Here is a 55,421-nt window from a genome sequence, read left to right as displayed (position 1 = left end):
TGGTGGGAGCGAGGGCGCGGTGCGCCCTCGCCAATGTCAGACTATTGCGCGACCGGCCGCAGGGCCAGCAACTGGATCAGGCGGCCGGGATTGGCGTTCGAGACGACCGGCGAGGTGATCGGGTTGTCCGCGTTGGCCCAGCCGGTAAAGCGCTTGGTGCTGTACTGGTAGAAGGACGGGCTGTTGTAGACCGGGATCACCGGCATCGCCGCCGCCACCTTGAGCTGGATGGCGTCCATGATCGACTTCTGCTCTGCCGGGTCCTTCACCTGGGTATACTTGTTCAGCATCTCGACCACTTCCGGATCGGTCCAGCGCTGCGCCGAGGTGCGGCTCTTGCCGAAATCGGCCGGGTTGAACGAGCGGATATAGGGGAAGTACGGGTTGGCCGCCGAGGCGATAGCGTTGAGGGACATCGAGTACTTGGCGTCGATCAGGTCCGAGGCCCAGACCGATTCCTCGGGCGTCGACATCTTCACGTTGAGCCCGCCCTGCTTCAGCGTCTCGATGGCAATCTGGACGGCATCGATCCAGTCGGTCCAGCCGTTGGGGATTTCGATGTCGATGGCGATCGGCGTGCCGTCGGGATTGTCGCGGAAGCCGTCCCCATCCTTGTCGACATAGCCCGATTTCTCGAGCAGAGCCACGCCAGCATCGAGGTCGAACTTGCCGTACTGGCCGAACTGGGTGACGACCTCGGGATTGCCGAACGCCTTGTAGAACGAGCCCAGCATGGCGGGATCTTCGTTGATCACCGGGTAGCCGTAGCCGGCAATGTCGATGATCGACTGTCGGTCGATCAGCATGCTCACGGCGCGACGGAAGTTGACGTCGTTGAAGGCCTTCTTGTTGTTCGCGTCCGGGCTCTCGAGGTTGAGCGTGAACGCCACGAGGCTGGAGGGCAGGAACCAGTAATGGTTGTGCTCCGGATTCTTGGCGACAAAGGTGTTGTCGATGTCGGGTACGAAACTGGTCGCCCAGTCGAGCGTGCCGTCGACGAGCGCCGCCAGCACCTGCGGATTGTCGGCCAGCTGCGGCATGCGGATACAGTCGATATGGAGGCTGGCCGCGTCCCAGTAATTGGGATTGCGGCACTGCTCGTAGACCTGCGGCGTGAAGCGGCTGATCTCGGTGAGCGGGCCGGAGCCGACCGGATTCTCGTTGGCGAAGGTAACCGGATCGGCGATGTCCTTCCAGATATGCTCAGGCACGATCGGCATCGCGACGATAGTGGTCGCAACCAGCGAGTTGGGCTGGATGAGGTTGAAACGAACCGTACGCTCGTCGACCTTTTCCACCGACTCCATCAGCTTCGATACCGAGTTGAAATCGAGCGCCGGGAACTTCTTCAGGAAGTCGTAGGTGAAGACCACGTCGTCGACGGTGAGCGGCTCGCCGTCGGACCATTTGAGCCCGTCGCGCAAGGTGAAGCTGATCGACTTGAGGTCGTCGGCCAGCTCGAAGCTTTCAGCCAGCCGGTACTCCCATTTGGCGCCGGCGAGGCGGTTGAAGATCGCCAATGGCTCGTAGATGAAGTCCTTGGTGGTGGCGCGCGCCGATGTCTGGTTGAACGGATTGAAGTTGCGGACGAAGGTCGTCGTCTGCTCGGAGCTTATGGTCAGCACCGTCTGGGCAGTTGCAGGCACGGTCATCGCCAGGGCCAATGCGGCCGTCGCAAGCAGTTTGCTCTTCAACATGAATGCGTCTCCCTCTTCTTCGACCGGCATCCGCCTCAGGCGAGGCGGTTCGCCTTGAAAATCTGCTCGACTTCGCCGTAAAGCGCCGCCGCGTCGACGCGAAGACTACCGCGTTTGCGCTCGGCGCGCGTGATTCGTTCAATAGTTTCCGCCGTTAACGGGCGGGCTGCCCGGGCGGCACTTTCGCTTGCCACGAGGCCGCCCTGGGTCAGCAGCGCAATGTCGTTGCCGGCGGCGAGGGCGGCGCCCACCCGCTCGCCCGGCGTCCCCTTCAGCGCCTCCATGCTGAGGCAGTCGGTGATCAGTACGCCATCGTAGCCTATGTCGTGGCGGATCAGATCGATGAGCTTTGGCGAAACCGAGGCGGGATGATCGGGGTCGATCCGGGTGAAGATCAGGTGCGCCACCATCGCCCAGGGCGCATCGCGCAGCGCGACGAAGGGCCGGAAGTCGGTGGCCCGCAGGTCGTCCAAGCTGGCGTCGACCACCGGGCAGTCGAAATGCGGATCCACCGTGACGCGGCCGTAGCCGGGGATATGCTTGACGATCGGGAGCGTCCCGACCTCGAGCATGCCGTCGATGACCTCGCGGGCCATGGTGACGACCAGCGCCGGATCGTCGCCGAAGGCGCGCTGGCCGATCACGTCGTGGGTGCCCGGGCGGGCGAGATCGACGACCGGCGTGGTGCCGCTGTCGACGGTGAGATCGGCCATGATCGCGCCCATGGCCTGGGTCGAGAGGCGCATGGCGCGCTTCCCCAGTTCGAGGTCCTTTCGCGCCAGTGCGCCGAAGGTGCCGAGGCTGCGGAAATCCGGCCAGTTGCCGTTGTTGAGGCGCTGGACCCGGCCGCCCTCCTGGTCGATGAAGATGGGCGTATCGGCGCGACCCAGGGTGTCGCGGATCTGCGCGCAGAGTTCTCGCACCTGCTCGCGGTTGTCGATGTTGCGCCGGAACAGGAACAGGCCGTAGGGGTTCGCCTCGCGCAGGAACGCAACCTCATCGGCCGTGAGCTCGAGGCCCTCGATGCCGACGAACAGGGCAAGTGGCGGGCTCGGCATCTCTACTGCCCCTGCCCGGGCCGAACCCGCAGCAAGCCCTGATAGATATCCTCGCCATCCGACTCGATCGGCACGGCGCCGACGGCGTTCGCGTAGAACTCGACCGGCCCGACCCCGCCGATGACGGCATAGGCGTAGCCCCGGGCCTTCATCGCCGCGAGCGTGTGGTAGAGCAGCGCGAGGCCGATCCCCCTGCCGCGCTGGCTCTCCGCCACCCCCGTTGGGCCGAAGAAGCCACGCGCCGTGGCGTCGTAGCAGGCGAAGCCAACCACCTCGCCGCTGACGATGGCGACAAGGCAGCCGGGAGGCTGATGAGCCAAGGCCGCGGTTAGCTCGCTGACCCAGTACTCGCTGAAGTTTTCGCGCACCCAGTCCTGGAGGATATGCAGCTCGGGCGGCAACGCGACGCGGATCGTGGCATCGACGCCGGCGACGCGCTGCGCCAGCGCAGCCATCCGGCGCGAATAGAGGTTTACGAGCAAATCCATAGGGCACAGTGATAGCGAGACCGAACCTCGATGCAACACCCGAGAACAAGAGAATGGTGCTTTCGCTGACCGTCACCGACACCCCGGCGGTGGAGGACCTGAGCGCAATCGGCGACGGGCTCGTAAGCTTCAACGTCGCCGATGTTGGGCCGGCCGAGCGGCGGGCCCTCGCGGTGGTGGTGCGTGACGAGGCCGGGCAGGTGGTGGCGGGCATCTCCGGCTATACGGCGTGGGGGTGGCTATACGTACAGTGGCTATGGGTGGCCGAAGGCGCACGGGGTGGCGGGCTGGCGGGCAGGATGCTGGCGGCGGCGGAGACCGAAGCACGCCAGCGCGGCTGCCACGGCGCCTATATCGACACGTTCAGCCCGGTGGCGCTGAAGACGTATCAACGGGCTGGCTATGCCGCCTTCGGTCAACTGGAGGACTTTCCCATTGGCCGCACCCGCACTTTCCTGCAGAAGCGGCTCTAGCCGGCGAGACGTCCGCCCTTCAGCGGATAGGGCACACCGGTCGTTGTCGGGAAGCTGATCGGCAGGTCGCGGATCACGCGCACGGCGAGGAAGGCGAAGCACTCGGCCTCGATCGCATCGCCGCGCCAGCCGACCGTTTCGGCGGGAACGGCTTCGACGCCGGCGCGGCTGCCGAGCATTTCCATCATCAGCGGATTGTGCCGGCCGCCGCCACTGACGACGAGCTTTTTCGGTCGGGTCGGCAGCAGGTCGAGGCCCTTGCCGACGGCGCCGGCAGTGAAGGCGGTGAGGGTGGCGGCCCCGGTGGTGGGATCAAGGCCATCGGCCATGGCGGCGGTGAAATCGAAGCGGTCGAGCGATTTCGGCGGCTTCTGCGCGAGGTAGGGATGCTCGAGCAGCTGCTTGAGCCGCACCTCGTCGACCGTGCCGGTGCGGGCGAAGGCGCCGTCGCGGTCCATGTCGCCGAGCCCGTGGGCCTTCATGAAGTCGTTGAGCGGCGCGTTGGCGGGGCCAGTGTCGAAAGCGATGAGCGTGTCGGCGCCGTCCCACCAGGTGACATTGGCGACGCCGCCGAGGTTGAGCACGGCGGTATCGCCACTGGTGCCGAGCCCGCGCAGCAGCGCCTGGTGATAGATGGCGGCGAGCGGGGCGCCCTGCCCCCCGGCGCGGACATCGGCGGAGCGGAAATCGTAGGCGACCTTCGTGCCCAGCAGCTCGTGCATCAGCTGGCCGTTGCCGAGCTGGCGCGTGGCGCCGATGCGGCCCAGCTGCGGGGCGCGGTGCAGGACCGACTGGCCGTGAAAACCGACAACGCCGATATCGGACATTTTCAGGCCCGAGGCCTCGACATGGGCGAGGACCGCGGCCGATTGCGCGCGGGTCAGCGCGTCCTCGGCCTCAGCGAAGATCGCCGGCTCGGGGCCCTCGAAGTTCCACTTGCGGGCCTGGGCCAGCGTCTCTTCGAGGAGGTCGCGGATCGATTGCGGATAGGGCGCCAGCGTGTAGGGGCCGAACTCGGTGACGCGCTCACCGTCGGTCCTGAGGATGGCGATATCGATATTACCGTCGAGCACGGTGCCGGTCATCAGCCCGACGGTCCAGATGGGGTCCATGCCGATTACTCCGCGTTGACGAGGTCGCCGACAGCGCGGCGCAGGGCGAAGATGCCGCTGTCGAAATGGCGGGTGGGGTGCACGCGGTTGGTCAGCAGCGTCCAGGCCCGACCCTTGGCGAAATCGAGCCATAGGCCGACGCCGGTGAAGCCGGTATGGCCGATGGTGGCGGCCGAGCAGTGGTCGCCGCCCGACCAGCCATCATAGGGCAGCTCCCAGCCATGCGTGCGGCGGCCGCCGACGCGGGTGCGCATCAGTTCGACCACGCCGGGCGAGACGCCGGACGCGGTCAGGAGGCTCTGTGCGTAGTCGAGCACCGAAACGACGGTGCCGAACAGGCCGGCGTGGCCCGAGCCTTGCAGCGCGTAGCAGTTCTCGTCGTGCACCTCGCCGACGACGACGCGGCCGCGCCAGGCATCCTGCTCTGTCGCTGCGGCATTCGCAGGATCGGCCGACCAGGCAAACCCTGGGCCCGGATCCTGCTCTCGGATCAGCTTGCCGGTGAGCCGCTCGAGCGCGATGCCGAGGAGGATGAAGTTGAGGTCGGAATAGACGGCGGGGCCGGCCGGCCACTCGTGCTGGAGCACGAAGGCGCGCAGCAGATTGGGGTCGGTGCCGTAGGTGTAGATCGGGAACACGCCGGGGAACGGCGTCTGGTGGCCGAGGCACTGGCGAAACGTGATCTTCCGCTCCCAGTTGTCCGGGTTGTACTGGCGGAAATCCGGGATCACCGAGATCAGCGGGGCATCGAGATCGATCTTGCCGGCCTCGGCCAGCGCGATGATGCGCGGGGTGGTGAATATCACCTTGGTGAGCGAGGCGAGATCGAACCACGTGCCCTCGGTCATCGGGCGGGCATGCGGCACCCGCTGCGCATCGCCGATGACGCGAGTGGCGCGATCGCCATTGGCCTCGACGACGCCGAGGATGCCGCCGGGGATGCGACCGGTGGCGATCGATTGCTCGAGCGGCTTGAAGGCCCGGTCGAGGGTCGCTTGAGCGCTCATTGTTCCTCCAGCCGCACGCGATGGTCGGTGCCTGCGTCACGCCAGCGAGCCGGCGGCGGTTCGTAGCCGCGCGGCTTCAGCAGTGAGGGCACCTGGGTATTGTCGATGGTGAAATGCTGCCGCCGCCGCTCGATGGCGGGAACGGCGCCGATCAGCCGTTTCGTATAGCTGTGCTGCGGATCCGACAGCACGGATTTTGCATCTCCGATCTCGACCAGCTGGCCGGCAAACATCACGGCAACGCGGTGGGCGATGCGCTCGACCACCGCCATGTCGTGCGAGATGAAGAGATAGGCGAGCCCGAACTCGCGCTGCAGGTCGATCAACAGCTCCAGCACCCGCGCCTGCACCGACACATCGAGAGCCGACACCGCCTCGTCGAGTACGACCACGTCGGGATTGAGCATCAAGGCGCGGGCGATGCAAAGCCGCTGCCGCTGCCCACCGGAGAACTGGTGCGGATAGCGGTTGAGCGCATCCTCGGAGAGGCCGACGCGCTTCAGGAGGAAGCTCATCCGCTCGCGGACCCTGACATCGACGCGCTGGCCGGCGGCGATGGCGGGCTCGGCGAGAAGGCTCTCGACATTGAGACGGGGGTTGAGCGAGGCGAAGGGATCCTGAAACACCATCTGCACCGGCCGATGGCCCTGCCCCTCGACCGCGATCTCCCCGCGCGTTACCGGGGCTAGGCCAAGGATGGCGCGGGCGGTGGTGGATTTGCCCGAGCCGCTTTCGCCGACGATGGCGAGGGTCTCGCCGGGGCGAAGGTCGAAATCGACGCCGTCGACGGCATGCACGGCACCGGACGCCCGGGCAAACAACCCGCCGGCAGCCGGGAAGCGGACGACGAGGTCGTCGACCCTGACGATCGGCGGCTTCGGCTCGGCGCGCTGCCCATCGTCGCGAACCGCCTTGCCGCTGTTGAAGTGGGGCACGGCGCTGAGCAGGTGTTTTGTGTACGCGTGCTGCGGGTGGTCGATCACCGTGTCGAGCGAGCCCTGCTCCACCGCGACACCGGCCTGCATCACCATGATCCTGTCGGCGATGCCGGCGACGAGACCGATATCGTGGGTGATGAAGATCATCGACATCCCCGCTTCGGCTCGGAGCTCGGCGAGCAAAGCCATGATCTGCGCCTGCACCGTGACATCGAGCGCGGTGGTCGGCTCGTCGGCGATCAGGAGGCGCGGGTTCGCAGCGATCACCATAGCAATCATCACCCGCTGCCGCATGCCGCCCGAAAGCTGGTGCGGATAGTATCCGAGGCGCTGCGCGGCATCGGGGATGCGTACGCGCTCCAGCGCTTCCCTGGCGGCCACCGTCGCGGCGCGGCCGGTTAGCCCGCGGCTCAGCCGGAAGGCCTCCTCGATCTGCCGGCCTACAGTATGCACCGGGTTGAGAGAGGTCATCGGCTCCTGGAAGATCATGCCGATCTCGCGGCCGCGGATGCGCTGCAGCGCAGGCTCGTCGGCGGCGGTGATATCGACCGAGGCGCCGTCAGTGCGGTTGATGGTGATCGCGCCGCCGGTGATCCGGCCGCCACCGAAATCGACCAGCCGGTTGATCGACAGCGCCGTTACCGATTTGCCCGAGCCGCTCTCGCCCACGATGGCCAGCGTCTCTCCGGCCTCGAGGTCGAAACTCACGCCCTTCACCACCTCGTTGGCGCCGGGATCGCGACCGAAACCGACACTGAGGTCGCGGACGGAGAGCAGCGTGCTCATGCTTCCCTCCGCTGCGTGCGTGGATCGAGGATGTCGCGCAGGGCATCGCCCAGGAGGTTGAAGCCGAGGATGGCGAGCATGATGGTGAGGCCGGGAAATACCATGAGCCATGGGGCACGCGTCATCATCGACTTGCTCTCGGCCAGCATCACGCCGAGCGACGGCGCCGGCGGCTGTGTGCCAAGGCCGAGAAAGCTCAGGCCGGACTCGGTCAGCAGCGCCCAGGCGAGCGCCAGCGTGATCGTCACTGTTAGCGGCGCGACGAGATTGAGCAGCAGGTGGCGCGTGAGGATATAGCCCTGCGAGCTGCCGAAGGTGCGCGCCGCTTCGACGAACTCGCGCGCCTTGAGCGCCAGCGCCGGGGCACGGACGACGCGGGCGAAGATCGGCGTGTAGACGATACCGATGGCGACGATGCTGGTCACCGCACCGGCGCCCTCGATCGCGACGATGAGCAGGGCGAGGAGGATGGCCGGGAAGGCCAGCAGTACATCCATCGTCCGCATCAGCACGCCGTCCCACAGGTGCCCCCACCAGGCGGCGAACAGCCCGATCAGCGTTCCGGCGGCCGCGGCGACGGCGACTGACGCGAAGGCCACGAGGAAGGACTCGCTGATGCCCAGCATCAGGCGGCTGAAGGTGTCGCGGCCCAAGAGGTCCGTGCCGAACCAGTAGGTCGGGCTCGGTGGCTTCAGGCGGTCGACGACGAACTGCTTCAGCGGATCATGCGGCGTGAGCCCGACTGCCCCCAGCGCCGCGAGGACGAGGAAAACCACGATGATGCCTGCGCCGATACGGCCGCTGGGGTGCTGCAGAACCGCCTTGAGCAGACCCATCACTTGCCCCCGAGCCGAATGCGCGGATCGAGCGCCGCATAGGCGAGGTCGACCAGGAGGTTCACGACGAGGAAGTTGAGGGCGATGAACAGCACGGCGCCCTGTACCAGCGGATAGTCGCGCTGGCTGATCGCATCCAGCGTCAGACGGCCGAGCCCGGGGAGCGCGAAGATCTGCTCGACGATCACGGCGCCACCGAGCAGGTAGCCGAACTCGACGCCCGACAGCGTCACCACCGGGATCAGCGCATTGGGCAGTGCATGCCCCCAGATGACGTCGCGCTGCGACGCCCCCTTGCTGCGGGCGGTACGCACATAATCGTCGCTGAGCACATCGAGCATGGCCGAACGCGAGATGCGGGTCACCGCCGCCGCGAAGGAGAGGCCCAGCGTGATCGAGGGCAGGATCATCTGGCTGAGGTTACCCAGCGGGTCGACGAACAGCGGGGTGAACGAGCCCATGGCGGGCAGCACATGGAAGGTCACCGAGAGGAAATAGATCAGCACCAATCCGACGACGAAGCTCGGCGTCGATTGCCCGAGCATCGCGAAGAGCCGCACGACGAGGTCGGAAGGTCGGTCGGCCCGCGTCGCGGCGAACACTCCGGCCGGAATGCCGAAGGCGAGAGCAATCACCATCGACAGCAGCGCCAGCTCGAGGGTGAGCGGGAAGCGTGCGATGATCACCTCGAGAACCGGCTTGCCGTAGGTCACCGAGATGCCGAGATTGCCCTCGAACAGCCCGGCCAGCCACCGGCCATACTGCACGAAGATCGGCTGATCGAGACCGAAATACTGGGCGAGGGAGGCGCGTTGCGCCTCCGTCAGCAAGCCCGCCTCGGTGCCCAGCATGGCGATGATCGCGTCGCCGGGCACGAGCCGGATGGCGAAGAACACCAGCAGCGACACACCCAGCAGGACCAGCGGAAACGTCAGCAGCCGTTGCGTGAGATAGTTCATGTCGGCCGCACCCTGTGGTGAGGCGGGCCTGAGCCCGCCCCGAAACGCTTACTCGCCGACAGTCACCTTGCTCAGCGAGAAGAGCAACCCGCTCGGATTGATCTCATAGCCCTTCACGCTGTCGAGATTGGCCGTGTAGGTCACGGTACTGGAAATCCACACCCACGGTGCCTGCTCGGCGAGGCGGGCCTCGAACTGCTGGAAGATCGGCTTGCGCTTGGCGACGTCGGTTTCGACGCGGCCTTCCTGCAGCAGCTTGTCGAGCTCGGGGTCGGTGAAGTTCGACACCTTCACCAGGTTGCCGTCCTTGGTGAAGTAGCGGTTGTACATGGGGTACGGGTCCGGCCGGCCGCCGTTCTGTGCCACTGCCATATCGAAATCACCCTTGAGCCAGGTATCGACATAGACCTTCAGATCCATGGTCTTGATGTTGAGCTTGACGCCGATCGCGGCGAGCTGGCTCTGCAGCACCTGCGCCTCGTTGGCGGCATAGGGCGGCTCACCGGTCGCGGCGATCACCTCGGCCTCGAAGCCGGCCTCGAGCCCTGCTTCCTTCATCAGCGCCTTGGCCTTCTCGACATCCTGCGTATAGCAGAAGAGGCTCGCCGGGTCGGAGGCGTAGGCCTTCATGGTCAGCGGGCCAGTCACGGTGCCCTCGCCGAGGAGCGCGGTGTCGATGATCTCCTGCCGGTTGACGGCGCAGGAGATGGCCTGCCGCACCTTGAGATTGTCCATCGGCGGACGCGCCGGATTCATCTGCAGCACATTGTAGGCGAGGCCCGGAACGCGGTTGAGCGTCATCCCCGCCTCGCCCGGAATGAGCGTCGCGATGGTCGGGTCGTTGAAGAGAGCGAAGTCCGTCTGGTTGGCGCGCATCGAATCGATGATGGCGCTTTCGGATGGCAGCACCGAGATGGTGATGCCGTCGACGCCGACCTTGCCGCCGGCCCAGTTCGGGTTGGCGCTCAGCACGTCCTTCACGTTGGGGTCCCACTCGTCGAGCACGAACGGCCCCGAGCCGATGGGCTTGGTGCCGATGCTGCCATCGGCTATGGCCGAGGCCGGAACGATCGAGGCGTTGGTGCCGGACATGGCGACGAGCAGCGGCGCGTCGGGCTGGCTCAGGTTGAACACCACCGTCTGCGGATCGGGCGTGTCGATCGACTTGATCGAGAGGAAGTTGGCTCGCGCCGCGGCGGCGGTCGCCTCATCGAGCAGGCGCTCGAACGAGGCCTTCACGTCGGCGGAGGTCACCGCATCGCCGGTCGAGAACTTGGCGTTGGGATCGAGCTTGAACGTGAGCGTCAGGCCATCGGCCGAGAATTCCCAGCTCGTAGCGATGGCGGGCGAGACATTGTACTGCGCGTCGAGGCGGACCAGCGGCTCGTAGATCAGCTCGAGCAGGCGCAGAGACGAGAACGCCGTCTGCTTGTGCGGATCGAGCCCGGTGGCATCCTGCGACCAGGCCATGCGGAGCGTCGCCGCCTCGACCGGCGCCGCGGCCATGGTGAGCATCGCCGTCATCGCGACACCAGTCAGAAACGTCCTGCTGAAATTCAGATGCATGAAACTCTCCCTGTCCCTCACCGCCTGTCGTCCGCGGCGCTATCGGAGAGCGACCTTACGTCCGCGACGGTCGCGGCGCATAGCCCTTCCTGCATCGACAAAAGGACAAGGTCCGTCAAACCTGTACCGGACTACTACTGACCGGCGGAACGCGCTGAGAGCGCCATCTCGCGCTGGAACCAGCGGGCGATGCTGTTCATGGTCTGACTGGAGCGCTCGTCGCGCCAGGCGAGGAACCACGTGCCCGGCCGCGTGACGACGCCGAGCGGCGCAACGAGACGATTTTGCGCGATGGCGTCCCAGATGGCGGGTCCGGCGCCGATGGCGACACCGAGGCCGGCTTCGGCGGCCTGCACGCTATAGGTCAGGGTATCGTACCAGATGGTCTCGCGCGGCGGCAGCTCTATGCCGGCCTCGCGGGCCCAGTTGGTCCACATGTCGGGCGGCCAGCGGATATCGAGCCGGGGCTGGGCCCAGAGGTCGTCGGCCGTCAGCTCGCCACGCGCGAGCATCGGGCTGATCACCGGACCGAAGGTCTCGGGGCCGATCTCGACCACGGTGATGCCGGGAATGTTCAGCGGCGGGCCGACGCCGACATAGACGTCGATGGAGCGGTCGGCAGGGTTGCTCTCGCGCGTCCAGGTGGTCAGGCGCACGGATTTACCCCCGAGTTCGCGGTCGAGCGCTGGAAGGCGCGGCACCAGCCAGCGGAGGAGGAAGGTATCGGGCGCCGTGAGCATGATCGTGCCGTGGCGATAGGCCGAGCGCAGGTGCTCAACGCCGCGGGTGATGGAGGCGAAGGCCTCCGTCACGGTGGCCGAGAAAGCCGCGGCATCGGGGGTGAGGCGCAGCGAGCGGTTGCCGCGCTCGAACAGCTGGACGCCGAACTCATCCTCGAGATTCTTGATGTGCCGGCTGACAGCGCCGCTCGACACGCGCAGTTCCTCGGCGGCGCGGCGGACGCTGCCCAGCCGGGCGGCGACCTCGAAGGCTCTCAATGCGTTAAGCAGGTGCAGCATGATCGTTGATAAAAACTCAATCGATTGGCCGATTAGTACGCTGTTGCAAACCTGTCGTCTATCCTAGCCTTTGCCTTGTTCTGCGGGGATATCGGAGGGAACGGCAGCTGATGTTGCCACGCCCCGATCCAGCAGTTTTTTGGATCGACGAGAAGGCGACTACGTGACCTCCCCTACCCACCGGATCATTATCGACTGCGACCCCGGCCATGACGACATGGCCGCGATCCTCCTGGCAGCATCGCACCCGTCGATCCGGATCGAGGCCATTACCGCGGTCTGCGGCAACGCTTCGGTGGAGAACACCACGCGCAATGCGCTGCGCATCGTCGAAGCCTTCGGCCTCGATGTCCCGGTCTATCGCGGCGCCGAACGGCCGCTGCTCCATCGCTACGAGTTCCCGGCGGCCTTCCATGGTCCGAGCGGGCTCGACAGCGCCGGCGTCGAACTGCCCGCGCCTACGCGCACCATCGCCCCCGGACACGCGGTCGACGCGATCATCAGGCTGGTCGAGGCGAACCCCGGCGAGATCACGCTGGTGGTGATCGGCCCGATGACCAATGTCGCGCTGGCGCTCGCCCTGCGCCCCGACCTCGTGCCTGCGATCAGGCAGATCGTGTTCATGGGCGGTTCGTCCGGCGAGGGCAACGTGACCCCGGCCGCCGAGTTCAACATCTGGGCCGATGCCGAAGCGGCCCGCATGGTGTTCCGCTCGGGCGTGCCACTCGTGATGTTCGGGCTCAATGCCACGCACCAGACGCTGCTGCGCCGAGAAGACGTCGCCGCGGTCCGCGCTGCGCATGCGGGTGACAATGTGGTCGCCGATATCCTCGATTTCTACTGCGGGACCTACTACCGCTTCGCCGGCGCCGACAAGCCGGGCGCCCCGCTGCATGATCCCTGCTGCATCGCCTGGCTGATCGACCCGAGCCTGTTCGAGATCGAGCAGCGCCCCGGCGAGGTGATCGTTTCCAGCGACGAGGCTTACGGCCAGACGCTGATCGATTTGAGGCCGCAGGATTCGTCGCACGACACACGCATCAAGAACGTCGGCGTTGCCGTCAAGGCCGATGCCGGCCGTTTTGCAGAACTGGTGACCCAGGCAATGATCTGGGCCGCCGGCCGAGTTACCGTGAAGCCATGAAGGGTGCCAACATGAAGACCGTACAGCTCTCCATTCTCGCCGGCCTTGTGGCCAGCATGCTCGCCGGCACTGTGCTGGCCCAGGACAAGACGCTCAATATGATCGTCATCGAAGGCGGCGACACCACCGCCATGCAGGCGGTCGTCGATGCCTACAAGGCGTCGCACCCCGGCGTTGCGATCAACCTGCAGTCCTACCCGTTCGCGCAGTTCTTCCAGGTCGCCGAACTCCGCTTGCGCTCGGCCGATGCCGGCATCGACCTCGTCTATGTCGATGCGCCGCTGATGGCGAGCTACGCCTCGCGCGGCTTCCTCTCCCCGATCGACGCCACCATCGACACCTCGGCGCTGGTGCCGAGCGCGCTCGATGCGGGCAAGTATGACGGCAAGCAATACGCCCTGCCGATCAACAACTCGGCGCAGGTGCTGTTCTACAACAAGGCGCTGTTCGAGAAGGCCGGGATCACTCCGCCCGCGGGCCTCACCGCCGGCCAGACCGCGACGCAAGCCGATGTCGACACACTCGCCTCGACCGAGCGCTGGACCTGGGAGCAGGTCGCCGATGCGGCACAGAAGCTGACCGTCAAGGACGGCGGCCGCACCACCACCTACGGCTTCTCGGTCGAGCAGTTCGCCGAACTCTACCAGCTGCAGCCGTTCGGCGAGTCTCTCGGCACCGACGTGATCGGCCCGGACGGCTACACCGCCGCCGGCTACCTCGACAGCGAGGCCTGGACCAAGGCTGCGACCTTCTGGAGCGACCTCTACAACACCTGGGCCGTGAGCCCGAAGGGCCTCGGCTACGGCGAAGGCGCGCAACTGTTCAACAACGGCCAGCTCGGCATGTTCGCCGGCGGGACCTGGAACATTCCGATCCTCTCGGGTTCGGGCGTCGATTTCGGCGTTGCCCCCTACCCCTATTTCGAGGGCGGCAAGGTCCTGACCCCGACCGGCTCGTGGTTCGTCGGCGTCAACGTCGCCTCCGCCAACCAGGCCGAGGCGATGGACTTCGCGTCCTACCTCACGACCAGCCCCGAGGGCACCAAGGTCTGGTTCGATTCCCTGCAGCAGCTGCCGACTTACAAGCCGCTGCTCGACCAGATCAGCACCTCCGCCGATTTCGACGCCTTCCCGCAGAACGTCTTCCGCCTCGGCGTCTACGACTCGCTCAACACCGCCAAGGCTCGCCCGGTGACGGCCGCCTACGGCCAGTTGCAGGATGCCTTCCGCACCGCCTTCACCGACATCTCCAACGGCGTCCCCGTTGCCGATGCGCTGAAGAGTGCCGTGCAGAAGTTCGAGAGCGCCGCCAACCGCGTGGCGCAGTAAACTACCCCGCTCCTCCCGCGTCCCCGGCTTTCCTACCCGCCGGGGGCGTAACGACCGGAAAATGGCGTGACCCGCACACGATCTCCTCTCCTGCTGATCGCCGCGCTGCTCGCACCAGCGCTGCTGGGCCTCGTCGTTTTCCGGCTTTATCCGATCGCGCTGGCCGTCAGCGACAGCCTGTTCAACATGGTGCGCGGCCACCAGGTGTTCGTCGGCCTCGACAACTACGTCGCCCTCATCAACGACTCCGTCTTCTGGAAGTCGCTACAGGTCACCTTCTGGTTCAACCTGCTGATCAATCCGATCCAGATCGCCCTGTCGCTCGGCCTCGCGCTGCTCTACGTGCAGAAGTTCCGTGGCATCACCTTCTACCGCTTCCTCTTCCTCATCCCGATCGGTGTATCGCTGCCGGTGGCGGTGATCATCTGGCGCATCATGCTGAGCCAGGACGGGCTGGTGAACGGGCTCATCGGCATTGCCGGCATCCCGGCCCAGCCATGGCTGACCTCGGAAGGGCTGGCGCTCTACTCGATCATCGCCATCGCCACCTGGAAGGGCATCTCGTACTGGATGATCTTCATCATCGGCGGGCTGCAGAACATCTCGACCGAGATTTACGAGGCGGCCCGGCTCGACGGCGCCACGGCGTGGCAGCGGCTCTGGCACATCACCATCCCCCTGCTCCGGCCCACCCTGCTCTTCGTCCTCGTAGCCGATGTCTCGATCAACTTCCTCTTGTTCGCGCCGATCTTCATGCTGACCCAGGGCGGCCCGGCGGATTCGACCAACGTGCTGATGTACGAGGCCTACAAGTCGGGCTTCGTTTTCGGCGATATGGGTCGTGCCATGGCCATCATCGTCGTGGTGGTGCTGATCCTTCTCGTCATCGTCGGGCTGCAGTTCCGCCTGCTCGCCGGCAAGCCGGAGCGCAAGTGATGGCCCATCCGATCCGCCGCGGCGTCGGCTTCTCGCTCAAGCACCTCGGCTACCTCGCCATAGCCTTCGTCTTCGTACTGCCGCTCTGGTGGGCGATCGTTTCGTCGCTGAGGCCGAACATGGAAGTGTTCGCCGACATCTTTCCCTTCACGCCCGAGGCGCTGATCCCTGCGCCGTTCTCGCTCGAGGCCTATGACGGCATTATCCAGCGCGGCTTCGGCCAGATCATCGCCAACACCATGCTGGTGGCCATCATCACCATGCTTGGCGGATTGGTGGTGAACGGCCTCGCCGGCTTTGCCTTCGCGGTGTTCGATTTCAAGGGCAAGAACGCCATCCTGACGCTGATCATCATCAGCTTCATGCTGCCCTTCGAGGCGATCGCGCTGCCGCTCTACACGGTGACCATGCAGCTGGGCTGGCTCGACAATATCGCGGCGCTGATCGTCCCCAGCGTCGCCAATGGCCTCGCGGTCTTCCTGTTCTACCAATTCTTCAAGGAAGTGCCGAAGGACTACCTGGAGGCGGCGCGGCTCGATGGCGCCAACTGGCTCGACGTGCTCCGCCACGTCTATATCCCGCTTTCCATTCCCACCTGCATCAGCGCGGGACTGCTGCTGTTCGTGTTCCAGTGGGAGGCGTTCCTCTGGCCGCTGCTCGCCATGCCGAGCCAGCAGTTCAAGGTGATCCAGGTCGGCATGGCCGCGTTCCAGCAGCAATACCAGACGATCTGGAACCAGCTGTTCGCTGTCGCGGTTGTCACCGCGCTGATCCCCATCGCCCTGCTGCTGCCATTGCAGCGCTACTACGTGCAGGGTCTCGCCGGGGCGGGATTGAAAGGGTAGTCCGAGCGCCCCTCAGACCCGCCGGCACGAGTTGCCCGGGACGAACCTCGGCGACAGCACGAAGTCCTGCGGAGGTTCCGCGGCGGCCTCGGGGTTCGTGATCCGGTGCAGAAGCCGCCGGGCGATGATGCCGCCGAGCTTGAGCGTGTCCTGCACCACCATGGTGATACGCGGGGTGATGACGTTGCTCCACTGCACGTCGTCGATCATGCACAGCGAGATATCGCCCGGGCAGTTGAAGCCCAGTTCCTGCATGGCCTGCAGCGCGGCGAGCGCCACGGCATTGTTGGCGCCGAGGATGGCGGTGGGGCGTTCGGGCTGGATCAGCAACCGCATCGCCGCCTCGTAGCCCGCCGAACGGGTGAACTGGCCGTCCACCACGTAATTCGGATTCACCTCGACGCCGGCGCTAGCCATGGTCTCGACGAAGCCGCGATAGCGCTCGGAGGCCGTGTGCATGTGCTGCGGTCCGGCAATGAAGGCGATGCGCCGATGCCCCAGCTGCAGCAAGTGCTCGGTCAGCATGGCACCGGCGAGATAGTTGTCGGACCCGACAAAATCCCGCTCGATGCCGGCAACCTTCTGGTCGAAGCAGACCATCGGGACCTTGAGGCTCTCGACGAAACGCACGTAGTCGGGGCCGAAGCTGGACGGCCCGAGCGCCAGGCCGGCGATCTTGAGCCCGATCAGATGCTCGACGAGCGCCTGCTCGCGCTCCGGCTTGCCCGAGGAGTCGGCGATGAGGACGAAGTGCTCGTGCTCGAGGGCGTAGTTCTCCAGCTCGCGGCGGATGTCGCCGAAGAACGAGTTGCCGACATTACCAACGACGAGGCCGATCATCTTGCTGCGGCCACGCGCCAGACTCTGCGCCAGCGGATCGGCAACATACCCCACTGCCGCAACCGCGCTTCGGATCCGCTCGAGCGTCTTCTGGCTCACCCGGCCCGGGTTGCTGAGCGCCAGCGACACGGTCGAGACCGACACCTCCGCCAGTTTGGCAACATCGCGAATGGTGGCCATCAGTCTATTCTCGAACCGCTTCTATGCAAAGAGGGGGTTGTGCTGGTGGGTCGGCCAGTCGGCAATTCTCCTGCAATACGTAGCAGCTGCTGGCCTTCACGCAACTGAAATCCACCGTCGGACCGGACCTCAGATTCCGTCTTGACTCGCAAACGGCTCCCTAGCAGGATAAAAATCGAACCGGTTCGATGGACCGGCATAGGGAGGATAGATTGGATAGCGCTCTCACCACCAGCGGTGGCATCGACACGTCTGCCGGCAAGGCCTGGTTCACGAATGACCGCTTCGGCATGTTCATTCATTTCGGGCTCTACGCCCTGGCTGCACGGCACGAATGGGTCCAGCACCGCGAGGAGATCGCCCCCGAAGCTTACGCCAAGTACTTCGAGAACTTCGATCCCGACCTCTACGATCCCAAGGAATGGGCGCGCCGGGCGCGCGAAGCGGGGATGAAGTACGTGGTGCTGACCGCCAAGCACCACGAGGGCTTCTGCCTGTGGGACAGCAAGTTCACCGACTACAAGGCCACCAATACGCCCTACGGCAAGGACCTCTTGAAGGCCTATGCCGACGCGTTCCGCGCCGAGGGGCTGAAGGTCGGCTTCTACTATTCGCTGATCGACTGGCACCATCCGGAATTCCCGATCGACGGCATCCATCCGCTGCGCAATCACCCAGATGCGCTCCAGATGAACAAGAGCCGCGATGTGCGCAAATACGCCGAGTACATGCGCAACCAGGTCACCGAGCTCCTCACCGGGTTCGGCGAGATCTCGGTCATCTGGTTCGACTTCAGCTACCCCAAGCGCGAGTACAAGGGCATGCCCGGCAAGGGCCGCGCCGACTGGCAGAGCGAGGAGCTGATCGGGTTGGTGCGCGAACTGCAGCCCAACATCATCGTCGGCGACCGGCTGGACCTGCCCACCGACGGCAACTTCCCCAAGGACCTGGCGACGCCCGAGCAGTACACCCCCCGCGTGGCCCCGACCATCAACGGCAAGCCGGTGCGCTGGGAAGTCTGCCACACCTTCTCGGGCTCGTGGGGCTACCACCGCGACGAGAACACCTGGAAGGATGCCGGCCAGCTCATCAACATCCTCATCGACACCGTGGCGCTCGGCGGGAACCTCTTGATGAACGTGGGGCCGACGGCTCGCGGCACGTTCGACGCCCGCGCCATCAAGGCGCTCGAGACCTATGGGGAATGGCTGCGTCTCAACGGTCGCGCCATCTACGGGGCGGGGGCTTCGCAGTACAAGGCGCCTAGCGGCACGAAGTTTACCCAGAAGGGCAACCGGCTTTACCTGCACGTGCAGAACTGGCCGTTCCGCCACATCCACATCGAGGGTCTGGGGCGGAAGGTGAAGTATGCCCAGTTCCTGCACGATGCCAGCGAGATCCACTGGCTCGATCCCGATGCCGAGGTCGATTCCAACATCGGCGTCGCGGTGGGTGACGGCATCCTGACCCTCGAGCTGCCGGTCCTCAAGCCGGACGTGGTGACGCCGGTCATCGAACTGATCCTCAAGGATTGACGATCGTGTCGGTAGCAGCAGCGACCGATGCGGCGGGTCATGAGGCCAACCTCATCGCGGCGATGGCTCCGCTCATCGCCGACCTGGCCGAGGACGGCGATGGCGCCGTTGCCCTCGCCGGGTCGCGCGGCAAGGGGCGGTCGGACACGCAGTCAGACTATGACTTTCGCGTCTACGCCCATGCCTACCGGCCGAACCTCAAGCTGACCGTGCAATGGAACCGGTTCGAAATGGCCATGAAGGAGTGGCAGATCGAGGGGGTTCGCATGGATGGCATCTGGATGCGCAGCTACGCCGGCGTCGAGCGCGATCTCGATGCCTGGCTCGCCGGGACCGCTGTCCCCAAGACCTTTGAATGGACCATCTGGGGCTACCACCTGCCCACCGATCTCGCCAGCCAGCAGATCGTCAACGACCCCGATGGGCGGCTCGCGGGCTGGAAGCGCCAGCTCGCGACCTATCCCGAGCCGCTGCGCGACGCCTTGCTGCAGCAGTACCGCGAGATCCTGCAGTACTGGGCCGCCGACTATCACTACGAAAGCAAGGTCGACCGGCGCGACCTGGTCTTCCTGATCGGGATCACCGGCAAGCTCGCCAACGCGATCCTGCAGTTCGTGTTCGCGCTGAACCGCGCCTACTACCCCGGTGACGGCTGGAACCTGCCAATGGCGGCCGAACTGCCGCTGCTGCCGCCCGACTTCGTTTCCCGCATGGCGTCGATCCTGGAGCCGGGGCGAGACCCCGATGCCCTGCGCCGCCAGCGTGCCGAGCTCATCGCCATGATCGCCGATCTGGAGGTGCTGATCGCGGCTTGAGGGGCCGCGCGCCTACCCCGGAGCGGAGGACTCCGGTGCAACGACCCAAGCATGCAACGCCAAATGTGACCGAGGAGGACACGACATGAGACTGCCACTTACGCTAGCCGCCATCGCGCTGGCTGGAACCGCCCTGCTTTCCACCGCCAGCTACGCCCAGGACCAGGTGAACCTGACCTGGCAGATGTGGGGTGACGAGAAGGATACCGCGCTGTTCACGAGCATCGCCGACCTGGTGACGGCGGAATATCCCAACATCAAGGTGACGCCGCAGTTCTCGGGCTGGACCGACTACTGGACCCGCCTGCCGGTGCTGGCCTCATCCGGCCAGATCGCCGACCTCGTGGCCATGCAGTCGATGCGCATGCCCAGCTTCTATGGCGTGCTCGAACCGCTCGATCCGTTCATTGCGGCGGACAATTTCGACAAGTCCGTGTTCGAATCCTCGATCATTTCCGGCCTGTCGAAGGACGGCGTGCAGTACGCCCTGCCCTATGACGTCGGCCCATGGCTGGTCTTCTACAACCGTGACAAGTTCGCCGAAGCCGGCCTCGCCGAGCCCAAGCCGGACTGGACCTTCGCCGATTTCCAGGCCGCGGCCGAGAAGCTGACCAGCGGTGACACCTACGGCTATGCCGCGCAGGCCTTCGACTTCATCGCCGAGCCGGTGGCGCTGGGCGCCGAGTATTTCAACGACGGCGAACAGTTCGACCTGACCAACCCCGGCTATGCCGCCGCGGTCGGCAAGATCGTCGACCTCGTCGCCGTCGCCAAGGCCTCGCCGGTCTTTGCCACGGGCGCCGGTGCGATGACCGGCAGCGGCCAGTTTGCCGCCGGCAACGCGGCCATGGTGATCGACGGCCCGTGGTCGCTGCTGACCACCCAGGCCTCGGTCGACTTCAAGGTTGGCGTTGCGCCCCTGCCGCGCGGTGAAGGCCCCTCGCGGTTCATCACCGCCGGTTCGGGCTGGGGTATCTCCGCCGCCAGCCAGCACAAGGAAGAGGCCTACAAGGCGCTGAAGGTCCTGACCGGTCCCAAGGCCGCCGAGATCCTCGCCTCCGCCGGCCGCGCGCTGCCAGGCCGCCTCGCCGAGCAGAAGTTCTGGTACGACGTGGCCGCCAAGGACATCAGCGGCGCGCGCGAGACCCTGCAGTACTCGTTCGAGCACTCGACCCCGTTCCGACTCAATGAGAACTGGAACGAGTTCGAGAACCTGATGACGCAGTACCTCCCGCTGGCACTCAACGGCGATCAGCCGACGGGCACCGTGCTGGCCGATATCCAGAGCCAGTTGCCCTAGCCCCTGGCACCCGGCCGGTATCAGACCGGCCGGGTCGCCGCTTTCGTGCATCGGCGCACGCGCCGCGAGGGAGGAGGTGCCCATGACGCTCATCCAGGATACTCCGGTCGCGACCAGCGAACCGGTCGCGACCAGCGCGCCCGCCGTCCGCCCGCGACGGCGCAGCGGGCCGCGCGAAGGCCGTACTGCCTTCTTCTTCCTCCTGCCCAGCCTGGTGGGTGTTACGCTCTTCCTGGTGGTGCCGATCATCGCCTCGCTGGTGCTGAGCTTCACCAACTGGAAGCTGCTGGGCAAACCGGCCTTTGTCGGCATCCAGAACTATGTCCGGCTGTTCACCGCCGACCCGCAGTTCTGGACCGTGCTGCGCAACACACTGTTCTTCACCGTCGAATATCTGGTGCTGAACATCATCATCTCGGTGGGGCTCGCGACCTGGATCGCAAGCCTCAAGCGAGGGCAACGGTGGTTCCGGGTGGTGTTCTTCCTCCCCACCTTCACGCCCGGAATCGCCGTCGCCATCGTCTGGATGCTGATCTTTGCGCCGGGCGGCTTCTTCGATTTCATCATGAAGTCGCTGTCGCTGCATGTGCCGAACCTGTTGACCGACCAGACGCTCGCCATGCAGGCGGTGATCATCGTCTCGCTCTGGGCCAATGTCGGCTACAACACGGTGCTGTTCAACGCCGCGCTCGACATGGTGCCGCCGAGCTATCTCGAGGCGGCGCGCATCGACGGTGCCAGCGCCTGGGACCGCTTCTGGAAGATCCGCCTGCCGCTGATCTCGCCGACGCTGTTCTTCGGCACGGTGATGACCGCTATCACCTCGCTGCAGGTGTTCGACCAGATCTATGTGATGACCCGCGGCGGCCCGGGCAACGCCACGGCTACGCTGGGTTACACCATCTACCAGCGTGGCTTCCAGAACTTCCAGATGGGCTACGCCTCCTCCATCGCCTGGGTGATGTTCGCGCTGATTATGGCGCTGACCGCCCTCCAATTCTGGCTGCAGCGCAAGTGGGTGCACTATGACAACTAAGGCCCGTTCCCGGCGCGCCCTGGCGCTCGATATCCTCAACCACGGCGGGCTGCTGCTGGTGGCGCTGCTGTTCCTGTTCCCTTTCTTCTGGATGGTCTCGAACGCCGTCCGCAGCAATGCCGAAGTGATGGCCATCCCGGTGCGCATCCTGCCCAACCAGTTCGAGTGGGACAATTTCGCCAAGGCCTGGTCCGAACTGCCGTTCGGGCGTTACTTCCTCAATTCGATGATCGTCGCCGGCAGCGTGACCGTAATTACCGTCGTCGTCTCCAGCCTCGCCGGCTACGCCTTCGCCCGCCTGAAGTTCCCCGGACGCGACACGCTGCTGCTGGGCTATGTCGGAACGCTGATGGTGCCGTCCATCATGCTGATTATCCCGCTGTTCCTGATCGTCAACGGCCTGGGCATGGTGAACACCTTCCAGGGCGTGATCCTGCCGGTCGCCTTCGGCACTTTCGGGGCATTCCTGTTGCGGCAGTTCTTCCTCTCGATCCCGAACTCGCTGGAGGAAGCGGCGCTGATCGATGGTGCGTCCCGCCTCCGCATTCTCGTCAGCATCATCGTGCCGCTGTCGATGCCGGCGATCGGGCTCTTGTCGCTCTTCACCTTCATCGCGCAGTGGAACAACTTCCTCTGGCCGCTGATCGTGATGACAGGCGGCGACAACGCCACGCTGCCCGTGGGTCTGACCTACTTCCAGACCCAGCAGGGCACCCAGTGGAACTTCATCATGGCCGGCGCCGCCCTCTCGATGCTCCCCGGCATCTTCCTCGCCATCCTCTTGCAGAAGCTCATCTACAACTCGATCTCGCTCAACGCCGGGATGGGCGGGCGGTAAGGCGTCCGCCAGCGATCTCCGCAGCCCTGCGTCGGCTTTCGCAGGGCTGCCGCTGCAACCTTGTTCATGGCGTTTACCGGCGCTACTGTGGCCCTTGGGTTTCGCGCAAATGGTGGCCATTTGCCGGGCACCCTCGAGAGATGGGTGATGCAGCATTGCCCCAAATGCGGCTTCGACAATGCCGATGCCGCCAAGTTCTGCGCAAACTGTGGCAACGCGCTTGCCCCGGCCCGACCGGTGGAGGGTGAGAGGCGGTTCGCCACGGTGCTGTTCGCCGACGTCGCGCGATCCACGGCGATTGCGGAGAAGCTCGACCCCGAGGATTTTGCCACCATCATGAACGGCGCCTTCGCCTTCATGAACAAATCCGTCTCGCAATTCGGCGGCACGGTCTCCCGACTGATGGGCGATGCGGTATTGGCCCTGTTCGGCGCACCGCTGGCGCATGAGGACGACGCCGAGCGGGCGGTCCGCGCCGGCCTTGAGATGCAGCAGGCGGCAAAGCGCTACGCCGCCAGCGTCAAGGCCCAGCACGGGGTCGATTTCGAGCTGCGGGTCGGCATCAATACCGGCATGGCAGTGCTGGCCTTCGTCGGCGACGCCATCAAGACCGAGTACACCGCACTCGGCGACGCGGCCAATATCGCGGCCCGGCTGCAATCGGCGGCCGAACCGGGCACGGTGCTGATCAGCGCCGACACCTACCGGCTCGTCCACCCGCTGTTCGACTTCCGCCCGCGCGGCCGGATCGAGATGAAGGGCAAGTCCGACCCGGTCGAGTGCTACGAGGTGACCGGGGCGAGCGCCGCGCCCGGATCGGTGCGCGGCATCGAGGGCCTGAGCTCGCCACTGGTCGGGCGCGAGCGGGAAATCGGCCTCCTTGCTGACAAGTTGGCGGATCTCAATAAAGGGCTGGGCTCGGTGGTTGCGTTGATTGGCGAGGCCGGCCTCGGCAAGTCGCGGCTCATTGCCGAACTTCGGCATCGCCGCGACGCGCTGCCCGAGCCGCGCCCGCTTTGGCGCGAGGCGCGGGCCATCTCCTATGGGCAGTCGATCCCCTACTACCCGTGGCGGCAACTGGGGCGGCAGATCGTCGGTGCCGACGACATGGATAACGCCCCTGTGGTGCGCGAGAAGATCGCGGCCTGGGTCGAGCGGCTGGGTCTCAACCCGGACGACATCCCGTTCTACGAAACCATGCTGGCGGTGGAGGGCGAGGCGAGCCGCATGGCGCTGGCAGCGATGACCGGCGACAGCGTGGTGGGCGGCGTGGCCGGGGCGATCGTCAGCGCCATCAAGGCGGCAATGCACACCGGCGGCCGGTCGAACCCATATGTGATGGTGATGGACGACCTGCACTGGTCTGACAGCGCCACGCTCGAACTCATCGCCCAGGTGGCGACGCTTTCCGCGTTCGAGCCGATCCTGCTCGTCATCATCCTGCGCCCTGACCGAAAGGCCGCGAGCTGGCAACTGGTCGACCGGCTGCAGGCGAGCCTTGGCACGAGCTTTGCCCGCATCGATCTCGAACCGCTAGGGCCCGCGGCCTCCGGCGAGCTGCTCGGCAACCTGCTGCATATCGAGGAGCTGCCCAATTCCATCCGCGCCCAGATCCTCGAGCGCTCGGAAGGCAATCCGTTCTATCTCGAAGAGGTGCTGCGCGCGCTGATCGACGGTGGCCAGGTGGTGCAGGAAGGGGGGCACTGGCGGGCAACACGCTCGATTCTCGAGGCGACCATTCCCGATACGCTGGCGGGCGTGCTCAGCGCCCGCATCGACCGCCTGCCCGATGCGACCAAGCGCGTGGCACAGACGGCGGCGGTGATCGGCCGGGTGTTCCAGCACCGGGTGCTGGAGACGGTGTGCCGGGATGCCCCCGCGGCCGAAAGGATCGAGCATGTCGAGCCGCATCTGGCGACGCTGAGCTACGAGCAACTGGTGCGCGAGAAAGCGCGCGACCCCGAGCGTGAATATATCTTCAAGCATGCGCTGACCTGCGAGGCTGCCTACGACCTGCTGTTGCGCTCGCGCCGGCGCGACCTCCACGCGCGCTGCGGCGAGGCGCTTGAATCACTGTTCATGGAACGGCGAGACGAGTTCGCGGCGGTGCTGGCCCACCATTTCGAGGAAGCCGGAAACCTCGCGCAGACGCTCAAATACGCCCGCATCGCTGCCGACAACGCGCGCCGACTCTACGCGGTGCGCGAGGAAATGGAACATCGTGACCGCATCCTCGCCACCATCGAGAAGATGCCCGATGCCCGGCCCGAGGACCTGATCGACGCAATCCTCGAATGGGCCTGGGTGCGCAACCGCCGCGCCCAGTATGACGGCATGCTCGACAAGATCGGACAGGCGGTTCAGATCGCGCGCGAAATCGGTGACAAGCGCCGGCTCGGCCTGGCGCTGAGCTGGACCGGCAATGTGCACATGGTCACGGGTTTTCCCTCGCGCGGCTTCCCTTATCTCGAAGAAGCGCAGGCGCTCGCCGCCGAGGTCGGCGACGACCAGGTGCTGCTGCTTCCATTGTTCATCGCCACCTGGTCGCTGGTCGAGCGCGATGCGCGATCAGGAGAGCAGAAGCTTGCCGAGGTGATCGCGATGGCGCGCCGGCTCGATGCACCGGACATTCTTGGGCATGCCCTCACCTACCGCGCCATGGCGTTGGCGCGGCTGGGCGAGTTCGACGAAGCCAGCGCCCTGATCGACGAGGCGCTGGCAATGACCCATATGATCGCCTCGCCGGTGAAGCAGGCGGACGTCCATATCGGCGCGAGCATGGCCTACTACGATATGGGCGACATCGAGCAGGGTCTGGAGCATGCCAAGCTCGGCGCTGAACTTGCCATGTCGGCAAATGGGCTGGAATGCGCCTGCGCCGCCTATTTCGGGGTGGGACGCGGCGAACTCGACAAGCACCGGATCGACGACGCGCTGACCCAATTCCGCCGTTCCCTGAAGCTCGCCGATGCCATCGGCATGGACTACTACATCAACATGATCCGCGCCGGCGTGGCGGAAGCCGAGTTCGAGAAGGGCACCCCCGACTCGGTCGACAAGATCCGCACGGCGGTGGAGAGCGCGCGCAGTACCGACGACGACTTCGTGGTCGCCGCCCTGTCGATCCCCCATGCCCGCACCCTGCTGCGACTCGAGCGAACCGGCGAGGCGAAGGACGCGATCACGGCCGCCATTGCCTATTTCCGCCGCATGGAGCTCAAGCCCTATCTTGCCAACTCGTTGACGATCCTCGGCGATATCGAGGACGCGCGGGGCGATGCCGAGGCCGCTGCCGAGGCCCGGCAGGAAGCGGCGAGCCTTCGCGACCAGATCCGCCTGCCCTGGCCGATGCCGGGTGAACACCCTCAGGTGATGCGAGCCTAGCCCATGGAAAAGCCGGTGATCCTTGCGGTCGACGACGAGCCCTCAGTTCTCGCCGCCATCACGCGCGACCTGCGCCGCCACTACAGCTCGGATTACGACGTGCAGCGCGCCGGCTCCGGCGCCGAAGCCCTGGAGCTGCTGGGCGAGTTCAAACTGAGCAACCGCGCCGTGGCGTTGTTTCTCGCCGACCAGCGCATGCCGGAAATGACCGGCGTCGCGTTCCTCGCGCGAGCCATGGCGGAATTTCCCGACGCCAAGCGCGTGCTGCTCACCGCCTATGCCGACACCGACGCCGCGATCCGGGCGATCAACGAGGTCAAGCTCGACCACTACCTGATGAAGCCGTGGCATCCGCCCGAAGAGCTGCTTTATCCGGTGCTCGACGACCTGCTGGACGACTGGCGCGCCGGCTACCAGCCGGTGTTCGAGGGCGTACGGATCATCGGCCATCGCTGGTCGGCGGACGGACATCGGGTGCGCGAATTCCTGGCGCGGAACCTTATTCCCTATCGCTGGCTCGACGTCGAGACCGACCCCGAGGCGGAAAAGCTCAGGGAGCTGGCCGGGGCAGCAGCCGAGCCGCTTCCCCTCGTGCTGCTGGCGGATGGCACGGCGATGTCGCGGCCGACGGTGCCGGCGCTGGCCGAAAGGATCGGGCTCCATACCCATGCGGTATCGGACACCTACGACCTGATCGTCGTTGGCACCGGCCCGGCCGGCCTTGCCTCGGCTGTCTATGGCGCATCGGAGGGTATGCGGACGCTGCTGATCGAGCGCGAGGCGCCCGGCGGGCAGGCAGGGACCAGCTCGCGCATCGAGAACTATCTCGGCTTTCCCGTGGGGCTTAGCGGCGCCGATCTGGCGCGGCGCGGCGTCGCCCAGGCGCGGCGGTTCGGGGCCGAGATCCTGACCCCGATGGAGGCGGTGGCGCTCGACACGCAGGACGGCTACCACATCCTGACCCTCAGCGACGGCAACCGGGTAGCGGCACAGGCGCTGATCGTTGCCACCGGCGTATCCTACCGGCTGCTTGACGTGCCGGGGGCCGAGCGCCTGTCAGGCGCAGGACTGTTCTACGGCGCGGCGCAGACCGAAGCCCTGGGGGTGAAGGGACAGGACGTGTTCGTGGTCGGCGCCGGCAATTCGGCCGGACAGGCCGCCTTGCACCTTGCCCGCTATGCGAGCTCGGTGACGCTGCTGGTGCGCGGCAAATCGCTCGAGGAGAGCATGTCGAAATACCTCATCGAGCGTATCGAGGAGGCCGACAACATCGCCGTCCGCACCGGCGCCGCGATCGCCGAACTGCACGGCGAAGAGAGCCTCGAAGCGATCTCGATCAAGGATGCGGGCGGGGAAGTCGAGCGGGTGCCGGCCCGGGCGGTGTTCGTGTTCATCGGCGCCTCGCCGCGCACCGACTGGTTGCGCGACAAGCTGCAGCTCGACGCGCAGGGCTACATCCTCTCCGGCCCCGATCTCGAGCGCGAGCCCAATCGCAAGCCGAACGGCTGGGACGCGGAGCGGGACCCTTTCTGGCTCGAAACGAGCGTGCCCGGCGTGTTCGTCGCCGGCGACGTGCGCCGGCAATCGACCAAGCGCATCGCCTCGGCGGTCGGCGAGGGGGCGATGGCGGTCACCTTCGTGCACCAGCACCTGAAGGGACCCGCCATGCCCCAGCGCCCTGCCGCGCCGACGGAGAAGTGAGATGACGGCGGAAGTAGCCGACCGGCCGGTCGACCTGATCCGCCAGGTCCCGATATTTTCCGAGCTCAGCGATGCGGAGGCCGAGGAACTCTGGCACAGCGGACGACGGCTACTGGCTGCGCCGGGCGAGCTGATCATCCGCGAGGGCGCGCCCGGCGACACGCTGTTCATCATCCTCTCGGGGCTGCTCGAGGTCACCAAGCACGACGATGATCGCGAGATCACGCTGGCAACGCGCGGCGCGGGCGACGTGCTGGGCGAGATGAGCCTTCTGGAACGGACCCCGCGCACGGCATCGGTGCGGGCCAGCCAGCCGAGCGAACTGCTGGTGATCGGACAGGAGGAGTTCCGCCAGTTGCTCGCCAAACGGCCGGAGGCGGCGGCAACCCTGTTGCGCACCGTGATGGCCCGGCTGCGCAGCACCGAGGCCTCGCTGGTCCAGTCCGACAAGCTCGCGGCGCTGGGTACGCTGGCTGCCGGGCTGGCGCACGAACTCAACAATCCCGCCGCCGCGATCCAGCGGTCCACCGGCTATCTCGGCGAGGCCTTTGAGGCCTGGCGGCGGCGCACGGTCGAGCTGAGCATGCTGCGGATGTCGGATGGCGAGCGACAGGGCCTGGCCGAGCTCGAAAAAGCCATCGCGGGCTGCCGGGCAACGCGCTGCTCCGACGTCGAGGCTCGCCGGCAGGAGGCCCGCCTCATCACCAAGCTCGAGGCGGTCGACGTCGAGGACCCCTGGGACATCGCCCCGGCCATGGCCGTTTACGGCTGGACGGCGGAGAAGCTGGACCAGCTGGCGACAACGTTCGACGGGCCGCACTTGAAGCCGGTGCTGCAGTGGATGGGCGCCGGCCTGATGGCGCAGCAACTGATGGAAGAGATCGAGGCCGCATCGGTGGCCATCTCCAACATCGTGCGCTCGGTCAAATCCTATGCCTATCTCGACCAGGCTCCGGTGCAGGACGTCGACCTGGCGATGAGCCTCGACGACACGCTGATGATCCTCAACCACAAGATCAAGCAAGGCGTGGCCGTGACGCGGATGTACGAGCCGGCCCTGCCGCGCGTCGAGGCCTATGCCGGCGAGCTCAACCAGGTGTGGACCAACCTCATCGACAACGCGGTGCAGGCCATGAACGGACAAGGCCGGCTCGAGGTCGGCGCGCGCCGGATCGGCGACGAGGTGGAAGTCATGATCGCCGACAGCGGTCCGGGCATCCCCGACGAGATCGGCCAGCGCATATTCGAGCCGTTCTTCACCACCAAGGCGCAGGGCGTCGGCACCGGCCTCGGGCTGCATATCGCCCACAACATCGTGGTCAACCGGCATCGCGGACGGATCGGCTTTACCTCGCAACCGGGCCGGACCGAGTTTCGCATCGTGCTGCCGCTGCGGCTGAAGCGGGCCGAGGGCGAGGTCGTCGATGACGCCGGCTAGCGGCTGCGCGCATGCGAACCTGATCCGCGAGGATGTCGTCCCCAGCAGCAGCGATGCCTGCGAAGATTGCCTCAAGACGGGCAGCGGCTGGGTGCACCTACGAATCTGCCTCGTCTGTGGCTATGTCGGCTGCTGCGACGAATCCCCAAACCGCCACGCCCGTCGCCACTTCCACGCCACCGGCCACCCCGTCATCCAGTCCTACGAGATCGGCGAGAGCTGGCGCTATTGCTTCATCGACGACGAGGACCTGCCACCGGGTCGGCCGCTTCGAGGCGCGTAGGCTTCGGCATGGCTCCGGGTCATCGGCGCGGCTATGCGCCTCCAAGCGAGGTAAACATCGCCACCTGGTTGGCGATCGCGAGTTCCGTCGGCAGGCGTTCCATCGAGCTGGCGCCGTAGAAGCCGTGGCAGGTTTCGGTGCGGGCGAGGACGTAGCTCGCATCCTCAGGCATGGCGATGGGGCCGCCATGGCAGAGAACGATGATGTCGTCGCGGACGGAGCGGGCGGCGGCGGACCATTCGTCGATCTTCGTAATGCAATCGTCGAGGGTGAGCGCGGTCTCCGCACCGATGGAGCCGCCGGTGGTGAGGCCGAGATGGCAGACGATGATGTCGGCACCGGCGTTCGCCATTGCCACGGCATCGTCGCTGGAGAAGACGTAAGGCGTTGTCAGCATGTCCTTTTTCGCGGCTCGGGCGATGATTTCGACCTCCAGCGCGTAGCTCATGCCGGTCTCTTCGAGGTTGGCGCGGAAGGTGCCGTCGATAAGGCCGACAGTGGGGAAGTTCTGGATGCCGGCGAAGCCCAGCTCCATCAGTTCATTGAGGAATTTGTCCGGGATCAGGAACGGGTCGGTACCGTTTACACCCGCGAGGACGGGAGTGTGGCGGACTACGGGGAGGACCTCGTGGGCCATTTCGACGACGATGTCGTTGGCGTTGCCGTAGGCCATGAGGCCGGCGAGGGAACCACGCCCCGCCATGCGGTAACGCCCTGAATTATATATCACAATCAGGTCGATGCCGCCGGCTTCCTCGGCCTTGGCGCTGAGCCCGGTGCCAGCGCCGCCGCCGATGATGGGGATGCCGGCGGCGATCTTCTGGCGCAGCTTGAGGAGGATGTCTTCGCGGGAAAGTCTGGTCATGGTCTGGCCTTAGGACGGGGAAAGTTCACGGAAGTTCGCCACCAGCGTGGTGGCGAACGCGGGATCGTTGATGTGGAGGTCGAGCTCGACCAGTTTTCGGTTCGGCGTCGCCTGCCAGCCGGAACGGATGGTGTCGAACAGGACGGCGTCGGCCGCGGGATCGTGGAACGGCTGGCCCGGTGCATCGATGGCCGAGACGCCCTTGAGCGGCAGTAGGAAGCGGACCGGCCCCTCCATACGGTTGAGACGACTGACGATGAACTCCCCCACGCGGCGGTTCTCGTCGGGGGTGGTGCGCATCAGGGTGACCTGGGCGTTGTGGACGTGGAGCTTGCGGTCGCGGAACTGGGCGGGGACGGTTTCCCTCGCGCCGAAGTTGACCATGTCCACGGCGCCGACCGAGCCGACATAGGGTAGCCGGGTACGGATCACCGAGCCGAAGCGGTCTTCAGTGGCAGGGAACACGCCACCGACCAGCAGATCTGGCACCTCGGTGGTGGTGACGTCGATCAGGCCGGCGACGAGGCCAGAATCGGCGAGCTTTTCCATCGATTGCCCGCCGGTGCCGGTGGCGTGGAAGGTGTAGACCTCGTGCGTCGCCTCCATCGCCTCGCGGACCATGGTGACGCATTGGGTAGTGACGCCGAACATCGTCATCCCCAGCCCCGGCTTGTCGGCGCCTGAAGCCGGCGCCGTGGTGAGCGCCATGCCGGCGGCGGCGTGCGCGGCGTTGCCGATGACCTTCCGCGAGATGGCGTTGAGCCCGGCGACATCGACCACCGAATACATCATGGTAAGATCGTTCGGCCCGACATAGGGCGCGGTGTTGCCCGATGCGACGGTCGAAACCATCAGCTTGGGAGTCCCGATCGGCAGCGCGCGCATGGCTTCGGTGACGAGCGCGGTGTTGCCAGTACCGCCGAGGCCGAGCACGGCGCCGATATCGGTACGGCCAGCGAGATAGCGGGTCAGTGCCATCGCCATGGCGGAGACCGCCTTGCCGCGATCGGTGAGGCCGAGCACGGCCCCTGACCCCTCCGGATGGTGGGTAGCGACCACCGTTGCCGCGACGTCGGCGCCCGCCCCGGTACCCTGCGTGCCGACATCGACGAGCACTGGTTCAGCTCCGGCAGCGCGCACGCGTTCGGCGGTATAGCGCAGCTCCGGACCCTTCGTGTCCATGGTTCCGACCACATAGACCTTTGCCATTTCCTCCCTCTTTCCGGCCGTTTCAGGCCTGTTTGCGCGGCTTGCCACCGCCTCTCGTATGCAATAGGCATAGCGTGCATTTTCCATATTGTATATTCTTGCAATGATTGTATACAAATCCACATCGGACAACGAGGCCGCAACGGAACCGCAATGAACGAGATCCGCCACCTGACGCTGCGCGAACGCATCTACGAGGAGATCGTGCGGATGATCGTTTCGGGTGAGCTGCCGTCTGGTGCGCCACTCGACGAGAAGGCGCTGACCGAGAAGCTGCGGGTGAGCCGCACGCCGTTCCGCGAGGCGCTCGGCACGCTGAGCAAGGAAGGGCTGATCGAAATCAAGCCGTATCGTGGCTTCTTCGTGCGCAGCTTTTCGAGGAAAGAAACCGAGGACCTCTACGAGCTCCGCAAGACCCTCGAGTGCTTCGCAGTCGAACTCGCAGTGCCGCAGATGAGCGACCGGCACATCGCCAACTTCGAACGCATCCTCGACGAAGCCGTCGCGGCGCTGAAAACCGACGACATGGTGGCCTACGGCCTCGCCGACCGCGAGTTCCACGAGACCATTGCCGAGCTCTCCGGCAACGCCGCGCTGATCGAGACGCTGAGCCGGCTGGCGCTGCAGATCCAGATCGGCCGCACCATCGCCAATGAGAGCCACACCTTCGCCGAGGATGCGGCGCGCGAGCGCGACGACATCCTCGCCGCCTTCCGCAAGCGCGACATCCAGGCCGCGGTGGCGCTGATGCACGCCCACATCTCCGACGTCCAGCGCACCGTGTTGGCGCGCTTCGAAGACCCCAAACCGGCCAGACGCTAGGCCATACCTGCGGGACATGCCCCGCGCACAACGACGACGCCGGTCAACCGGCGCGCCCAATGAGGAGGACCACCATGTTGAGACGTACCCTATTGGCCTCGGCCGCCGCCCTCGCGGTCGCTGGATTGGCGAGCGGAGCCCAGGCTCAGAAGCTCGTCATGTGGGGCCCCGAACAGATCACCGAGCCGCTCGTCGCGGAGCTGTGGAACGGCCTCAAGGCCGAGTTCGAGGCCGCCAATCCCGGCGTCACCGTCGAGTTCATGCCGCCCACCGGCACGATTTCGAACGGCGCGGTGCAGGCCGCCATCCAGTCCAATGCCGGGCCCGACGTCATCCTCACCAATTCGGGCATCGCCCGGGTGACCACCGTGGTCGACGCCAAGCTCGTCTCCCCGCTCACCGCCGCCTATGGCGAGCGCGGCTGGGACAAACAGATCTATCCCTGGCTCTACGAAGAGCTGAAGCGGCAGCGCGGCGGCGAAATCTACGAAGTGCCGGATGGGCTCGATGCGTTGGCGGTCTGGTACCACAAGGACATGTTCGCCGAGAACGGCTGGACCATGCCCGCGACCTATGCCGAGTTCCTCGATCTGCTCGGAAAGATCAAGGACAAGGGGATCATGCCGATCGCCATCGGGCCACGGACGGCCGGCAGCGCCGGGCACCTGTTCGGCAACATGCTGCAGTCGGCGAGCGGCAGCGAGGCTGTCGGCAAGGCGGTTTCGGGCGAACTCAGCTGGACCGACCCGTCGATGGTCACCGGCGCGGTGCGGCTACGCGAGCTGGTCGACAAGGGCTACATCGACAAGGAAATGGCGGCGCTCGATCTCGATGGCGCGGCGCGGCTGTGGTTCAACAAGCGGGCGGCCCTGTTCGTCGCCGGCCCCTGGTTCACCGCTAACGCCCGCAAGGCCGAATACGACCTCGCCAATGCCGGTTATTCGCCGATGCCGTCTGACCTCGGGCCGGGCAAGCCGACCGGTGGCGTCGGCTGGAGCTGGCTGGTGCCGGCCAATTCCAACGAGCCGGAGCTGGCGATGAAGTGGATCGACTTCATCCTCTCGGACGCCGTGATGAAGAAGCGGGCCGAGAACCCAGCGAGCACCATGATCTACCCGCGGGCGCTCGATGGCGTGAACCCGCCGACCGCGATCCTCGGCGACATCTTTGCCGCCGCGGACAATGGCGTGGGCTACAATCCAAGCGTCTACCTGCCGGCCAGCGTCGTCGACAGCTACTTCCAGGTCATCCAGGGCATCATCAGCGCCCAGATCACCGGCGAGGATGCCATGGCGCAGATCGAGGCCAAGATGGCGGAAGCGCAGTAGGCTCGATCCCTCAACGGTCGCCTTCTCCCCTTGTGGGAGAAGGTGCCCGAAGGGCGGATGAGGGGTTATCCTCCCCTGCGGAGCGGGGGAGGGGGACCAGCGAAGCTGGTGGAGGGGGCGGCCACACTCACCTGCGCTTCCCGCCGCCCCCTCCACCGCCTTCGGCGGTCCCCCTCCCCCCGTAAACGGGAGAGGATCACCCCTCATCCGGCGCTTCGCGCCACCTTCTCCCACAAGGGGAGAAGGCTCCCGACTAAGAGTTCGTGCCTGATGGCGACCAGACTAACCACCGCAGACAGCCACGGCATCGCCCCGGTGAAGGTAGCGCGCCCCGCCCGCCGCACCCACCGCGAGGCCGTCGCCTCCGCGATCCCGCTCCTCCTGCCAGCCCTCGCGATCTACGCGCTGTTCAGCCTGCTGCCGATCCTCTTGACCTTCTGGCTGAGCTTCACCGACTCCCGCGGTCTCAACACCGAGGCCAACTTCGTCGGCCTCACCAACTATGGCCGGGCCGCCGCCGACCCCATCGTCTGGCAAAGCCTCGTCCACACCTTCCAATGGCTGCTCGGGCATCTGCTGATGGCCGGCGGGCTGGGCCTCGTCCTCGCGCTGCTGATCAGCCGGCTGAAGCTGACGCGTGTGTTCTTCCGCACCGCCTTCTTCCTCCCCCACCTCGTCTCGCTGGCCGTGGTCGGCGTCATCTGGGCCAATATCTACGACCCGTTCTATGGCCTGTTGAACACCGGCCTCGAGCAGATCGGGCTGGGCGCCCTCACCCAGGGCTGGTTGAGCGACCCGCTGCTCGTTCTCTTCTCGGTCAACGTCGCGAGCTCGTGGCAGGGGTTTGGGCTCTATATGCTGCTGTTCATCGCCGGCCTCCAGAACATCGATCACTCGCTCTACGAAGCAGCCGAGATCGACGGAGCGAACGGCTGGCAGCAGCTCTGGCACGTCACCCTGCCCGGCCTCGCCGAGGTGATGACCTTCGTGGTCTCGCTGGCCATGATCAACGGCCTCAAGGGCTTCGCCACGGTGTTCGTGATGACCGATGGCGGCCCGTTCTATCAGAGCGAGCTCATCACCACTTACATCCACAGGCTGGCCTTTTCGATGCAGGATCATGGACTTGCCGCGGTGCTCTGCGTGCTGCTGAGCGCGCTCGCCATCGGCATCACTGTGCTGTTCAACCGTTGGCGCGCGAGGTTCGCCAAATGAGCCACCGGAAGTCCGAATGGCCGGCGGCCCTCGCGCTGCTCCCTGTCCTCGCCCTCGTGCTCGGACCCTTCCTCTGGCTCCTCGCTTCGAGCCTCAAGAGCGAGGCCGAGATCGGCCAGGCCAACCCCTTCGCCCTGCCCAAAGAGGCGATGTGGCAGAACTACGTTGACGCCTGGCAGATCGGCGGCTTCGGCGACCTGCTCGCCAACAGCCTCCTCAACCTCGCTGGCGTTGTTGCCCTCACCCTCATCGCCTGCGCCCCCGCCGGCTATGTCTTCGCCAAGCTGAGATTCCCCGGCCGCGAGTGGGTGTTTTACCTCGTCATCATCGGGCTCACGATCCCGGTGCAGGCGATCGTCATCCCGCTCTACCAGGTGCTGTTCAACCTGGGGCTGATCAACTCGCTCGCCGGCATCACGCTGGCGCAGGTGAGCAACGGCATCCCCTTCGGCATCTTCTTGATGCGCAGCTTCTTTGCCGGTGTGCCCGACGAGCTGGTCGAAGCGGCGCGGATCGATGGCGCCAGCCACTTCCAGATCCTGCGCAAGGTCATGCTCCCACTAGCCGCCCCGGCGCTCCAAGCGCTGGTGATCATCTCGGCGCTGTCGACCTGGAACGATTTCTTCCTGCCGCTGGTGGTGCTGATCAGCTCCGAGGTACAGACCCTGCCGCTCGGGCTGGTGCGTTTCGCTTCCACCTACTCCACCGACTTCAGGCTGGTGTTCTCGGGCACGGTGATCACCTTCCTGCCGGTCATCATCCTGTACATCCTCACCCAGAGGCGCTTCACCGAAGGCCTCACGCAAGGCGCACTGAAAGGCTGACCATGCCGCACCACGTCCCGCGGGAGATCCGCTACAATTTCGAGTACGAGCGGCGGCTCAAGGCCTGCTTCATTGGCGCTGGCGGCCACGCCTATCGCAACGTCTACCCGACCTTCCGCTACGCGCCGGTCGATCTCGCGGCGATCTGCGACCTCTCGGAGGAGCGGGCCGAGGGCTTCGCCAAAGTGTTCGGGGCGGAGCGCACCTACACCGACCACCGGGCGATGCTCGCGGCCGAAAAGCCAGATGTGGTGTTCATCGTCACCAATTACACCGAGGACGGTCACGTGCGGGCGACCGCGCTGGCGCGTGATTGCGTCGAGACGGGCGCCCACGTGTGGATGGAAAAGCCGACGGCGGCGAGCCGGGCGGAAGTCAAGGAGCTGATCGCGGTATCAGCTCGCACCGGCAAGAACATCATGACCGGGCTGAAGAAGACCTTCTTCCCCGCCGTCGAAAAGCTCAAGGACATCGTCACGGCGCCCGAGTTCGGCCGGCTGACTTCGCTCACCGTGCGCTATCCGCAGGGCCTCCCTGCCCCCGACAAGCGCGGCGACCTCGTCGCCATGCAGCACTTCATCGACCACATCTACCACCCCGGCGCGATCCTCAATTTCCTCGGCGGCGAGATCGATCGGGCCAGCTTCGAGTGGGAGCCGGTGAACGGCGCCACCATCACCTCCATCCGCTTCAAGTCGGGCGCGGTCGGAGCGCTCCACATGACCGCGGGCCAGAGCTGGGCTGGACCGCTCGAGCGGATCGAAGCGATCGGCGAGGGCAGCCATGCGGTGGTCGAGAACGGGGTGAAGCTGACGCACTACCGCAAGGCCGCGCTTCCGAGCTACGGCCGCGCGTCGAGCTGGATCCAGCCCGATGAGAGCGCCACGGTCCTGTACGAGCCCGAGTTCTCGCTCGGCCAGCTCTACAACAACAACATGTTCACCCTCGGCTACGTGCCCGAGGTGCTGCATTTCTGCGAGGCGGTGCTGGAGGGGCGGCCCATCACCAAGGGCACGCTGCAGATCGCCCTCGAGATCATGAAGCTTTACGACTTTTACGCCGCGACGCCGCACGGCGTGTCGGCCGCCATTTGAGCGCGAGGAACCATTTGATGACGATCGAAACCTTCGTTTCCCGCGCCAACGACGGCGAGCGTGTCCAGACCGGCTGGGGCGAGCTCAACTGGAAGATCACCGACCAATCGATGGCCGGCACCGAAATGACCTTCGGCACCTGCTTCATCAAGCCGGGCGAACGCAACCCGCTCCACTCGCACCCCAATTGCGAGGAGTTCCTCTATGTCGTCTCCGGCTCCTGCGAGCACCGGCTGGGCGAGGACACCGTGATGCTCGGCGCCGGCGACATCATCCGCATCCCGCAGAACGTCCGCCACTGGGCCCGGGCCATTGGCAACGAGCCGGTGTTCGCGCTGATCATGTTCTCGACCGGCAAGCGCCAGGCCGTGGACCATGAGGGGGGTGGCGTGGCGTGAGGGGGAACGACCGGCTCTTACCCCCGGTCTGCCTCAACCGAGCTCCAGCGTGGTGATACCGAAGATCTCGTCGAGCGGCAGATCGGCTGCTGTGCCCTTGTACATGCGGGCGGTTTCGAAGGCCGGCTTGAGACCGAGGCGGCGGGCCATTTCGACGGCGGCGTGATTGGGCTCGGGGATGTCGATGAAGATCATGTCGGTGCCCGCCGGGGTCACCAGTGTCGCGAGCAAGGTCTCGGCGATCGCCGGAGTATCGGCAAAGAGCGGGCCGATTTTCCAGCCGTCGATGCAGCGGCGGATGGTGCCGTAGCCGCGGAGCGTGCCGTCCTCGAAATAGCCCTCGGTCTGGCGCGACGGCGACGGGGCGAGCCAGGCCTTGAGAAAGTCCGTGCGGTCGGCGGCGACGTGCCTGCAGTCGTAGGAGAGGACGGCGTCGAGGTCGTCGCCGTCGATCGGCCGGACGAAGGAGCGGGTGGTGACCAGGCCGCGAAGCGATCCGCCCCATCGCGCACTCTTGTGGGTGAAGGCGAAACCGGATTTGCGGTAGTTGTCCTGCTGGGCCACGACGCCGTCGAGACCGATGGTGCGGCCTGCGGCGCTGGCGATGCCGGCGTCCCAGATGGCCTTGCCATAGCCCTTCCCGCGATGCGCCGGATGGACGATGTAGAGGCCGAGGAAGGCGAAGTCCGACCCGTACTTAACCACCGAGATGCAGCCGACGCGCACCGTGCCGAGCCACCCCATCAGGAAGCCGCCGGGGTCCTGCGCGTAAAAGACCCCGGCATCGTCGAGGCCGGGGTTCCAGCCTTCGGCGCGGGCCCAGCCGAGCGCCACGTCGAGATCGGCGCGAGTCATCGGTTTGATGCTGAGGTTCATGCGGCCAGCGTACGCGCGAACGGTCCCGATTGCGATGTGCCCAGCTTGAGCGCCACCAGCCCTTCGGCGAGTTTGACTGCGGCCGCCACTCCGTCGATGACCGGCACATGGTGACGGGCGGCGAGGTCCGCGGCGAGGTCCGCCATGCCGGCGCAACCGAGGACGATGGCGTCGGAGCCGTCATGCAGCAGCGCGCTGGCGATCTCGTCGGAAATGGTCTCGCGGGCAGTGGATCCGGGGCGCTCGAGCTCGAGCACCGGGACGTTCGAGGCCCGCACCTTGCCGCAGCGGGCACTGAGCCCGTAGCGCATGATGTTTTCCTGGATGACCGGGATCGAGACCGAGAGCGTGGTGACGACGGAGAAGCGCTCGGCGATCAGCATGGCGTAGTGGTAAGCCGCTTCACCTATACCGATCACCGGCACGCCGGTCCGCCGCCGGGCCTCGTAGAGCCCTGTATCGTCGAAGCAGGCGATGACGATGGCATCGAAGTCCTTGGCCTTGTCGATCTCGGCGAAGAGACCGGGTAGAGCGGCCTCGCCGTCCTCCACGCCCTGGATGGAGGCGGGCCCGGTGGCCGGGTTGCGCGCCACGATCTCGGTGCCATCGGCCGCAACGTCACGGGCGGCCGTGCCGATCTTTTCAGTCATCGAGGCGGTGGTGTTGGGGTTGATGAGCAATAGCCGCATCTATGCGCGTGCCCGCTTTCGCCGAATGAGAAGAATGATCCCGAGGGTGAGAAGGATCACTGCGAACGAGAACAGCGTCGTCACCGTGCCCAGCGCATAGAGCACCGGTGTCGTGACGTTGGTGGTCATGCCGTAGATCTCGAGCGGCAGGGTGTTGAAGCTGCCCGAGGTCATCAGCGTGCGGGCGAACTCGTCGTACGAGAGGGAAAAGCCGAAGAGGCCGACGCCGATCAGGCTGGGCGCGATCATCGGCAGCAGCACGTGCCGGAAGGTCTGCCATGGCGAGGCACCGAGGTCGCGCGCCGCCTCCTCGTAGGACGGCGAGAAGCGGTTGAAGACGGCGAACATGATCAGCACGCCGAAGGGCAGCGTCCAGGTGAGATGGGCGCCGAAGCCCGAGGTCCACCACGAGGGACGGAAGCCGATCTGCTGGAACAGCACACCGATGCCGAGGCTGACGATGATCGACGGCACTACGAGGCTGGCGATGGTCAGGTAGAAGAGCGGCGTGCCGCCGATGAATTTGCGACGAAACGCGAGGCCGGCGAGCAGCGCGACGAGGACGGTGGAGACCATCACCATCAGCCCGAGCAGCAGCGAGCGGGTGAAGCTGGCGCCGAAATCGCCCACGGCCTGCTTCTGGAACAGGTTGCCGAACCAGTGCACCGAAACGCCGTTGAGCGGGAAGGTAAGGCCGCCACTGGGACCCTGGAACGACAGGATGAAGATCGCCGACATCGGGCCGTAGAGGAACAGCACGAAGAGCACGAAAAACGCGGCAAGGACGTAGAAGCTGAGCGGGCGCTTGTCACGGTGCTTCATCTCAGAGCTCCTTGCGGATATCGACGATGCGGAGGATGCCGCCGACCAGCAGCAGCACCAGCACCAGCAGCACGACGGCATTGGCCGCGGCGGCGGGATACTGCAGCAGCGACATCTGGTTCTTCATCATCAGCGCCACCGAGGCGCTCTGTCCGCCGCTCATCACCTGCACCGTCGAAAAGTCCGCCATTACGAGGGTTACGACGAAGATGGTGCCGATCGCCATGCCGGGCTTCGCCAGCGGCAGGATGACGTTCCACATGATCTGCCATGCGCTGGCGCCGGCGTCGCGCGCCGCCTCGACCAGCGAGCGATCGATGCGCATTAGCGTGTTGAAGATCGGGGTGACCATGAACAGCGTGAAGAGGTGCACCATGGCGAGCACCACGGCGAAATCGGAATAGAGCAGCCATTCGATCGGCTGGGAGATGACACCCATCTCGACCAGCGTGGAGTTGACCAGTCCATTGCGGCCGAGCACCGGGATCCACGAGATCATGCGGATGATGTTGGAGGTGAGGAACGGCACGGTGCAGACGAGGAACAGCACCATCTGCATAGTCGCCGACTTGACATGGAACGCGAGGAAATAGGCGACCCAGAAGCCGATAAACAGCGTCAGCACCCAGACGATGGCCGCGAACTTCAGGGTGTTCAGGTAGGTCTTCCAGGTGACCCACGAGCCGAGCGTATCGACATAGTTGGTCAGCACGAAGTCGGGATACATCCGAGCGAAATCGTAGTCCCAGAAGCTGACGGCAACGAGGAGGAGGATGGGCAGAAGCAGGAAGAAGCCGAGGATCAGCCAGAGCGGGATCGACTGGATGTAAGAGGCGAGCCGGCCGATTGAGAGCGGCCGGCGGCGCACTGGCTTGTTTTCGGCGGCGATGGCTGCGTGTTCGGCTAGGGCCAAAACTCTCTCCCGGATAGGTCGGTTAGGCTCGCTGAAATGCTTCAGTCGGGTCTCCCTCCCCCTTGTGGGGAGGGATCAAGGGTGGGGGTGGCCCACGCTCGGAGCGTGTGAGTTACCCCCACCCTAGCTTCGCTACGGACCGTGCCCTAGCTGCGCTACCCTCCCCACAAGGGGGAGGGAGATCACTGCGGACGCCGGTTACGCCGCGATGAACTCGTTCCAGCGGGTGACCATGTAGCGGTCTTCGTCCATGACCGAGTTCCAGCAGGCGACGTGGCCCATGCGCTCGAGGAAGGAGCCGCCGTCGCGCACGGCGCCGGCCTTTTCCATCACCACGCCATCGGGCGAGAGGATATCGCCCTGAGCCGGCTTGCCCTCGATCCAGAAGCCCCACTCGTCTTCCGACATGTACTCCTTGGCGGTGTCCATGGCCGCCGAGTAGTAGCCCTGGCGGTTGAGGTAGCCGCCGACCCAACCCGAGGTGTACCAGTTGATGTACTCGTAGGCCGCGTCGAGCTGTGCACCCGAGAGATGCGCGGCAAGACCGAGACCACCGCCCCACGAGCGGTAGCCTTCCTTGAGCGGCTGGTACTTGCAGGCGATGCCCTTGGAGCGCACGGCGGCAACGGCCGGCGACCACATGGACTGGATCACCACTTCGCCCGAGGCCATCAGGTTGACGCTCTCGTCGAAGCTCTTCCAGAAGGCGCGGAACTGGCCATCCTGCTTGGCCTTGATCAGGAAGTCGATGGTCGTGTCGATCTCCGCCTTGGTCATGTTGCCCTTGTCGGCATACTTGATGATCCCCATCGCCTCGCAGATCATTGCGGCGTCCATGATGCCGATCGACGGGATGTTGAGGATCGAGGTCTTGCCCTTGAACGCCGGGTCCATGATGTCGGCCCAGGTCGTGATCTCGCGGCCGACGAGGTCGGGGCGGATGCCCAGCGTGTCGGCGTTGTAGATGGTCGGGACCATGGTGAAGTAGCCGGTTTCGGCGGCGGCGAAGGTGGTGTCGCCGGGCTTTTCGACATAGCCGACGGTGTGCGGCGCGGTGCCCTGGGCGATGACGCTGTCGGGCGTCAGCTTGCCGGTTTTGAACAGCGGCACGATCTTGTCGTAGTACTTGAGCTTGGCCGTTTCCATCGGCTGGATCACGCCGGTCGGATAGACCTTCTTCAGGATCCAGTACTCGATATCGGCGATGTCGTAGCTGTCGGGCTGGGTGACGGCGCGCTGCGCCGCGGCGTCGGAATCGGTCGCCGTCATCTCGAGCGTGATGCCGAGATCGGCTTTGCACTTTTCGGCGATGGCGTTGAGGTTTGAGACGCCCGTGCCGAACTGGCGCAGCGTGATCGGATTCTGCGCCCAGACGGTGGGGAAACCACCGAGGGCCCCGGCACCCGCGGCAGCGCCGGCCAGCGCCGCGGCTCCCTTGAGCATGCTGCGACGGGAAATCATGGCCGCCTTGGCCGTCTTGCTGGATTCACTCATAGCCTAGTACCCCTGTTGCTGATGGCTTTACGAATTGGGGCGGCCGAGGATGATCGCATCCTCCGCATCCCAATGGAGTGGCACCGCCTCGCCGACTGCGACCGGCTTCGAAAAGAAGCTCTTGTCGTCGACAATTGCGGTGAAGTCCTCGATCCCGGCCCCGTCGACCGAGAGCTTCACCGAGGCGCCGCGATATTCGATGTTCGAGACGATGCCGGTAAAGCCGAGCCCTTCGACGGTCGGCGGCCCGAGCCGCACGTGGTCGGTGCGGATGCCCGCATCGACCGGCGCACCGGGCTCGAGCGGCGCGCCCGACGCGGCAAAACTGATGCCGCCGGGAACCTGGAAGGTGACGACGCCGCCGGCCGCCGACCGGGCGCTGCCGGTGACGACGTTGTGGTCGCCCATGAAGCGGGCGACGAAAGCCGTGGCGGGCCGCTCGAACACCTCGCGCGGTGTCGCCGCCTGCTCGATCCGGCCGTTGTTCATCACCACGATCAGGTCGGCGAGCGCCATCGCCTCTTCCTGGCTGTGGGTGACGTGGACGAAGGTGATGCCGAGCCGCGTCTGCAGCTTCTTGAGTTCGGCACGCATACGGATTTTGAGGAACGGGTCGAGCGCCGAGAGTGGCTCGTCGAGCAGCAGCGCCTCGGGATCGGTGATGAGCGCGCGGGCAAGCGCGACACGCTGTTGCTGGCCGCCGGAGAGCTGGGCGGGCCGCCGCGCGGCGTAGCCTTCCATCTGCATCAGCTTGAGCATTTCGAGCGCTCTCGCCTGACGCGGCGCCTTGTCGACGCCCTTCATCTTGAGGCTGAAGGCGACGTTGTCGATCAGGTCGAGATGCGGGAACAGGGCGTAGGACTGGAACATCATCGCCGTGCCGCGCTTGGCCGGCGGCAGGTCGGTGACGTTGGTAGACGAGAGGATGATGTCGCCGTCACTCGCGTCCTCATGCCCCGCGACCATGCGGAGGGTCGAGGTCTTGCCGCAGCCCGACGGCCCGAGCAGGCAGCAATAGGTGCCGGCGGGTACCTTCAGATCGATCGCATCAACCGCAAGCGCATCGCCGTAGCGCTTGGTCAGCTTCACAACTTCCAGGTCGCCCTGCGCCATGCACCGCCCCGTTGGCCACCTCTTGGCCGTCGGTTAACGAACTGCAAGACCCGTGCCAGCGGCCAACGCGCTATCGCTTTCGTCGTATGTCCTTGAATTCTCGAATAAGTTCCAGAATCGAACGATCGCGTGCTGGCGCTGCATGATTCATACACAATGCCTAATGCCTAGGCAGTTGAACGCAATATGGGCAGGTTTTGTATACGAAATACCCGTGGCAGTGTGTTCAGTTCTGCGCTAGATTCGAGTTGGATATCAGGGGTTCGGGCATGTTGGCAGGCGACGAGATCGATGAACCGGAGGGTCGCCCCGCGGTGCGACGTTCCGGCGTCTATCTCGGGCTGCGCAACGCCATCCTCGGCCATGGCATCGACCCGGGCACGAAGCTGCCCGAGGACGAGCTGGGTGCGATCTATTCAGTGAGCCGGACCGTGGTGCGGGCGGCCTTGCAGGCGCTGGCGCACGACCGGCTGGTGCGGCTGGAGCCCAATCGGGGCGCCTTCGTCGCCAAGCCGACGCGGATGGAAGCCCGCGAAGTGTTCGAGGCACGGGCGCTGGTCGAGCCCAAGGTCGCGGCGCTGGCGGCAGGCAGCGCGACGCATGCCGATGTGGAGCGGCTGCACCGGCACCTCGACGACGAACACAAGGCAGTGCACGCCGGCAGGGACGGCGAGGCGGTGATGCTGTCGGCGCAGTTCCACGTCGCCATCGCCGAGATCGCCGGCCAGTCGATCTTCACCGAAATGGTGCGAGATCTCTGCTCGCGCTCGTCGCTGATCATCTCGCTCTACTGGCGGCGGCGCGATACGATTTGCGAGAGCCACGCCCACCATGCCCTGGTCGAAGCCATCGCAAAGCGCAGCGCGCTGGATGCGTCGGAACTGATGACCAGCCACCTGGTCGACCTGCTCTCCGGCCTCGACCTCTCCGAGCGCGAAACCTCTGGCAGGAAGCTATCCGATATCCTGGCGGCGCGGCCGTCGGCCGGAGGCTCTTGACCTGGTGGTAACGGCAGCCTCGGAGTAGGATGCAGCGGTACGGTGACCGATGTCGCCGCTCGGCGCAGGCTACTCAAGTGCGCGCGCGCAGCGCGTCAGATGGCGTGTGGCCGAAGCGCTGGGCATAGTAGGCCGAGAAACGCCCCAGGTGCCAAAAGCCCCATTTCATTGCGATCTCGGAGACGCTGCCGTTACCTCCGGAACGGGTGAGATCACGGCGTGCGCCATCCAGCCGATGCTGGCGTAGCCAGGTACCCGGAGTGACACCTGTCGTTTCCGTGAAGGCCTCGTGCAGGCTTGCCGTGGGAACGCCGAGCTCGAGCGCAAGATCGGCGATCGAAAGCGGCGCGCGATCCTGATCCTCCAGCAGCCGCACCGCCTGCCGGTAGAGTGCATACGCGGCTCGAGGCCGCAACGCGGTGTCGCGGCTGAGCGGAAAATGCTGAAGCATGGCGCGCATGCGGTCGAGGACGAGGCCGGGCAGCAAGGCGTCAAGCTCCGGCGGGGCATCGTTCATGCCGTAGATCGCCAGCATCGAGGCCAGCCACTGCTTCGTGGCTTCGGTTTGGGCGGACCCGATGGCGTTGCGTGCCGGCGGGATGTCCTCGGCCGCGATGCCAAGCAGCCGCGCGTCGACGACAACGATCAGCACATCGCTGTTATCGGGGGCCACGGCGGTAACTTCCGTGCCGCCGCGATAGAGCGAGATGACATCGGTGCCCCGCCGCACGGCGTTGACGCGCCACTCGGCCGAACACGACAGGGACGAAACCAAAACGACTGTGCCCGCCGGATTCGCGATCTCCTGCGCCACGGCCAGATTCACCCGCTCCCGGGTGATGCTGATCCCAGGCAGGTTCAGCGTCTGAACCTCGCCGGCGAAGAGACCGGGACGCAATTGGCTGTAGCGTTGCTGCCAACCCCGAAGCGCCGTCTCCTGGGCAGAGGCGTCGGAAAAGCACTCTCGGGTGAGATGATAGGAACTGGTACGCATGATGTGGTCCGCGTCCGAAAGCTAGCATGGCGCACCAATTAGGCAAGCGCGAATGGCGCCTACTTTTTAGGCGACTTTTCCACCCAGACTGGATATCCAGCGTCCAGCCTGCCTCGCTAGCCTCTCCGTCGAAACGCGATGGAGACCCGCATGGCCCGTTCCCTCACCCTTTCCGTCTGCCTTGCCTGCGCCCTTGCCGCGGCAACGCCGACCCTGGCCCAGGAGGCCGAGTTCAAGCCAGAGAGCGTCAGCGTCAAGGCGGCGATCGACCCCGGGCCGAACGTTTTCGTCAACAAGCAGGAATGGGGCGGCGCGGGCTCGATCAACGTCTTTTCGGCCACCGACCTGACCTACAAGGGCAACATGAGCGCCGGCTCGATGGGCCAGGTGCTGATCTCGCCCGATGGCAAGACGGCCTACAGCCAGTCGAGCTATCTCAAGCGCATCATGTATGGCGAGCACGAGCAGGTCCTGCAGGTGTTCGACGTCGCGACGCTGACGCCGACCAAGGAAGTGATCCTGCCCAACAAGGCGGCCATGGTCGCGGCCTATACACCGCTGCTGACGCAAAGCGCCGACGGCAAGTTCGTCTATGTGCAGAACGCCACGCCGGCGACCTCCGTCACGGTCGTGGATATCGCCGCAGGCACGGTGGTGCAGGAACTGCCGACACCGGGTTGCTGGGGCATCTACCCGTCCCTCGATGGCTACTCGTTCTCCGCCATCTGCGGCGACGGCACCTTCGCCAGCTACGCGTTGGGCGAAGACGGCAAGGGCACGACCAAGACCAGCAGCGAAAAGGTCTTCGACGTCGATGCCGACGCGCTATTCGTCTCGGCTGAACGGATCGAGGGCAAGCTCGCCTTCATGAGCTTCAAGGGCAACCTCTACCTGCTCGACGATGCGACCGGCACGATCACGCTCAGCGACAAGATCGCTGTGACCGAGGGTCAGGAGGGCTGGGCGCCCGGTGGCTACAACCTCTTCGACTACAACGACCCCAACGGCGTCATCTTCCTCACCATGCACGACGAGGCCAAGGAAGGTACGCACAAGAATGCGTCCAAGGAAATCTGGGCCTACGACGTCAAGAACAAGAAGCTGCTCTACCGTTCGCCCGTCGAGCACGTCATCTCGGTCACCGTCAGCGATGACCCGGTGCCGGTGGTCTATGGGCTCAACGAAGACGACGGCAAGGTCATCCGCTTCGAGTCCGACCCGGAAGCCAAGTTCGTCCTGAAGCAGACGGCGGAACACGAGGACACCGGCTTCGCCACGGTCGTGGCGGTGCGCAATTGAGCGCCGAGTGGACGAGCCTCGTCGCAGCGAGTGCGACGGCGTTCACGACGCTGGTCTTCGCCCGTGCGGCGCTCCACAAGCTCGGTGATTTCACCACGTTTACCGGCTTCGTCGCCGACTACCAGGTCGTCTCGGAGCGGCAGGTGGCACCAGTCTCGATGGCACTCGCCGCCGCCGAGGTCGTGGTGGTCGCGGCGGCCTTCCTGCCGGGGCTGCAGCCCCTGGGCATGGTCGTCGCGATCGGGCTCTACCTGCTCTATGCCGCAGTCATCGGGCTCAACGTTGCCCGTGGCCGGGACCGGGTCGAGTGCGGCTGCGGCGGTGCGCCCCAGCCGCTGAGCTGGACCCTCGTCACGCGCAATCTCGTGCTGGCCGCCATCGCGGCCATCGGCCTTGCCGGTCCGATCTCGGCGCTCGGCGTGGCCGAGGCGCTGACCGCGATCGTCTCCGGCTTAACGCTTTTCGTTGGCTACCAGCTCGTCGAGCAGATCATGGCCAATTTCGCCCAGATGCGCCTCAAGCGCTGACCCGGGCCGGACAGGAGTATCTCAAATGGACGTCCTTACCTTCGCGGTGATCGTGCTCTGGGTGGTGGTGATCGCCCTGATCGTTGCGCTGTTTGCCATGGCCCGTCAGATCGGCGTGCTCTACGAGCGAGTGTCCCCGATGGGGGCGCTGGTCAACGAATCCGGTCCGCGCATCGGCGACATGACCCCTCTGTTCAGCCTGAAGAGCCTCAATGGCGGCGAGGTGGCGATCGGCCCCCGCCCCGAGCGCTCGACGCTGATGTTCTTCCTCTCGCCCACCTGTCCGGTTTGCAAGAAGCTGCTGCCCATCCTCAAGTCGGTCCGGCAGGCCGAGGGTAAGTGGCTCGATGTCGTCCTGGCCAGCGACGGCGATGTAGCCAAGCACCAGCGCTTTGTCGAGACGGCCGATCTCAAGGCCTTCCCCTATGTCGTGTCGACCGAACTCGGCCTCGCCTATCGCGTCGCCCGCCTGCCCTTCGCGGTGCTTCTCGACAGCAAGGGCACGATCAAGGCCAAGGGCCTCGTCAATAATCGCGAGCAGCTGGAGAGCCTGTTCAACGCCCATGAGATGGGGATCGGCTCCATCCAGGGCTTCCTCGAGACCCAGCCGGCGCAAGGCTGACCCCCCGAACGGAGAGAAAAATGTTCAACATCGTCGATTCGCTGCTCGAATGGCTGGACAACCGGGCCGAGTCCGGCGCCCGCCGGGTGGCGCAACAGACGGGGCGGCGCAGCTTCCTCACCAAGACCGGTGCGGCCCTGCTCGGTGGCGCGCTGCTGCCCATGCTGCCCTACGACCGTAACTTCGGCGAAGCCCATGCCCAGGAAGGCGCCTCCGCCGACGGCGACCAGACCGAGTGCGAATACTGGCGGTACTGCGCGCTCGACGGGAACCTCTGCAACGATTGCGGCGGCTCGCTCACCGAATGCCCGCCGGGTTCGGAGGCCTCGAAGGTCAGTTGGGTCGGCACCTGCCGCAACCCGAATGACGAAAAGGACTACCTCGTCTCCTACAACGACTGCTGCGGCAAGGCCTCGTGCTCGGGTTCGTTCTGCTTCACCTCCGAGGGCGAACGGCCAGGCTACCGGATGGGTCTATACAACGACATCAATTGGTGCATGGCCAACACCTCCAAGGGCTACCACTGCACTGTCGCCGTCCTCGTGGGACTTGCGGATGCGTAATCTATCCGCGCTTACCGCGGTCCTGCTGCTGGCGGCCTCCGGGCCGGCAGCGGCGGCGGAGGGCGAGGCGATCTTCAACGACGTCTGCTCGGCCTGCCACCAGCCGGGCGGCGTCGGCCAGCCGGGTCTCGCTCCGCCACTGGTCGACGCGCCGCTGTGGTCGGCGCTGGGTGCCAAGGCGCCGGACTACGTGGTCGGGGTGGTTCTCGCGGGCCTTACCGGCACGATCGAGGCGGCCGGCCAGAGTTACATCGGGCTCGTCATGCCGACGCACGACTTCATGAGCGACGACGACATCGCGGCGGTCACCAACTACGTGCTGCAGGACCTGAACCAGGTTGGAACGCCCATCGATGCCGCGGCCGTCGCCGCCGCCCGCATCGCCGTGCCCACGCACAAGCAACTGCGCGACATGCGCAAGGTCGGGGGCTGACATGCGCGGCCTTGCTGTTCTCGCCCTTGGCCTCGCTCTGGCCTCGCCCGCCCTCGCACAGGAGGCTGGCCGCACCAATTTCATCCTGCGCTGCGCCGGCTGCCACGCCATGGACGGGTCGGGGAGCGAGCCGGGTGGCATTCCCGACTTCCGCAACTATGTCGGCGCTTTCGCCCGGACCGATGACGGTCGCCGCTACCTCATGCACGTTCCCGGTGTGGTGAGCGCCAGCCTCACCGATACAGAGATTGCCGACGTGATGAACTATGTCATGGACACCTGGGGCGGAACCTCGCTGGCCCCTGACCACCGGCCCTTCACCGGAGCCGAGGTGACAACGCTCAGGGCCGCGCCAGTCGCCGACGTGGTGGCCTATCGGCGCAAAGTGGCAGCCGACCTGATGGCGCAGGGAATCGCGACGGCAGGCTATCCCTGGCCCTAGTGCGACGCTGTTGCAGAGCCGAAGGCTGAACGTCGCAGTGCGAGCGACCCGCGCTGCCTGACCACTATCCGGGTCGCTTGACGGAGAGGACTAGCTTTTCCGCTGCTGCCGCCACCTTCCGGGGCTGACGCCGACCGTTCGGCTGAAGACACGTGTCAGGTGGCTTTGATCCGCGAAGCCGCAGGCGACCGCGATCTCGCTGAGCGGGATCTCCTGGTGTGTCAGCAGTTCCATCGCCCGCCCGACGCGCTTGCCCAGCAGGAAGCGATGCGGTGGCATGCCCATTGTCGCCCTGAACGCACGCGCGAAATGGCTAGGCGACTGCCTGCAGATCGCGGCAAGTTCACTGATACTGATGTCGGTGTCGAGGTGCGCCGCAAGATACTCGAGCACACGTGCCTCCTGCCACGGCGCGAGACGCCCCCGCCAGCGATCGGTCACGCGAACCGAGCCATAGGTCGCAGCAAAGTGTGACGCAGCCGCCGCGATCACATGATCGGCAAACAGGCGATTGACCTCCTGCGGTCGCGCAAGACCCGGCAAGAGCGAGCGCGCAAGGTGCAGCAGCGTGTCGTCGGAGCGTCCGGCCTCGAAGGACGGCGCCGCGATTTCAATTCTTGCATCGGGGCGCCCCTCGAGCACGACCTTGCGTAGCAGGGATTGGGGAAAGCTGAAATGCACACAGTCGAAGGCGTCGACGAGCTCGGAGGTCCAGTTGTACCTGAGGTCGTGAACATGCACGCTGCCTTCGGTCATCTCGGACGTCGGCAAATGGCGGCCATCCCACCATGTGTGCCCCGGATCCATGTGCCGCAGGTGCACGGTGCAGAGGATCGCGTCCTGGATGCCGAACGTCTCCGCCGTATGGCTGCTGTCGCGCATGGCCCGCCGCTCATGCTGGAAGGTCCGTGCAACGACCAGATCGCCGTTCAGCAGCGCTTGCCGGAAGAACCCTGCCCTGTAGTACGACGCCCCCTCAGGAGGCATCGCGCGCATCTGCGGCGACATGCTGGAACATTTCGACCGTTGTTTCGGCAACGATAGCGTCGTCGACAGGAGGCAGTCAAAGCCCACGCCTGAGAGTCGGCTTCTGGCGCGAAGCGGTCGCTCGAGCGCGCCAAGCAAGATGTCTTGGTCGCACGAAAAGCTTGCGTTACGGACACAAGGCCGGCCCTTCAAGGCGCACTTCGACGGAAGGGAAATGGCGGAGAGGGAGACTTTGCGACCAAGAGCCGGGCTGCGCAGAATCCACGGCGTGACTAAACACTAGCAGAGCCACCTACAAAATGGCTGACGTGGCGCATGAGTTCGCTGACGGGGGGCGGCGTAAGGCGGCAGACTCTAGCCCGAAACGTTGCTCACGAATGGCACCTCTCCGGCACTGGTGACGTGCCTGGCGACCGACAGCGCCTCTCGCAGTACCTCGGGGTCGTCGCCGGCCAGGGTCAAAGCCACCTGGCTGATCCTGAACGTGCCGCAAGTAGGACAGCGGTACTCACGGTACTCCGCATTCGACGCTAGCAATGTGGCTGGCTCCAGCGACACCGGGCATATCGACGGCTGCGCACGGCCAAAGGGCTGTTCCGGTTCGGTGAGTCCGTCGTACGCGGACTCGCTCGGAGGTATTGGCCCGTTGTCCACCAGCCCTGTCTCGCTGCGCTCCAGACTTTCGAGGGCACGCCCCACTCTCTCCGCCACATCGGTGCGGAATTTATGATCCGGGGCGGTCGTTTCGTACTCGTGGAGGTCCTCCACCGAGATACCAGCCGCCTGTGCGAAGTCGTCGGTATCGAGGCCCAGCGACAAGCGTCGATTGTGATCGCCTTTGGGTGAACGGTCAGCGGGGTTGGCTGGATAGGTCATGGCGTCCTCCAAGCTGCACCGCAACGAGTGCGGACCTGCCACCCGCTCAGTGCGCGACTTCCGGACGTCATCGGGCTGCAGAGGTGATCAGCTGCCCTTTCGCGGACAGAGCCAGCTAGAAGTTGCAATGTCGCTGAGAGTGCGCGGTTCCCAAGACGAAGAACAAATCCACGATGGAGCTGATGCGTCCGAGCGAAATCCGACCAGCCCCGGGGAGCACAAGGTGCTCAGGGGGAAGTACGGGATCTGGTGGGCAATAGCCGCCTGGTCGGTCCTGGTCGCGGTGCTTTTCCTTGCGGTGGCAGGAGCTTGGGCAATCGCCGACTGGCTTTACGACTGAGGCGGTCCGCCAGCGCCGGCCGTGAACTGACTGCGCCTTCATGTGGCTGCGTCGGAGTTCGTCGGCACTCCGCCCGACTTAGCTTTGTTAAATGCCAAAGTCGGACAACGGGAATAGTGCTCATCCTTTCTGGGAGGTGCTTGGCGCCTTTTTCTCTGAGGCTTGAACCCCTCGAGTCAGGCACCTAGCTCAACTTGGCAACACAACCGGAAGGAGGTTTTCAATGTCTCGATTGGTCGACTGGATTGATGGCTGGGAGGTCCGTCTCCGGGATGATCACGGCTATGGCGTCTACGATAGTCACGGCCTTGTTGCCGGTCCCTTCGGCACCGAGAGCGCCGCAATCAGGGCGGCGCTGCAGCTACCAAAGCCGCGAAGCGTTCTGCGCGAAGGCGTCGGTGTCTGGCCGGTTTAGCCGATTGGCCGAGGGAGGTTGATCATGCGCACTTATCCGCAAGCGCAACGCAGGTCGAAGGGGCGATTGCTTGTCCGCCGGTATGTTGCCGACCTTGCCCGTTGGCATCAGCAGGTGGCATTTCTGCGTGCGCGACTTGAAGGGCTGCAAAGCACACACCACGAGCGGGAGGAAGCGCTTCGGCAGCTTAGCGCGCTCAGCCGCGAAGCACAGGAAGCTTACGATGACTTCCGCACCGACGTCGGCTCGGCGGACAGTGAGCCTGTGGAGGCGGCCGCCTCGGCGTTCAGGGCACTGACTGCCCTACTGGCGGGGGTTCTCGTAGAGGCAAACACTTCGCGCCCCGCCCGCCACTAGAACAAGCTGGAATGCATCGCGACTTCGAGCAGGACTTTGGCGTCTCCAGTTGGGCTCGTGCGACCGCCAGGGGCGGATCGACTCGACCTTTCCGCGGGTTAGCTGCGGCACGCGCACCGAGCCATAGCTCCACCGCGCATGGACAACGAATATGGCTCAGCGATGTCGACAGGGTCCGGTTTGCGCCAAAGCGCTCACCCGGGCGGAGAGAACCGGGCTGATTTCGAACAGGCGATCTCTCTGACACGGGCATCGTTCCCGGTCGATGGGCCGACGTCCTGTCACAGCTGACCGACGGGACTAGTGCCCGTGGCGGCGAGTTGTCCTCAAAACGCCTTACGGAAGATCGTTTCGATGTCTTCCAGACCGAGAGTGCGCGGGTTGTTGTCGATCAGCCGCTTGATGGCGAACGCATCCTCCGCGAAGAGCCGGAGGTCCTGTTCTCTGGCTCCGTGCCGCTCGATCCTCATCTCCACACCCAGATTCGCGCAGTAGGTGAACGCTTCGGATAGCACGATGTTCTGGTCCGGCTCGCCTCTGAGCCCGAGGGCCGCCATGACCATGGCAGTCTTTTCTCGCCGCACGGGGGCGTTGAAGGCCAGCACATGCGGGAAGATGATGGCGTTGGCGAGCCCGTGCGGCAGCTTGAGCCGCGTACCGAGCGGGTAGGCCAGTGCATGCCCGCCGGCCGTGTTCACCGGGCCAAGACAGACGCCGCCATAATAGGAGGCTAGCATCATGCCGGCGCGCGCCTCGGTGTCCTTGCCGTCGAGGACAGCGCGGCTCAGGTAGCGGCCGACCAGCTCGATGCCGAGGGTCGCGTAGCCGTCGATCAGAGGGTGCGCCTTGATGTTGGTAAAGGCCTCGACGCAGTGAGCCAGCGCATCGATACCTGTCGCGGCGGTGACAGCCGAGGGTACGGAATAGGTGAGTTCGGGATCGAGTACGGCGATGTCGGCCAGCATGAACCGGCTCTCGATCGCCATCTTCGCCAGCGTCTCGGGATTGGTGACGAGCGAGCGAATTCCAGCTTCCGAGCCGGTGCCCGAAGTCGTCGGCACCTGCGCCAGCGCCGAGCGACGGCCCAAGACCCTGTCGACGCCGACGACGTCCGGCAGCGTCTGCTCGCTATCCCACAGGACCGCAACGAGCTTGGCGACGTCCATAACGGAGCCACCACCCAGCCCGATTACCAGATCCGGCTTGAACGCACGCGCAGCGGCAAGCACGACCTCGACCGCCGGAAGATCCGGCTCGGGAGGGATGTCGATGTAGGTCGCGATCTCGCCGCTGAGCCCTATGCGATCGACGAAGCCGACCGTGGGGGCCATAGCAACGACGAAAATCCGCTGGTAACCGGCGGCCCAGGCACCGAGACGGGCGATGGCGCCTGCCCCGATCTCGAGCCGCGACGGCTGCAGCAGGGTGATGGGACGGGCCATGGAGAGGATAACTTCAGACATTGTCCGTGGCCTCCAGCTCGTCCATTCTGGCCCAGACGATGGCGATTTCGGCTGCGGTCAGTTCGACCAGAGGCGGACGCACGCGCGTCCAGCCGTCGTGACCGCGGCGTTTGGCCAGCATCGCTTTGACGGTCGGCAGCTGCACGTATGCGTTGCTGAGATCGCGCCACGCATTGATGCGTGCCTGCGCGGCCTCGACCTCAGCGGTCTTGGCCGGATCGAACCAGTTGTCGAACACGATGCGCAGGTGCCTTGCGATCAGGTTGGAGCTCGAGGTTATGCAGCCCGCACCGCCCGACTTGAGCAGCGGCAGCATGAATGGATCGGCCCCTGCGAGCACCGAGAAGTTATCGAAGGCGCCGGCAAAGGCTTGCATGCTCTCGATTTTGCCCGAGCTGTCCTTGACGCCAACGATGATACCCGGGAAGGCTTCGAGCAGCCGTCCGCTCAGCTCCAGCGAGATGCCGACCTGGGCGATGGGTGGGATGTGGTAGAGCACGACACGCAGGGCGTCGCTGCCGACACCCTCAATGACCTCGGCATAGAAGCGGAAGAGGCCCTCGTCGCTCACGCCCTTGTAGTAGAAGGGCGGCAGGACGACGCTGGCCGCGACGCCTGCGTCGAGCGCGTGCCTGGTCAGCGTGACGGTGTCGGCAACGTTGGTCTGCGAGGTGCCGGGCAAGAGGCGCTTCGCATCGACACCGGCCGCAATGACCTTCTCCACCAGCGTCATGCGCTGGCCGAGGCTGAACGAGTTCGCCTCGCCAGTGGTGCCAAGCAGGGCGATGCCGTCGCAGCCCTCCTGCAGCAGCGCCTTGGTATGAGCTGCGAAGGTGGCGTGGTCGGGCGTGCCGTCGGAATTAATCGGAGTGGCCGAGGCGCTGAACACGCCGTGGATGGGAAGCCTGGTCGCGGGGTTCATCACTTCTTGCCTGCAACGAGCCGGCGCGCATAGGCGATGGCCGAGTTCATATTGGTGTGGTTGGCCTTGCCAGTGCCGGCGATATCGAAGGCGGTGCCGTGGTCGACCGAGGTGCGGTCGATGGGCAGGCCGAGCGACACGTTCACCGCGGTATCGAAGGCGACGAGCTTGATCGGGATGTGGCCCTGGTCGTGATACTGCGCGATCACGAGATCGAAGGCGCCGTTATAGGCGCGGTGATAGACCGTATCGGCCGAGATCGGGCCAACGACGTTGATGCCTTCGGCCTTGGCCCACGCGACGGCCGGGACCACCTGCTGGTCGTCCTCGCTGCCGAACAGGCCATTCTCGCCGCAATGCGGATTGATGCCGGCGACGGCGATGCGCGGGTTGTCGTAGCCGATGCGCTTCAGGTGGTCGTTGCCGGTGCGGATGGTGGCGAGGATGCGCTCGGGTGTCGCGCGGTCGATGGCGGTCTTGAGCGATACATGGGTCGAGACGTGGATGACCTTCAGCCTGTCGGAGCCCAGTAGCATCCAGGCTGTCTTCTGACCTGTGAGATGGGCCAGCATACCGGTATGGCCGTCATAATGGTGACCGGCGAGGTTCAGCGCTTCCTTGTTGATTGGCGCAGTGACGATGCAGCCGATCTTGCCGGCCTGCGCGTCGCGCACCGCCTTTTCGATGAAGCGGAAGGCGGCGTCGCCGGCGCGCGGATCGAGCTTGCCCCAGGGCAGCGGGCCGCCTTCGATCGGCAGGTCGACCACAACCTTGTCGAGATCGAGTGTCAGCCCCGCGGCCTCGAGCGCGTTCTCCAGCGTCTCGCGGTTGCCGTAGATGCGGGTACGCCCCCGGTCCTCGGCCGACATCTCGGCGACGGCCTTGACCGAGATTTCCGGGCCGACGCCGGCCGGGTCGCCCATGGTGATGCCGATTATGTCGCTCACGACTTGTCTCCGTCGATCCATCCCGCAGGGAG

General features: G+C 65.5%; 55 protein-coding genes (1 of these 55 only partly in view). 29 read left to right on the top strand and 26 right to left on the bottom strand.

The window, feature by feature from the left end:
* Positions 1–41 precede the first annotated feature (41 nt).
* Genes ACOYW5_RS17845 through ACOYW5_RS17835 form a run of 3 tightly spaced genes read right to left on the bottom strand, consistent with a single transcriptional unit; the run spans position 42 to position 3,243 of the window.
* Positions 42–1,694, bottom strand: coding sequence for an ABC transporter substrate-binding protein (locus tag ACOYW5_RS17845; RefSeq protein WP_423069492.1), 1,653 nt, complete (start codon positions 1,692–1,694; stop codon positions 42–44).
* A gap of 38 nt (positions 1,695–1,732) precedes the next feature.
* Entirely contained in the window at positions 1,733–2,755 is a 1,023-nt protein-coding gene (gene nagZ / locus ACOYW5_RS17840; RefSeq protein ID WP_423066237.1) for a beta-N-acetylhexosaminidase, read from the bottom strand.
* 2 nt (positions 2,756–2,757) lie between these two features.
* Entirely contained in the window at positions 2,758–3,243 is a 486-nt protein-coding gene (locus ACOYW5_RS17835; RefSeq protein WP_423066236.1) for a GNAT family N-acetyltransferase, read from the bottom strand.
* 53 nt (positions 3,244–3,296) lie between these two features.
* Here ACOYW5_RS17835 and ACOYW5_RS17830 point away from each other — a divergent pair, with 53 nt between their 5' ends.
* Complete coding sequence (locus ACOYW5_RS17830; RefSeq protein WP_423066235.1) at positions 3,297–3,716, top strand: GNAT family N-acetyltransferase; 420 nt, start codon at positions 3,297–3,299, stop codon at positions 3,714–3,716.
* On the opposite strand, the gene ACOYW5_RS17825 is transcribed toward ACOYW5_RS17830, so the two are convergent.
* From ACOYW5_RS17825 to ACOYW5_RS17795, 7 genes are all read right to left on the bottom strand, one after another.
* Positions 3,713–4,828: an anhydro-N-acetylmuramic acid kinase gene (locus tag ACOYW5_RS17825; protein ID WP_423066234.1), complete on the bottom strand. Its 1,116-nt coding sequence runs from the start codon at positions 4,826–4,828 to the stop codon at positions 3,713–3,715. The two genes, ACOYW5_RS17830 and ACOYW5_RS17825, sit on opposite strands and share 4 nt — an antisense overlap.
* Positions 4,829–4,833: 5 nt before the next feature.
* On the bottom strand, positions 4,834–5,835 hold the full coding sequence (locus ACOYW5_RS17820; RefSeq protein WP_423066233.1) for a serine hydrolase domain-containing protein: 1,002 nt from the start codon (positions 5,833–5,835) through the stop codon (positions 4,834–4,836).
* On the bottom strand, positions 5,832–7,559 hold the full coding sequence (locus tag ACOYW5_RS17815) for an ABC transporter ATP-binding protein (RefSeq protein WP_423066232.1): 1,728 nt from the start codon (positions 7,557–7,559) through the stop codon (positions 5,832–5,834). The genes ACOYW5_RS17820 and ACOYW5_RS17815 overlap by 4 nt, the downstream gene beginning before the upstream one ends.
* Positions 7,556–8,395 carry an ABC transporter permease gene (locus tag ACOYW5_RS17810; RefSeq protein WP_423066231.1) on the bottom strand — a complete coding sequence of 280 codons (840 nt, stop codon included), beginning with the start codon at positions 8,393–8,395 and terminating at the stop codon, positions 7,556–7,558. The genes ACOYW5_RS17815 and ACOYW5_RS17810 overlap by 4 nt, the downstream gene beginning before the upstream one ends.
* Complete coding sequence (locus tag ACOYW5_RS17805; RefSeq protein ID WP_423066230.1) at positions 8,395–9,354, bottom strand: ABC transporter permease; 960 nt, start codon at positions 9,352–9,354, stop codon at positions 8,395–8,397. Before ACOYW5_RS17805 ends, ACOYW5_RS17810 begins: the two co-directional genes overlap by 1 nt.
* 48 nt (positions 9,355–9,402) lie before the next feature.
* Complete coding sequence (locus ACOYW5_RS17800; RefSeq protein ID WP_423066229.1) at positions 9,403–10,920, bottom strand: ABC transporter substrate-binding protein; 1,518 nt, start codon at positions 10,918–10,920, stop codon at positions 9,403–9,405.
* Positions 10,921–11,054: 134 nt separating this feature from the next.
* Positions 11,055–11,939, bottom strand: coding sequence for a LysR family transcriptional regulator (locus ACOYW5_RS17795; protein WP_423066228.1), 885 nt, complete (start codon positions 11,937–11,939; stop codon positions 11,055–11,057).
* A gap of 163 nt (positions 11,940–12,102) precedes the next feature.
* On the opposite strand from ACOYW5_RS17795, the gene ACOYW5_RS17790 reads away from it, so the two are divergent.
* The 4 genes from ACOYW5_RS17790 (at position 12,103) to ACOYW5_RS17775 (ending at position 16,192) form a co-directional block, all read left to right on the top strand.
* On the top strand, positions 12,103–13,083 hold the full coding sequence (locus ACOYW5_RS17790) for a nucleoside hydrolase (protein WP_423066227.1): 981 nt from the start codon (positions 12,103–12,105) through the stop codon (positions 13,081–13,083).
* Positions 13,084–13,094: 11 nt separating this feature from the next.
* Positions 13,095–14,411, top strand: a complete 1,317-nt coding sequence (locus ACOYW5_RS17785; protein WP_423066226.1) for an extracellular solute-binding protein — start codon at positions 13,095–13,097, stop codon at positions 14,409–14,411.
* A gap of 66 nt (positions 14,412–14,477) precedes the next feature.
* A complete protein-coding gene (locus tag ACOYW5_RS17780; RefSeq protein WP_423066225.1) occupies positions 14,478–15,347 on the top strand; it encodes a carbohydrate ABC transporter permease in 870 nt (289 codons plus the stop codon).
* Positions 15,347–16,192 carry a carbohydrate ABC transporter permease gene (locus ACOYW5_RS17775; protein WP_423066224.1) on the top strand — a complete coding sequence of 282 codons (846 nt, stop codon included), beginning with the start codon at positions 15,347–15,349 and terminating at the stop codon, positions 16,190–16,192. The genes ACOYW5_RS17780 and ACOYW5_RS17775 overlap by 1 nt, the downstream gene beginning before the upstream one ends.
* Before the next feature lie 12 nt (positions 16,193–16,204).
* Here the strand turns inward: ACOYW5_RS17775 and ACOYW5_RS17770 are convergent, their stop codons facing one another.
* Positions 16,205–17,212 carry a LacI family DNA-binding transcriptional regulator gene (locus ACOYW5_RS17770; protein ID WP_423066223.1) on the bottom strand — a complete coding sequence of 336 codons (1,008 nt, stop codon included), beginning with the start codon at positions 17,210–17,212 and terminating at the stop codon, positions 16,205–16,207.
* A 212-nt stretch (positions 17,213–17,424) separates the two neighbouring features.
* On the opposite strand from ACOYW5_RS17770, the gene ACOYW5_RS17765 reads away from it, so the two are divergent.
* From ACOYW5_RS17765 to ACOYW5_RS17725, 9 genes are all read left to right on the top strand, one after another.
* A complete protein-coding gene (locus ACOYW5_RS17765) occupies positions 17,425–18,747 on the top strand; it encodes an alpha-L-fucosidase (protein ID WP_423066222.1) in 1,323 nt (440 codons plus the stop codon).
* Between the two features lie 5 nt (positions 18,748–18,752).
* Positions 18,753–19,562 (top strand): DUF4037 domain-containing protein, encoded by an 810-nt coding sequence (locus tag ACOYW5_RS17760; protein WP_423066221.1) that lies wholly within the window; start codon positions 18,753–18,755, stop codon positions 19,560–19,562.
* Between the two features lie 85 nt (positions 19,563–19,647).
* Entirely contained in the window at positions 19,648–20,862 is a 1,215-nt protein-coding gene (locus tag ACOYW5_RS17755; RefSeq protein WP_423066220.1) for an ABC transporter substrate-binding protein, read from the top strand.
* Positions 20,863–20,944: 82 nt separating this feature from the next.
* Complete coding sequence (locus ACOYW5_RS17750) at positions 20,945–21,898, top strand: carbohydrate ABC transporter permease (protein ID WP_423066219.1); 954 nt, start codon at positions 20,945–20,947, stop codon at positions 21,896–21,898.
* Positions 21,888–22,736 (top strand): carbohydrate ABC transporter permease, encoded by an 849-nt coding sequence (locus ACOYW5_RS17745; protein WP_423066218.1) that lies wholly within the window; start codon positions 21,888–21,890, stop codon positions 22,734–22,736. The genes ACOYW5_RS17750 and ACOYW5_RS17745 overlap by 11 nt, the downstream gene beginning before the upstream one ends.
* Positions 22,737–22,883: 147 nt before the next feature.
* Positions 22,884–26,120, top strand: coding sequence for an adenylate/guanylate cyclase domain-containing protein (locus tag ACOYW5_RS17740; RefSeq protein ID WP_423066217.1), 3,237 nt, complete (start codon positions 22,884–22,886; stop codon positions 26,118–26,120).
* Positions 26,121–26,123: 3 nt separating this feature from the next.
* Entirely contained in the window at positions 26,124–27,821 is a 1,698-nt protein-coding gene (locus ACOYW5_RS17735; protein ID WP_423066216.1) for an FAD-dependent oxidoreductase, read from the top strand.
* 1 nt (position 27,822) lies between these two features.
* Complete coding sequence (locus ACOYW5_RS17730; RefSeq protein ID WP_423066215.1) at positions 27,823–29,259, top strand: sensor histidine kinase; 1,437 nt, start codon at positions 27,823–27,825, stop codon at positions 29,257–29,259.
* Entirely contained in the window at positions 29,246–29,542 is a 297-nt protein-coding gene (locus ACOYW5_RS17725) for a UBP-type zinc finger domain-containing protein (RefSeq protein WP_423066214.1), read from the top strand. Before ACOYW5_RS17730 ends, ACOYW5_RS17725 begins: the two co-directional genes overlap by 14 nt.
* Before the next feature lie 31 nt (positions 29,543–29,573).
* Here the strand turns inward: ACOYW5_RS17725 and ACOYW5_RS17720 are convergent, their stop codons facing one another.
* Together ACOYW5_RS17720 and ACOYW5_RS17715 are read right to left on the bottom strand one after the other, a co-directional pair.
* Complete coding sequence (locus ACOYW5_RS17720; RefSeq protein ID WP_423066213.1) at positions 29,574–30,407, bottom strand: phosphoenolpyruvate hydrolase family protein; 834 nt, start codon at positions 30,405–30,407, stop codon at positions 29,574–29,576.
* Between the two features lie 9 nt (positions 30,408–30,416).
* Positions 30,417–31,616 carry a Tm-1-like ATP-binding domain-containing protein gene (locus ACOYW5_RS17715; RefSeq protein WP_423066212.1) on the bottom strand — a complete coding sequence of 400 codons (1,200 nt, stop codon included), beginning with the start codon at positions 31,614–31,616 and terminating at the stop codon, positions 30,417–30,419.
* A 153-nt stretch (positions 31,617–31,769) separates the two neighbouring features.
* Between ACOYW5_RS17715 and ACOYW5_RS17710 the strand changes: the two genes are divergently transcribed.
* From ACOYW5_RS17710 to ACOYW5_RS17685, 6 genes are all read left to right on the top strand, one after another.
* Positions 31,770–32,438 (top strand): GntR family transcriptional regulator, encoded by a 669-nt coding sequence (locus ACOYW5_RS17710; protein ID WP_423066211.1) that lies wholly within the window; start codon positions 31,770–31,772, stop codon positions 32,436–32,438.
* Positions 32,439–32,512: 74 nt separating this feature from the next.
* The gene (locus ACOYW5_RS17705; protein ID WP_423066210.1) at positions 32,513–33,766 is read left to right on the top strand and encodes an ABC transporter substrate-binding protein; all 1,254 of its coding nucleotides are present in this window, start codon (positions 32,513–32,515) and stop codon (positions 33,764–33,766) included.
* 270 nt (positions 33,767–34,036) lie between these two features.
* The gene (locus tag ACOYW5_RS17700; protein WP_423066209.1) at positions 34,037–34,981 is read left to right on the top strand and encodes a carbohydrate ABC transporter permease; all 945 of its coding nucleotides are present in this window, start codon (positions 34,037–34,039) and stop codon (positions 34,979–34,981) included.
* A complete protein-coding gene (locus tag ACOYW5_RS17695) occupies positions 34,978–35,805 on the top strand; it encodes a carbohydrate ABC transporter permease (protein ID WP_423066208.1) in 828 nt (275 codons plus the stop codon). Before ACOYW5_RS17700 ends, ACOYW5_RS17695 begins: the two co-directional genes overlap by 4 nt.
* A gap of 2 nt (positions 35,806–35,807) precedes the next feature.
* The gene (locus tag ACOYW5_RS17690) at positions 35,808–36,899 is read left to right on the top strand and encodes a Gfo/Idh/MocA family protein (RefSeq protein ID WP_423066207.1); all 1,092 of its coding nucleotides are present in this window, start codon (positions 35,808–35,810) and stop codon (positions 36,897–36,899) included.
* 17 nt (positions 36,900–36,916) lie between these two features.
* Positions 36,917–37,297, top strand: a complete 381-nt coding sequence (locus tag ACOYW5_RS17685) for a cupin domain-containing protein (protein ID WP_423066206.1) — start codon at positions 36,917–36,919, stop codon at positions 37,295–37,297.
* 33 nt (positions 37,298–37,330) lie between these two features.
* Here ACOYW5_RS17685 and ACOYW5_RS17680 read toward each other — a convergent pair whose 3' ends face one another.
* The 6 genes from ACOYW5_RS17680 to ACOYW5_RS17655 all read right to left on the bottom strand — a co-directional run bounded on the left by ACOYW5_RS17680 (position 37,331) and on the right by ACOYW5_RS17655 (position 43,204).
* Positions 37,331–38,152 (bottom strand): GNAT family N-acetyltransferase, encoded by an 822-nt coding sequence (locus ACOYW5_RS17680; RefSeq protein WP_423066205.1) that lies wholly within the window; start codon positions 38,150–38,152, stop codon positions 37,331–37,333.
* Positions 38,153–38,169: 17 nt separating this feature from the next.
* Positions 38,170–38,862, bottom strand: a complete 693-nt coding sequence (locus tag ACOYW5_RS17675; RefSeq protein ID WP_423066204.1) for an aspartate/glutamate racemase family protein — start codon at positions 38,860–38,862, stop codon at positions 38,170–38,172.
* Positions 38,863–39,684 carry an ABC transporter permease gene (locus ACOYW5_RS17670; RefSeq protein WP_423066203.1) on the bottom strand — a complete coding sequence of 274 codons (822 nt, stop codon included), beginning with the start codon at positions 39,682–39,684 and terminating at the stop codon, positions 38,863–38,865.
* Between the two features lies 1 nt (position 39,685).
* Positions 39,686–40,552 (bottom strand): ABC transporter permease, encoded by an 867-nt coding sequence (locus tag ACOYW5_RS17665; RefSeq protein WP_423069491.1) that lies wholly within the window; start codon positions 40,550–40,552, stop codon positions 39,686–39,688.
* Positions 40,553–40,795: 243 nt separating this feature from the next.
* Complete coding sequence (locus tag ACOYW5_RS17660) at positions 40,796–42,091, bottom strand: ABC transporter substrate-binding protein (RefSeq protein ID WP_423066202.1); 1,296 nt, start codon at positions 42,089–42,091, stop codon at positions 40,796–40,798.
* Between the two features lie 27 nt (positions 42,092–42,118).
* A complete protein-coding gene (locus tag ACOYW5_RS17655; RefSeq protein ID WP_423066201.1) occupies positions 42,119–43,204 on the bottom strand; it encodes an ABC transporter ATP-binding protein in 1,086 nt (361 codons plus the stop codon).
* 269 nt (positions 43,205–43,473) lie between these two features.
* Between ACOYW5_RS17655 and ACOYW5_RS17650 the strand changes: the two genes are divergently transcribed.
* A complete protein-coding gene (locus tag ACOYW5_RS17650; protein ID WP_423066200.1) occupies positions 43,474–44,202 on the top strand; it encodes a GntR family transcriptional regulator in 729 nt (242 codons plus the stop codon).
* A 73-nt stretch (positions 44,203–44,275) separates the two neighbouring features.
* On the opposite strand, the gene ACOYW5_RS17645 is transcribed toward ACOYW5_RS17650, so the two are convergent.
* The gene (locus ACOYW5_RS17645; protein ID WP_423066199.1) at positions 44,276–45,196 is read right to left on the bottom strand and encodes a helix-turn-helix domain-containing protein; all 921 of its coding nucleotides are present in this window, start codon (positions 45,194–45,196) and stop codon (positions 44,276–44,278) included.
* A gap of 150 nt (positions 45,197–45,346) precedes the next feature.
* On the opposite strand from ACOYW5_RS17645, the gene ACOYW5_RS17640 reads away from it, so the two are divergent.
* From ACOYW5_RS17640 to ACOYW5_RS17615, 6 genes are read left to right on the top strand one after another with little or no spacing between them, the layout of a single operon-like run.
* Positions 45,347–46,495, top strand: coding sequence for an amine dehydrogenase large subunit (locus ACOYW5_RS17640; RefSeq protein ID WP_423066198.1), 1,149 nt, complete (start codon positions 45,347–45,349; stop codon positions 46,493–46,495).
* A complete protein-coding gene (locus ACOYW5_RS17635; protein ID WP_423066197.1) occupies positions 46,492–47,022 on the top strand; it encodes a MauE/DoxX family redox-associated membrane protein in 531 nt (176 codons plus the stop codon). The genes ACOYW5_RS17640 and ACOYW5_RS17635 overlap by 4 nt, the downstream gene beginning before the upstream one ends.
* Positions 47,023–47,047: 25 nt before the next feature.
* Entirely contained in the window at positions 47,048–47,644 is a 597-nt protein-coding gene (gene mauD, locus ACOYW5_RS17630; protein WP_423066196.1) for a methylamine dehydrogenase accessory protein MauD, read from the top strand.
* Between the two features lie 20 nt (positions 47,645–47,664).
* Positions 47,665–48,207 (top strand): methylamine dehydrogenase light chain, encoded by a 543-nt coding sequence (locus ACOYW5_RS17625; RefSeq protein ID WP_423066195.1) that lies wholly within the window; start codon positions 47,665–47,667, stop codon positions 48,205–48,207.
* Positions 48,200–48,640, top strand: coding sequence for a c-type cytochrome (locus ACOYW5_RS17620; RefSeq protein ID WP_423066194.1), 441 nt, complete (start codon positions 48,200–48,202; stop codon positions 48,638–48,640). Before ACOYW5_RS17625 ends, ACOYW5_RS17620 begins: the two co-directional genes overlap by 8 nt.
* A gap of 1 nt (position 48,641) precedes the next feature.
* Complete coding sequence (locus ACOYW5_RS17615; protein ID WP_423066193.1) at positions 48,642–49,082, top strand: c-type cytochrome; 441 nt, start codon at positions 48,642–48,644, stop codon at positions 49,080–49,082.
* 90 nt (positions 49,083–49,172) lie between these two features.
* Here the strand turns inward: ACOYW5_RS17615 and ACOYW5_RS17610 are convergent, their stop codons facing one another.
* Both ACOYW5_RS17610 and ACOYW5_RS17605 read right to left on the bottom strand, forming a co-directional pair.
* Positions 49,173–50,090: a helix-turn-helix domain-containing protein gene (locus ACOYW5_RS17610; protein ID WP_423066192.1), complete on the bottom strand. Its 918-nt coding sequence runs from the start codon at positions 50,088–50,090 to the stop codon at positions 49,173–49,175.
* Between the two features lie 333 nt (positions 50,091–50,423).
* Positions 50,424–50,945, bottom strand: coding sequence for a hypothetical protein (locus tag ACOYW5_RS17605; protein WP_423066191.1), 522 nt, complete (start codon positions 50,943–50,945; stop codon positions 50,424–50,426).
* Positions 50,946–51,508: 563 nt separating this feature from the next.
* Between ACOYW5_RS17605 and ACOYW5_RS17600 the strand changes: the two genes are divergently transcribed.
* Together ACOYW5_RS17600 and ACOYW5_RS17595 are read left to right on the top strand one after the other, a co-directional pair.
* A complete protein-coding gene (locus ACOYW5_RS17600) occupies positions 51,509–51,700 on the top strand; it encodes a hypothetical protein (RefSeq protein ID WP_423066190.1) in 192 nt (63 codons plus the stop codon).
* A 24-nt stretch (positions 51,701–51,724) separates the two neighbouring features.
* Positions 51,725–52,057 (top strand): hypothetical protein, encoded by a 333-nt coding sequence (locus ACOYW5_RS17595; RefSeq protein WP_423066189.1) that lies wholly within the window; start codon positions 51,725–51,727, stop codon positions 52,055–52,057.
* Between the two features lie 326 nt (positions 52,058–52,383).
* Here the strand turns inward: ACOYW5_RS17595 and ACOYW5_RS17590 are convergent, their stop codons facing one another.
* The 4 genes in view from ACOYW5_RS17590 to ACOYW5_RS17575 are tightly spaced (each overlapping or abutting the next) and all read right to left on the bottom strand, a layout consistent with a single transcriptional unit that may run on beyond the window.
* Positions 52,384–53,520, bottom strand: coding sequence for an iron-containing alcohol dehydrogenase (locus ACOYW5_RS17590; protein ID WP_423066188.1), 1,137 nt, complete (start codon positions 53,518–53,520; stop codon positions 52,384–52,386).
* Positions 53,513–54,442 carry a dihydrodipicolinate synthase family protein gene (locus ACOYW5_RS17585; protein WP_423066187.1) on the bottom strand — a complete coding sequence of 310 codons (930 nt, stop codon included), beginning with the start codon at positions 54,440–54,442 and terminating at the stop codon, positions 53,513–53,515. The genes ACOYW5_RS17590 and ACOYW5_RS17585 overlap by 8 nt, the downstream gene beginning before the upstream one ends.
* Positions 54,442–55,389 (bottom strand): 4-hydroxythreonine-4-phosphate dehydrogenase PdxA, encoded by a 948-nt coding sequence (gene pdxA / locus ACOYW5_RS17580; protein ID WP_423066186.1) that lies wholly within the window; start codon positions 55,387–55,389, stop codon positions 54,442–54,444. The genes ACOYW5_RS17585 and pdxA overlap by 1 nt, the downstream gene beginning before the upstream one ends.
* On the bottom strand, positions 55,386–55,421 hold the final stretch of the coding sequence (locus tag ACOYW5_RS17575) for a sialidase family protein (RefSeq protein ID WP_423066185.1). The gene runs 1,137 nt beyond the window's last position; only the last 36 of its 1,173 coding nucleotides appear in the window; the start codon falls outside the window, past its right edge; it ends in the stop codon at positions 55,386–55,388. Before ACOYW5_RS17575 ends, pdxA begins: the two co-directional genes overlap by 4 nt.

This window comes from Devosia sp. CN2-171 (assembly GCF_049354815.1).
Classification (GTDB): domain Bacteria; phylum Pseudomonadota; class Alphaproteobacteria; order Rhizobiales; family Devosiaceae; genus Devosia_A.
Note: the sequence above shows the minus strand (reverse complement) of the source record. Positions and strands in the feature narration are given on the sequence as shown.

What these genes read in the sequence shown, in the direction of transcription:
- nagZ (WP_423066237.1), bottom strand. Translation starts at nt 2,755, where the DNA reads ATGCCGAGCCCGCCACTTGCCCTGTTCGTCGGCATCGAGGGCCTCGAG.
- ACOYW5_RS17835 (WP_423066236.1), bottom strand. Translation starts at nt 3,243, where the DNA reads ATGGATTTGCTCGTAAACCTCTATTCGCGCCGGATGGCTGCGCTGGCG.
- ACOYW5_RS17830 (WP_423066235.1), top strand. Translation starts at nt 3,297, where the DNA reads ATGGTGCTTTCGCTGACCGTCACCGACACCCCGGCGGTGGAGGACCTG.
- ACOYW5_RS17825 (WP_423066234.1), bottom strand. Translation starts at nt 4,828, where the DNA reads ATGGACCCCATCTGGACCGTCGGGCTGATGACCGGCACCGTGCTCGAC.
- ACOYW5_RS17820 (WP_423066233.1), bottom strand. Translation starts at nt 5,835, where the DNA reads ATGAGCGCTCAAGCGACCCTCGACCGGGCCTTCAAGCCGCTCGAGCAA.
- ACOYW5_RS17815 (WP_423066232.1), bottom strand. Translation starts at nt 7,559, where the DNA reads ATGAGCACGCTGCTCTCCGTCCGCGACCTCAGTGTCGGTTTCGGTCGC.
- ACOYW5_RS17810 (WP_423066231.1), bottom strand. Translation starts at nt 8,395, where the DNA reads ATGGGTCTGCTCAAGGCGGTTCTGCAGCACCCCAGCGGCCGTATCGGC.
- ACOYW5_RS17805 (WP_423066230.1), bottom strand. Translation starts at nt 9,354, where the DNA reads ATGAACTATCTCACGCAACGGCTGCTGACGTTTCCGCTGGTCCTGCTG.
- ACOYW5_RS17800 (WP_423066229.1), bottom strand. Translation starts at nt 10,920, where the DNA reads ATGCATCTGAATTTCAGCAGGACGTTTCTGACTGGTGTCGCGATGACG.
- ACOYW5_RS17795 (WP_423066228.1), bottom strand. Translation starts at nt 11,939, where the DNA reads ATGCTGCACCTGCTTAACGCATTGAGAGCCTTCGAGGTCGCCGCCCGG.
- ACOYW5_RS17785 (WP_423066226.1), top strand. Translation starts at nt 13,095, where the DNA reads ATGAAGACCGTACAGCTCTCCATTCTCGCCGGCCTTGTGGCCAGCATG.
- ACOYW5_RS17775 (WP_423066224.1), top strand. Translation starts at nt 15,347, where the DNA reads ATGGCCCATCCGATCCGCCGCGGCGTCGGCTTCTCGCTCAAGCACCTC.
- ACOYW5_RS17770 (WP_423066223.1), bottom strand. Translation starts at nt 17,212, where the DNA reads ATGGCCACCATTCGCGATGTTGCCAAACTGGCGGAGGTGTCGGTCTCG.
- ACOYW5_RS17755 (WP_423066220.1), top strand. Translation starts at nt 19,648, where the DNA reads ATGAGACTGCCACTTACGCTAGCCGCCATCGCGCTGGCTGGAACCGCC.
- ACOYW5_RS17750 (WP_423066219.1), top strand. Translation starts at nt 20,945, where the DNA reads ATGACGCTCATCCAGGATACTCCGGTCGCGACCAGCGAACCGGTCGCG.
- ACOYW5_RS17745 (WP_423066218.1), top strand. Translation starts at nt 21,888, where the DNA reads ATGACAACTAAGGCCCGTTCCCGGCGCGCCCTGGCGCTCGATATCCTC.
- ACOYW5_RS17740 (WP_423066217.1), top strand. Translation starts at nt 22,884, where the DNA reads ATGCAGCATTGCCCCAAATGCGGCTTCGACAATGCCGATGCCGCCAAG.
- ACOYW5_RS17735 (WP_423066216.1), top strand. Translation starts at nt 26,124, where the DNA reads ATGGAAAAGCCGGTGATCCTTGCGGTCGACGACGAGCCCTCAGTTCTC.
- ACOYW5_RS17730 (WP_423066215.1), top strand. Translation starts at nt 27,823, where the DNA reads ATGACGGCGGAAGTAGCCGACCGGCCGGTCGACCTGATCCGCCAGGTC.
- ACOYW5_RS17725 (WP_423066214.1), top strand. Translation starts at nt 29,246, where the DNA reads ATGACGCCGGCTAGCGGCTGCGCGCATGCGAACCTGATCCGCGAGGAT.
- ACOYW5_RS17720 (WP_423066213.1), bottom strand. Translation starts at nt 30,407, where the DNA reads ATGACCAGACTTTCCCGCGAAGACATCCTCCTCAAGCTGCGCCAGAAG.
- ACOYW5_RS17715 (WP_423066212.1), bottom strand. Translation starts at nt 31,616, where the DNA reads ATGGCAAAGGTCTATGTGGTCGGAACCATGGACACGAAGGGTCCGGAG.
- ACOYW5_RS17710 (WP_423066211.1), top strand. Translation starts at nt 31,770, where the DNA reads ATGAACGAGATCCGCCACCTGACGCTGCGCGAACGCATCTACGAGGAG.
- ACOYW5_RS17705 (WP_423066210.1), top strand. Translation starts at nt 32,513, where the DNA reads ATGTTGAGACGTACCCTATTGGCCTCGGCCGCCGCCCTCGCGGTCGCT.
- ACOYW5_RS17700 (WP_423066209.1), top strand. Translation starts at nt 34,037, where the DNA reads ATGGCGACCAGACTAACCACCGCAGACAGCCACGGCATCGCCCCGGTG.
- ACOYW5_RS17695 (WP_423066208.1), top strand. Translation starts at nt 34,978, where the DNA reads ATGAGCCACCGGAAGTCCGAATGGCCGGCGGCCCTCGCGCTGCTCCCT.
- ACOYW5_RS17690 (WP_423066207.1), top strand. Translation starts at nt 35,808, where the DNA reads ATGCCGCACCACGTCCCGCGGGAGATCCGCTACAATTTCGAGTACGAG.
- ACOYW5_RS17685 (WP_423066206.1), top strand. Translation starts at nt 36,917, where the DNA reads ATGACGATCGAAACCTTCGTTTCCCGCGCCAACGACGGCGAGCGTGTC.
- ACOYW5_RS17680 (WP_423066205.1), bottom strand. Translation starts at nt 38,152, where the DNA reads ATGACTCGCGCCGATCTCGACGTGGCGCTCGGCTGGGCCCGCGCCGAA.
- ACOYW5_RS17675 (WP_423066204.1), bottom strand. Translation starts at nt 38,862, where the DNA reads ATGCGGCTATTGCTCATCAACCCCAACACCACCGCCTCGATGACTGAA.
- ACOYW5_RS17670 (WP_423066203.1), bottom strand. Translation starts at nt 39,684, where the DNA reads ATGAAGCACCGTGACAAGCGCCCGCTCAGCTTCTACGTCCTTGCCGCG.
- ACOYW5_RS17660 (WP_423066202.1), bottom strand. Translation starts at nt 42,091, where the DNA reads ATGAGTGAATCCAGCAAGACGGCCAAGGCGGCCATGATTTCCCGTCGC.
- ACOYW5_RS17655 (WP_423066201.1), bottom strand. Translation starts at nt 43,204, where the DNA reads ATGGCGCAGGGCGACCTGGAAGTTGTGAAGCTGACCAAGCGCTACGGC.
- ACOYW5_RS17650 (WP_423066200.1), top strand. Translation starts at nt 43,474, where the DNA reads ATGTTGGCAGGCGACGAGATCGATGAACCGGAGGGTCGCCCCGCGGTG.
- ACOYW5_RS17645 (WP_423066199.1), bottom strand. Translation starts at nt 45,196, where the DNA reads ATGCGTACCAGTTCCTATCATCTCACCCGAGAGTGCTTTTCCGACGCC.
- ACOYW5_RS17640 (WP_423066198.1), top strand. Translation starts at nt 45,347, where the DNA reads ATGGCCCGTTCCCTCACCCTTTCCGTCTGCCTTGCCTGCGCCCTTGCC.
- mauD (WP_423066196.1), top strand. Translation starts at nt 47,048, where the DNA reads ATGGACGTCCTTACCTTCGCGGTGATCGTGCTCTGGGTGGTGGTGATC.
- ACOYW5_RS17625 (WP_423066195.1), top strand. Translation starts at nt 47,665, where the DNA reads ATGTTCAACATCGTCGATTCGCTGCTCGAATGGCTGGACAACCGGGCC.
- ACOYW5_RS17620 (WP_423066194.1), top strand. Translation starts at nt 48,200, where the DNA reads ATGCGTAATCTATCCGCGCTTACCGCGGTCCTGCTGCTGGCGGCCTCC.
- ACOYW5_RS17615 (WP_423066193.1), top strand. Translation starts at nt 48,642, where the DNA reads ATGCGCGGCCTTGCTGTTCTCGCCCTTGGCCTCGCTCTGGCCTCGCCC.
- ACOYW5_RS17610 (WP_423066192.1), bottom strand. Translation starts at nt 50,090, where the DNA reads ATGTCGCCGCAGATGCGCGCGATGCCTCCTGAGGGGGCGTCGTACTAC.
- ACOYW5_RS17605 (WP_423066191.1), bottom strand. Translation starts at nt 50,945, where the DNA reads ATGACCTATCCAGCCAACCCCGCTGACCGTTCACCCAAAGGCGATCAC.
- ACOYW5_RS17600 (WP_423066190.1), top strand. Translation starts at nt 51,509, where the DNA reads ATGTCTCGATTGGTCGACTGGATTGATGGCTGGGAGGTCCGTCTCCGG.
- ACOYW5_RS17595 (WP_423066189.1), top strand. Translation starts at nt 51,725, where the DNA reads ATGCGCACTTATCCGCAAGCGCAACGCAGGTCGAAGGGGCGATTGCTT.
- ACOYW5_RS17590 (WP_423066188.1), bottom strand. Translation starts at nt 53,520, where the DNA reads ATGTCTGAAGTTATCCTCTCCATGGCCCGTCCCATCACCCTGCTGCAG.
- ACOYW5_RS17585 (WP_423066187.1), bottom strand. Translation starts at nt 54,442, where the DNA reads ATGAACCCCGCGACCAGGCTTCCCATCCACGGCGTGTTCAGCGCCTCG.